At 61.7% G+C, this 56,156-nt stretch carries 55 protein-coding genes (1 of these 55 running past the window's edge); 26 read left to right on the plus strand and 29 right to left on the minus strand.

The window, feature by feature from the left end:
- Positions 1–462, plus strand: a 462-nt coding sequence (locus BM062_RS25770; protein ID WP_217647553.1) for a hypothetical protein, incomplete at its 5' end; no start/stop codon positions are given.
- Here the strand turns inward: BM062_RS25770 and BM062_RS02445 are convergent.
- The 3 genes from BM062_RS02445 to argA form a co-directional block, all read right to left on the minus strand.
- Positions 395–3,157: a M16 family metallopeptidase gene (locus BM062_RS02445; protein ID WP_092392752.1), complete on the minus strand. Its 2,763-nt coding sequence runs from the start codon at positions 3,155–3,157 to the stop codon at positions 395–397. The two genes, BM062_RS25770 and BM062_RS02445, sit on opposite strands and share 68 nt — an antisense overlap.
- A 197-nt stretch (positions 3,158–3,354) precedes the next feature.
- Positions 3,355–3,627, minus strand: coding sequence for an oxidative damage protection protein (locus BM062_RS02450; protein ID WP_038487255.1), 273 nt, complete (start codon positions 3,625–3,627; stop codon positions 3,355–3,357).
- A gap of 120 nt (positions 3,628–3,747) precedes the next feature.
- Positions 3,748–5,058: an amino-acid N-acetyltransferase gene (gene argA, locus BM062_RS02455; RefSeq protein WP_092393506.1), complete on the minus strand. Its 1,311-nt coding sequence runs from the start codon at positions 5,056–5,058 to the stop codon at positions 3,748–3,750.
- Between the two features lie 172 nt (positions 5,059–5,230).
- Here argA and BM062_RS02460 point away from each other — a divergent pair, with 172 nt between their 5' ends.
- Complete coding sequence (locus BM062_RS02460) at positions 5,231–5,740, plus strand: hypothetical protein (protein WP_139219972.1); 510 nt, start codon at positions 5,231–5,233, stop codon at positions 5,738–5,740.
- Between the two features lie 21 nt (positions 5,741–5,761).
- Here BM062_RS02460 and BM062_RS02465 read toward each other — a convergent pair whose 3' ends face one another.
- Complete coding sequence (locus tag BM062_RS02465) at positions 5,762–6,106, minus strand: copper-binding protein (protein WP_254784876.1); 345 nt, start codon at positions 6,104–6,106, stop codon at positions 5,762–5,764.
- 340 nt (positions 6,107–6,446) lie between these two features.
- Entirely contained in the window at positions 6,447–7,571 is a 1,125-nt protein-coding gene (locus BM062_RS02470; RefSeq protein WP_092393512.1) for an MFS transporter, read from the minus strand.
- A gap of 232 nt (positions 7,572–7,803) precedes the next feature.
- On the opposite strand from BM062_RS02470, the gene BM062_RS26165 reads away from it, so the two are divergent.
- Positions 7,804–8,397: a glycine zipper 2TM domain-containing protein gene (locus BM062_RS26165; RefSeq protein WP_092392756.1), complete on the plus strand. Its 594-nt coding sequence runs from the start codon at positions 7,804–7,806 to the stop codon at positions 8,395–8,397.
- Between the two features lie 69 nt (positions 8,398–8,466).
- On the opposite strand, the gene BM062_RS02480 is transcribed toward BM062_RS26165, so the two are convergent.
- From BM062_RS02480 to BM062_RS02510, 7 genes are all read right to left on the minus strand, one after another.
- A complete protein-coding gene (locus tag BM062_RS02480; protein WP_092392758.1) occupies positions 8,467–8,814 on the minus strand; it encodes a copper-binding protein in 348 nt (115 codons plus the stop codon).
- Between the two features lie 26 nt (positions 8,815–8,840).
- Positions 8,841–9,326, minus strand: coding sequence for a cupredoxin domain-containing protein (locus BM062_RS02485; protein WP_092392760.1), 486 nt, complete (start codon positions 9,324–9,326; stop codon positions 8,841–8,843).
- Positions 9,327–9,368: 42 nt separating this feature from the next.
- Complete coding sequence (locus tag BM062_RS02490; protein WP_092392762.1) at positions 9,369–10,760, minus strand: multicopper oxidase family protein; 1,392 nt, start codon at positions 10,758–10,760, stop codon at positions 9,369–9,371.
- Positions 10,761–10,793: 33 nt separating this feature from the next.
- Entirely contained in the window at positions 10,794–12,209 is a 1,416-nt protein-coding gene (locus BM062_RS02495) for a TolC family protein (RefSeq protein ID WP_092392764.1), read from the minus strand.
- Positions 12,210–12,337: 128 nt separating this feature from the next.
- Positions 12,338–12,769 (minus strand): hypothetical protein, encoded by a 432-nt coding sequence (locus tag BM062_RS02500; RefSeq protein WP_092392766.1) that lies wholly within the window; start codon positions 12,767–12,769, stop codon positions 12,338–12,340.
- Positions 12,770–12,816: 47 nt separating this feature from the next.
- A complete protein-coding gene (gene cueR / locus BM062_RS02505) occupies positions 12,817–13,206 on the minus strand; it encodes a Cu(I)-responsive transcriptional regulator (protein WP_092392768.1) in 390 nt (129 codons plus the stop codon).
- Positions 13,207–13,210: 4 nt separating this feature from the next.
- Positions 13,211–15,637 carry a heavy metal translocating P-type ATPase gene (locus tag BM062_RS02510; protein ID WP_092392770.1) on the minus strand — a complete coding sequence of 809 codons (2,427 nt, stop codon included), beginning with the start codon at positions 15,635–15,637 and terminating at the stop codon, positions 13,211–13,213.
- 201 nt (positions 15,638–15,838) lie between these two features.
- Here BM062_RS02510 and BM062_RS02515 point away from each other — a divergent pair, with 201 nt between their 5' ends.
- Together BM062_RS02515 and BM062_RS02520 are read left to right on the plus strand one after the other, a co-directional pair.
- Entirely contained in the window at positions 15,839–16,444 is a 606-nt protein-coding gene (locus BM062_RS02515; RefSeq protein WP_092392772.1) for an amino acid synthesis family protein, read from the plus strand.
- Between the two features lie 112 nt (positions 16,445–16,556).
- Positions 16,557–16,754 carry a heavy-metal-associated domain-containing protein gene (locus tag BM062_RS02520; RefSeq protein ID WP_092392774.1) on the plus strand — a complete coding sequence of 66 codons (198 nt, stop codon included), beginning with the start codon at positions 16,557–16,559 and terminating at the stop codon, positions 16,752–16,754.
- Positions 16,755–16,846: 92 nt separating this feature from the next.
- Here BM062_RS02520 and BM062_RS02525 read toward each other — a convergent pair whose 3' ends face one another.
- Genes BM062_RS02525 through BM062_RS02535 form a run of 3 tightly spaced genes read right to left on the minus strand, consistent with a single transcriptional unit; the run spans position 16,847 to position 19,508 of the window.
- Positions 16,847–17,515, minus strand: coding sequence for an alpha/beta hydrolase (locus tag BM062_RS02525; RefSeq protein WP_092392776.1), 669 nt, complete (start codon positions 17,513–17,515; stop codon positions 16,847–16,849).
- A gap of 48 nt (positions 17,516–17,563) precedes the next feature.
- A complete protein-coding gene (locus tag BM062_RS02530; RefSeq protein WP_092392778.1) occupies positions 17,564–18,529 on the minus strand; it encodes an MBL fold metallo-hydrolase in 966 nt (321 codons plus the stop codon).
- Positions 18,522–19,508, minus strand: a complete 987-nt coding sequence (locus BM062_RS02535) for a TRAP transporter substrate-binding protein (RefSeq protein WP_092393515.1) — start codon at positions 19,506–19,508, stop codon at positions 18,522–18,524. Before BM062_RS02535 ends, BM062_RS02530 begins: the two co-directional genes overlap by 8 nt.
- Before the next feature lie 306 nt (positions 19,509–19,814).
- Between BM062_RS02535 and BM062_RS02540 the strand changes: the two genes are divergently transcribed.
- Positions 19,815–20,450, plus strand: a complete 636-nt coding sequence (locus BM062_RS02540) for a hypothetical protein (RefSeq protein WP_139219974.1) — start codon at positions 19,815–19,817, stop codon at positions 20,448–20,450.
- Between the two features lie 3 nt (positions 20,451–20,453).
- On the opposite strand, the gene mog is transcribed toward BM062_RS02540, so the two are convergent.
- Together mog and yjgA are read right to left on the minus strand one after the other, a co-directional pair.
- Positions 20,454–21,086 carry a molybdopterin adenylyltransferase gene (gene mog, locus BM062_RS02545; protein ID WP_092392782.1) on the minus strand — a complete coding sequence of 211 codons (633 nt, stop codon included), beginning with the start codon at positions 21,084–21,086 and terminating at the stop codon, positions 20,454–20,456.
- Positions 21,087–21,090: 4 nt separating this feature from the next.
- Positions 21,091–21,681: a ribosome biogenesis factor YjgA gene (gene yjgA / locus BM062_RS02550; protein ID WP_092392784.1), complete on the minus strand. Its 591-nt coding sequence runs from the start codon at positions 21,679–21,681 to the stop codon at positions 21,091–21,093.
- Positions 21,682–21,757: 76 nt separating this feature from the next.
- Here yjgA and pmbA point away from each other — a divergent pair, with 76 nt between their 5' ends.
- From pmbA to BM062_RS02565, 3 genes are all read left to right on the plus strand, one after another.
- Positions 21,758–23,122: a metalloprotease PmbA gene (gene pmbA / locus BM062_RS02555; RefSeq protein WP_092392785.1), complete on the plus strand. Its 1,365-nt coding sequence runs from the start codon at positions 21,758–21,760 to the stop codon at positions 23,120–23,122.
- 98 nt (positions 23,123–23,220) lie between these two features.
- A complete protein-coding gene (locus BM062_RS02560) occupies positions 23,221–24,408 on the plus strand; it encodes an AAA family ATPase (protein WP_092392787.1) in 1,188 nt (395 codons plus the stop codon).
- Positions 24,409–24,416: 8 nt separating this feature from the next.
- Positions 24,417–24,986 carry a DUF4276 family protein gene (locus tag BM062_RS02565; protein ID WP_254784878.1) on the plus strand — a complete coding sequence of 190 codons (570 nt, stop codon included), beginning with the start codon at positions 24,417–24,419 and terminating at the stop codon, positions 24,984–24,986.
- Between the two features lie 79 nt (positions 24,987–25,065).
- Here BM062_RS02565 and BM062_RS24915 read toward each other — a convergent pair whose 3' ends face one another.
- The gene (locus tag BM062_RS24915; RefSeq protein ID WP_139219975.1) at positions 25,066–25,434 is read right to left on the minus strand and encodes a hypothetical protein; all 369 of its coding nucleotides are present in this window, start codon (positions 25,432–25,434) and stop codon (positions 25,066–25,068) included.
- A 67-nt stretch (positions 25,435–25,501) separates the two neighbouring features.
- Here BM062_RS24915 and BM062_RS02575 point away from each other — a divergent pair, with 67 nt between their 5' ends.
- From BM062_RS02575 to tal, 6 genes are all read left to right on the plus strand, one after another.
- On the plus strand, positions 25,502–27,049 hold the full coding sequence (locus BM062_RS02575; protein WP_092392793.1) for a sugar ABC transporter ATP-binding protein: 1,548 nt from the start codon (positions 25,502–25,504) through the stop codon (positions 27,047–27,049).
- A 64-nt stretch (positions 27,050–27,113) separates the two neighbouring features.
- Positions 27,114–28,100, plus strand: a complete 987-nt coding sequence (locus BM062_RS02580) for an ABC transporter permease subunit (protein WP_092393518.1) — start codon at positions 27,114–27,116, stop codon at positions 28,098–28,100.
- Between the two features lie 141 nt (positions 28,101–28,241).
- Positions 28,242–29,129 (plus strand): ABC transporter substrate-binding protein, encoded by an 888-nt coding sequence (locus BM062_RS02585; RefSeq protein ID WP_342830373.1) that lies wholly within the window; start codon positions 28,242–28,244, stop codon positions 29,127–29,129.
- Positions 29,130–29,203: 74 nt separating this feature from the next.
- Complete coding sequence (locus BM062_RS02590) at positions 29,204–30,193, plus strand: LacI family DNA-binding transcriptional regulator (RefSeq protein WP_254784897.1); 990 nt, start codon at positions 29,204–29,206, stop codon at positions 30,191–30,193.
- Between the two features lie 37 nt (positions 30,194–30,230).
- On the plus strand, positions 30,231–31,703 hold the full coding sequence (gene xylB, locus BM062_RS02595) for a xylulokinase (protein ID WP_371326542.1): 1,473 nt from the start codon (positions 30,231–30,233) through the stop codon (positions 31,701–31,703).
- A gap of 52 nt (positions 31,704–31,755) precedes the next feature.
- The gene (tal, locus tag BM062_RS02600; RefSeq protein ID WP_092392799.1) at positions 31,756–32,721 is read left to right on the plus strand and encodes a transaldolase; all 966 of its coding nucleotides are present in this window, start codon (positions 31,756–31,758) and stop codon (positions 32,719–32,721) included.
- Here the strand turns inward: tal and BM062_RS02605 are convergent.
- Positions 32,718–34,034 (minus strand): hypothetical protein, encoded by a 1,317-nt coding sequence (locus BM062_RS02605; RefSeq protein WP_092392801.1) that lies wholly within the window; start codon positions 34,032–34,034, stop codon positions 32,718–32,720. The two genes, tal and BM062_RS02605, sit on opposite strands and share 4 nt — an antisense overlap.
- Positions 34,031–34,990 (minus strand): ABC transporter ATP-binding protein, encoded by a 960-nt coding sequence (locus tag BM062_RS02610; RefSeq protein ID WP_092392803.1) that lies wholly within the window; start codon positions 34,988–34,990, stop codon positions 34,031–34,033. Before BM062_RS02610 ends, BM062_RS02605 begins: the two co-directional genes overlap by 4 nt.
- Before the next feature lie 193 nt (positions 34,991–35,183).
- Between BM062_RS02610 and BM062_RS02615 the strand changes: the two genes are divergently transcribed.
- The 3 genes from BM062_RS02615 (at position 35,184) to BM062_RS02625 (ending at position 36,958) form a co-directional block, all read left to right on the plus strand.
- Positions 35,184–35,741 carry a hypothetical protein gene (locus tag BM062_RS02615; protein WP_092392805.1) on the plus strand — a complete coding sequence of 186 codons (558 nt, stop codon included), beginning with the start codon at positions 35,184–35,186 and terminating at the stop codon, positions 35,739–35,741.
- 177 nt (positions 35,742–35,918) lie between these two features.
- Positions 35,919–36,443 (plus strand): hypothetical protein, encoded by a 525-nt coding sequence (locus tag BM062_RS02620; RefSeq protein WP_092393524.1) that lies wholly within the window; start codon positions 35,919–35,921, stop codon positions 36,441–36,443.
- Positions 36,443–36,958: a hypothetical protein gene (locus BM062_RS02625; protein WP_175500873.1), complete on the plus strand. Its 516-nt coding sequence runs from the start codon at positions 36,443–36,445 to the stop codon at positions 36,956–36,958. Before BM062_RS02620 ends, BM062_RS02625 begins: the two co-directional genes overlap by 1 nt.
- Positions 36,959–36,960: 2 nt before the next feature.
- Here the strand turns inward: BM062_RS02625 and BM062_RS02630 are convergent, their stop codons facing one another.
- The 7 genes from BM062_RS02630 to argH all read right to left on the minus strand — a co-directional run bounded on the left by BM062_RS02630 (position 36,961) and on the right by argH (position 43,927).
- Positions 36,961–37,449, minus strand: a complete 489-nt coding sequence (locus BM062_RS02630; protein WP_092392809.1) for an AmiS/UreI family transporter — start codon at positions 37,447–37,449, stop codon at positions 36,961–36,963.
- Between the two features lie 162 nt (positions 37,450–37,611).
- The gene (locus tag BM062_RS02635) at positions 37,612–38,349 is read right to left on the minus strand and encodes an ABC transporter ATP-binding protein (RefSeq protein ID WP_092392811.1); all 738 of its coding nucleotides are present in this window, start codon (positions 38,347–38,349) and stop codon (positions 37,612–37,614) included.
- The gene (locus tag BM062_RS02640) at positions 38,346–39,107 is read right to left on the minus strand and encodes an ABC transporter ATP-binding protein (protein ID WP_175500861.1); all 762 of its coding nucleotides are present in this window, start codon (positions 39,105–39,107) and stop codon (positions 38,346–38,348) included. Before BM062_RS02640 ends, BM062_RS02635 begins: the two co-directional genes overlap by 4 nt.
- The gene (locus BM062_RS02645; protein WP_254784898.1) at positions 39,107–39,976 is read right to left on the minus strand and encodes a branched-chain amino acid ABC transporter permease; all 870 of its coding nucleotides are present in this window, start codon (positions 39,974–39,976) and stop codon (positions 39,107–39,109) included. The genes BM062_RS02640 and BM062_RS02645 overlap by 1 nt, the downstream gene beginning before the upstream one ends.
- A 31-nt stretch (positions 39,977–40,007) precedes the next feature.
- Positions 40,008–40,889 (minus strand): branched-chain amino acid ABC transporter permease, encoded by an 882-nt coding sequence (locus tag BM062_RS02650; protein ID WP_092392815.1) that lies wholly within the window; start codon positions 40,887–40,889, stop codon positions 40,008–40,010.
- A 118-nt stretch (positions 40,890–41,007) separates the two neighbouring features.
- The gene (locus tag BM062_RS02655) at positions 41,008–42,165 is read right to left on the minus strand and encodes an ABC transporter substrate-binding protein (protein ID WP_092393530.1); all 1,158 of its coding nucleotides are present in this window, start codon (positions 42,163–42,165) and stop codon (positions 41,008–41,010) included.
- Between the two features lie 367 nt (positions 42,166–42,532).
- Positions 42,533–43,927: an argininosuccinate lyase gene (argH, locus tag BM062_RS02660; protein WP_092392817.1), complete on the minus strand. Its 1,395-nt coding sequence runs from the start codon at positions 43,925–43,927 to the stop codon at positions 42,533–42,535.
- Positions 43,928–44,126: 199 nt separating this feature from the next.
- On the opposite strand from argH, the gene BM062_RS02665 reads away from it, so the two are divergent.
- Positions 44,127–45,233 carry a histidine kinase gene (locus tag BM062_RS02665; RefSeq protein WP_092392819.1) on the plus strand — a complete coding sequence of 369 codons (1,107 nt, stop codon included), beginning with the start codon at positions 44,127–44,129 and terminating at the stop codon, positions 45,231–45,233.
- Between the two features lie 21 nt (positions 45,234–45,254).
- A complete protein-coding gene (locus BM062_RS02670) occupies positions 45,255–46,049 on the plus strand; it encodes a LytR/AlgR family response regulator transcription factor (protein ID WP_092392821.1) in 795 nt (264 codons plus the stop codon).
- 6 nt (positions 46,050–46,055) lie between these two features.
- Here BM062_RS02670 and BM062_RS02675 read toward each other — a convergent pair whose 3' ends face one another.
- Both BM062_RS02675 and BM062_RS02680 read right to left on the minus strand, forming a co-directional pair.
- Complete coding sequence (locus BM062_RS02675; RefSeq protein WP_256381561.1) at positions 46,056–47,030, minus strand: response regulator transcription factor; 975 nt, start codon at positions 47,028–47,030, stop codon at positions 46,056–46,058.
- A gap of 18 nt (positions 47,031–47,048) precedes the next feature.
- On the minus strand, positions 47,049–50,471 hold the full coding sequence (locus tag BM062_RS02680; protein WP_092392825.1) for an ATP-binding protein: 3,423 nt from the start codon (positions 50,469–50,471) through the stop codon (positions 47,049–47,051).
- 428 nt (positions 50,472–50,899) lie between these two features.
- Between BM062_RS02680 and urtA the strand changes: the two genes are divergently transcribed.
- From urtA to BM062_RS02710, 6 genes are all read left to right on the plus strand, one after another.
- Positions 50,900–52,153 (plus strand): urea ABC transporter substrate-binding protein, encoded by a 1,254-nt coding sequence (gene urtA, locus BM062_RS02685; RefSeq protein WP_092392827.1) that lies wholly within the window; start codon positions 50,900–50,902, stop codon positions 52,151–52,153.
- Between the two features lie 81 nt (positions 52,154–52,234).
- Positions 52,235–53,152 (plus strand): urea ABC transporter permease subunit UrtB, encoded by a 918-nt coding sequence (gene urtB, locus BM062_RS02690; protein WP_092393533.1) that lies wholly within the window; start codon positions 52,235–52,237, stop codon positions 53,150–53,152.
- 23 nt (positions 53,153–53,175) lie between these two features.
- Entirely contained in the window at positions 53,176–54,387 is a 1,212-nt protein-coding gene (gene urtC, locus BM062_RS02695) for an urea ABC transporter permease subunit UrtC (RefSeq protein ID WP_092392829.1), read from the plus strand.
- A complete protein-coding gene (gene urtD, locus BM062_RS02700; protein WP_061540912.1) occupies positions 54,384–55,151 on the plus strand; it encodes an urea ABC transporter ATP-binding protein UrtD in 768 nt (255 codons plus the stop codon). Before urtC ends, urtD begins: the two co-directional genes overlap by 4 nt.
- Before the next feature lie 16 nt (positions 55,152–55,167).
- A complete protein-coding gene (gene urtE, locus BM062_RS02705) occupies positions 55,168–55,857 on the plus strand; it encodes an urea ABC transporter ATP-binding subunit UrtE (protein WP_092392831.1) in 690 nt (229 codons plus the stop codon).
- Between the two features lie 41 nt (positions 55,858–55,898).
- Positions 55,899–56,156: the 5' end (the start) of an aliphatic amidase gene (locus BM062_RS02710; protein WP_092392833.1), read on the plus strand. 765 nt of this gene lie beyond the right edge of the window; 258 of the gene's 1,023 nt are visible here — the first part of the coding sequence; the start codon lies at positions 55,899–55,901; its stop codon lies off the right edge, out of view.

A 56,156-nucleotide genomic window follows, 5' to 3' on the forward strand; every position in this document is an offset into this window, starting at 1 on the left:
GCCGGGGGTAGCCCGGCAGCTAGTCACTTTTCTTGCTTCGCCAAGAAAAGTAACCAAAAGAAGGCGACCGCAAAGCCGTTGCCCTCCCTTCGGTCGGGTCCCCAAATGAGCCAGCAGTCAGCCGGGTGGGAAGACAAACTCGCTTCGCTCAAACATGTCTTCCCACAATTCCCGGCTGACCGTTGTCTCATTTGGCAACGTCCCAATGCGGAATTCAAAAGCAACCCCAACGTCAAAAACAACTTCAACGTCAAAAACAACTTCAACGTCAAAAACAACTTCAGCCCCAACTTCAACGGCAACTTCAAAAGCAACGTCAACACCAAAAAAAACCGCTGCAGTACTCGCTATCAATTCGGCGAGTACTGCAGCGGTTTTGCGGGGTTGCTAGTTCTTACTGCTTCGCCGCCACAGCAGCATTTGCCTTGGCCTTCGCTTCATCCCGCACGATCACCACGCTGATACGGGCTGGGTCGATGTATTTGCGGAAAGCGGCGTTGACCTGTTCTACCGTCAAGGCGCTGATCTTGCCTTCTACCTGTTTGCTCCAGGCGAAGGTGCGGTCGATGTCCAGCAGCCTGGCCCAGCCGGCGCTGAGGGCGCTGTCTTGGGCGCGGGCGTTCTGGTTTTCCTGCAGGATGCCGGATTTGGCGCGGGCCAGTTCTTCGGCGCTGAAACCTTCCTTCAATGCGCGCGCCAGTTCTTCCTTGACTGCAAGGTCGACCTTGCCCAGGTTTTGCGGGGCGGCGATAGCCTGCACCGAGAACCTGCCGGCGCGGCTGATGGAGCTGATGTCGAGCGACGAACCGATGCCGTAGGACAGGCCTTCTTTCTGGCGCACGCGGTCGATCAGGCGCGATTTCAGGCCGCCGCCGCCGAACAGGTAGTTGGCCACCATCATGGCCGGGTAGTCGGCGTCGTCGTCGCGCATGTCCAGGTTCTGGCGCGCTACGTAAAAGCCGTTTTCCTTGTCCGGCGAGTTGATGGTCTTCTGCAGCGGCGCGACGTCGAAATTCTGGCGGATCACACGCTGGTAAGGCGCTGCGCTTTTCCAATCGCCGAATTCTTCCTGGACCACCTTGGTGACGGCGGCGACGTCGAAATCGCCGACGATCGCCAGCTCGCCTTGCGAGGCGCCGTAGAAGTCGTGGTGGAAGGCGCTGACCTCAGCCAGCTGGGTGGCCTGGATCGCCGCAATCTGCTGGTCCACGGTCTGCGCCGCCAGCCAGTGGCCTTGCGGATATTTGTTGAAATGCTGGGCGATAGCCTCGGCGGCCAGCGTATTCGGCTCGTTGCGCGACGCTTCCAGCCCGACCAGGGCTTCCTTGCGCAGGCGTTCGTATTCGGCCGGATCCAGGCGCGGCTGCTTGAGCACGCTGGCGGCCAGCTTCAGGGCTGCCGGCAGGTTGCTGCGCGTGGTCTGGAATTGGGTCGGGCTGCCGCTGATCTTCAGCTTGGAAAACGCGTCGGCCAACTGTTCGCGCGTCAGCGTGGCGGTGCCGCGCATCAGCATCGCGTCCATCAATTCGGAAGCAGTCTTTTTCCCGAACAGGGTTTTTTCATCGCCCCATTGCAGGTTCAGCTTGACCGTGACGGTTTCGCCGCGTGTCTTTTTCGGCAGCAGCGCGAGCTTCAGTCCACCCACCTGCGAACGCTGGGTGCGGGCGTCGATATTGGCTTGCGACGGATCGAAAACTTCGCCGTCAGCGACCGCCTGCTGCGGCTTGTAGTCCTTGAACAGTGCGGACAGGCTTGGCGCGGCAGGAACGTCGGCGCGCTGCAGCTGGTCTTCCGGCAGGAACAGGCCGACCGTGCGGTTGTCGCGGGTGAAGTAGTGCGCCGCCGCTGCCGCTACTTGCGCGGAGGTGACCTTGTTGGAACGGTCGCGGCCCAGGAACAGCAAGCGCCAGTCGCCCAGCGCGATGGTGCCGGACATGGCGACGCCGACTTTCTGCGGATCGTTCAGCAGCTTTTCGAAGCTGTTGGCGTTGTCCAGGCGCACGCGCTCCATTTCTTCAGGAGTCGGCGGGATTTTGGCGAATTGTTCGACGCCCTCGATCAAAGCCTGCCGGACCGGTTCGATCGGCTCGCCTTTCTTGACGACCGCCGCGATGATCTCCAGGCCCGGTGCATAACCGGTCATTTCATAGTTGAATATGGCAGTAGCCTTGCCGGTTTCCACCAGCGATTTGTGCAGGCGGCCGTTGGGCGTGTCGGCCAGGATCGTGCCGGCGTAGGACAGGGCGTCGCTGTCGGCATGCAGTTCACTCGGAATCTTGTAGGCAACGGCAACGATCTGCACGTCGCCCTGGCGCCGCACGGTGACGCTGCGTTCGCCGTCCTGGGTCGGTTCCACGGTCCAGAAATCGCGCATCTTGCGGGTCGGCTTGGGCAGCTTGCCGAAAGCCTGGCTGACCCAGGCCAGGGTCTTGGCCGAATCGAATTTGCCGGCGATCAGCAGCACCGCGTTGTCGGGCTGGTAGTAGGTGCGGTAGAAGGCTTGCAGGTTTTCTATCTTGACGTTTTCGATATCGCTGCGGTTGCCGATGGTCGGCTTGCCGTAGTTGTGCCAGTCGTAAGCCACGCCTTGCAGGCGCTTGAACAGGACGCCATACGGCGAATTTTCGCCTTGTTCGTATTCGTTGCGCACCACCGTCATTTCGCTATCCAGGTCTTTCCTGGCGATGAACGAATGCAGCATACGGTCGGCTTCCATGTCGATCGCCCATTTCAGGTTGTCGTCGCCGGCCTGGAAGATTTCATAGTAGTTGGTGCGGTCGAGGTTGGTGGTGCCGTTGAACGACATGCCGCGCTGGCTGAAATCCTTGGGAATCGCAGGGTGGCTAGGGGTGCCCTTGAACATCAAATGTTCCAGCAGGTGCGCCATGCCGGTTTCGCCGTAGTTCTCGAAACGCGAACCGACCAGGTAAGTCGTGTTGACGGTTACCGTGGGCTTGGAGGCGTCAGGGAACAGCAAGACCTTGAAGCCGTTGGCGAACTGGTATTCGGTGATGCCTTCGGCCGACGGGCCCTGGGTCACGCCGGCCGGCAGCGCGGTCGCCGCCTCGGCGACGCCGGTGAAGCCGATGCCGCAGGCAGCGGCCAGCACATAAGACAGCAAGCGGTTGGACCAGGAACGTTTACGGAATAGATGCATGAAATTTCCGATCTGTGAAGAAAAGAATCAACTAAAAAGCGGACGAAAATGTGCGCATATCCGGCGAAGGATAGTCACTTGGATCTGGTGTGGGGCTACAGCGCATGGGCCGCGACAGGGTGCTACCTCCAGGCAAATTAATCTTGCTTATTTTGCCACAGAGGTAGATGGGAAGAGAGATATTCTGGAGAGGCAGCTTATTCGGTCGGCGGCACGTAGCCGGTAGCAGCATCGGCGCCATCGCCGAAGAAATGCTTTTCCATCTGCGCCGCCAGGTACTTGCGGGCGCGCACATCGGCCAGGTTCAGGCGGTTTTCATTGACCAGCATGGTCTGGTGCTTGAGCCAGCCGGCCCAGGCTTCTTTCGAGACGCTTTCATAGATGCGCTTGCCCAGTTCGCCTGGATACGGCGGGAAGTCCAGTCCTTCCGCTTCTTTGTCTAGCTTGATGCAATGGATGGTGCGTGCCATGGTTTTTCCTTGTAGATATTGCGGGCCGTGCTGCCACAGGCCCGCTTGTAAGATCGGTTGAATAGAGGATAGTTCGCCGAGCGCCGGATCGTGACAGGGGCTTGAATTGGGGCGTTGATTTTATAGGGTCTTGATCAATACCAGCGATTTCCGTTGCCAGTTATACATGTGCTGGCGATCCTTGGGCAGGTCGTCGACGGTGGCATGGACGAAGCCGCGCCGCAGGAACCAGTGCGAAGTGCGGGTGGTCAGCACGAACAGCTTGGTGAAGCCGGCGGCGCGGGCCCGGCTTTCCATGTGTTTCAGGATGCGCTCGCCGTCGCCTTGCGCCTGCACTTCCGGATTGACCGTGAGGCAGGCCATTTCCGCCATTTTTTCGGTCGGGAAAGGATACAGGGCAGCGCAGCCGAAGATCACGCCGTCATGCTCGATCACCGAGAAATAGTGGATTTCGCGTTCGATCAGTTCGCGCCCGCGCTTGACCAGGGTGCCGTCGTTTTCCAGCGGTTCGATCAGCTTCAGGATGCCGCCTACGTCTTCAATCGTGGCTTCGCGCAGGCTTTCCAGGTTTTCGTAGGAAATCATGGTGCCCACGCCATCATGGGTAAACAGTTCCAGCAGGACCGAACCGTCGGTGGCGAACGGCACCACGTGGGCGCGCGGCACGCCGGCGTTACAGGCCTTGATCGCGTGCTGCAGGTAGAAGGCCGAATCGGCTGGCAGGCAGCCGCTGTCCAGCACCGCTTGCGCCTGGTGCGAAGACAGTTCGCGGATTTCGGTTTCGCCGGCGTCTTTCATCAACGGCGTTTCGCTGATGAAAATCAGCTTTTCGGCGCGCAGCGAAATCGCCGCCGCCACCGCCACGTCTTCCATGGTCAGGTTGAACGCTTCGCCGGTCGGTGAGAAACCCAGCGGCGACAGCAGCACCAGGCCGCCGGCGTTGAGGATCGGATGGATGGTGTCGTAGTCGATCTTGCGCACCACGCCGGTCAGCTGCAGGTCGGCGCCGTCGATCACGCCGAGCGGACGGGCAGTGACAAAGTTGCCTGAAATGATACGGATCGCAGCGTGCGCCATCGGCGTGTTGGGGAGGCCCTGGCTGAAAGCAGCTTCGATATCCAGGCGCAGTTCGCCGGCGGCTTCCTTGGCGCATTCCAGCGCGGCGGTGTCGGTAATCCGCAAGCCGTTGTGGAAGCGCGCTTCCACATTGCGCAGCGCCAGCTGTTCTTCGACCTGCGGCCGGGAGCCGTGCACGATCACTACCTTGATGCCTAGCGCATGCAGCAGCGACAGGTCTTGCGCCAGCACAGGCAGGGCGCCGGCGGTGACCAGTTCGCCCGGGAACGCGACCACGAAGGTCTTGCCGCGAAAGGCGTGGATATAGGGCGCGACCGAGCGCAGCCATTGTACGAATTCGTTGGGATTTTCCATTTCGCACATTATATACGGGATAAATGCAGGATAAATACAGGACATCGCATCGGCTGCAGGGATTCCGCGCTTTGCCGGCAGTTTTATTGCCGGCGTAGGGTGGGCGCAACGCGCCTGCCAGCTTTCGACGCTGCAAAACCGTCCGCGGTGCGATAATCCGGCCATGACAAACATGATGACAACACCGTCCATTACCGTGGAATTCGAAGCGGGCGACGTACAACAGCTGCTGCAGCACGCCGAAGCAGCGACCGCGCACCTGCCCTGCATGGGCGACCAGTTTGTCGCCAAATATTATGCCGGCGGCAAAGTGATCACCAGGAACGACTGGCCGGACATCAGCCAGATCGATGTCGAGAAGATCCCGCCGGCACTGTTCCTGGTCAACGATTCCTTCCTGATGAGCAATGGCATTGATCCTCTGCAGGCCATCGCCTGCGTATACAAGAACGGCCATGTGGCATCCGAGCAGCAGAACGAAAGCGACGCCTTTGCACTAGGCTCGGAAGAGCTGCCGACCGTGACCCGGATCCTGGCCAGGGATTTTGCCGGTATCGAGACTGCGCAGAAAATCCGCATCACTTTCCAGCACGATCCGCGCAAGGGGCCGCTGGTTTCATTGGAAGTGATCCAGCCAGACGGCGAAGCGGGAGCAGCCCGGATAGTCAACCGCCGTCCTTGAGAACGGCGATCCAGGGGGATATCAGCTGGCCAGCTCCAGGCTGACTATGGTCAGCGCGCCTTCGACCTTGTCGATGGCGAACCGAACCTTGTCGCCGGGCTTGAACTGCGCCAGCATGGCCGGGTCGCCAGCCTTGAACAGCATGGTCATGGCGGGCATGCCGAAATTCGGGATTTGTTCGTGCTTGAGGGTGATCTTGCCGGCGCCGGCGTCGATCTTGAGGATTTCGCCGCTCACCATCGGCAGGGCGATCTGGTCCGCCGGGGTGGTCTGCATTTCGGTGGTGTCGCTGGTGCTGGCCATACTGGTCAGGGGCAGGCCGACGATCAGCGTGGTGAGGATGACGATTATCTGCAGGTATTGCATGGTCAGGGTCCTTTAAACTGCGCGATTCAATATCGCATTAATATCGCATTGCTAGGATGGCATAGGGCTTTCCGGGAATGATTTATGGCATATGCGGGCGACCGGGCGCTTATCAAGCGTCGCCCTGAGGTATCGATACTCGGGTATGCGAGGTAAAAAGTACCGGTTTTTTACAGCTCGTTACGAAATGCCCGAATGTTATTTTTTAAACATTCGCGGGTTTGGCGAGTTTGCGCGGAAGGCGCCTTATTTTTCCGGTACGTTGATCTTGCTGGTCGGACCCTATGCCGACATCACGGCTGGATCGCGATGCCTTGACAGGCGCATCCGCGGTGCAGGATCAGTTGCCGGTGCGCTTGATTGTCCCGGTGAGGCCGGCAAGCGCGGCCACGCAAAAACCTGCGCCGGCAAAGAAAGTGAAAGATGCTCCTAGCCTGTCCCATAACAGGCCAGCCAGGGCGCTTGCCAGCAGCATCGCGATTCCACTCACCAGGTTGAAGAAGCCATACGCGGTGCCGCGCAGGTCGGCTGGTGCGGCGTGCGCCACCATCGCCGCCAGCAGGCCTTGCGTGATGCCCATATGGAGGCCCCAAAGAGCGACGCCGGCCAATACTACGCCCCAATGGCTGCTGCTTGCCAGAACCAGGTCGGCCAAGATAAGAACGATCAAACCCAGGGCCAGCAGCGTTCGGTGATTCATCTTGTCCGAGAGCCTGCCGAACGGATACGCAGACAGGGCATAAATCACGTTCATCGCCACCATGACCAGTGGCACCAGCGCCAGCGGAATGCCGCCCTGTTGCGCACGCAACACCAGGAACGCTTCGCTGAACCGGGCTAGCGTGAATACCGCGCCGATGCCGACTACCCACCAGTAAGAGGCGCCAAGCCGTTTCAGGTTTTCACGCCGGATCGGGTTGCTGCGCCTTTCCGCTTTCTCAGGTTCTGGCTCGCGCAAACCGAGGAAAAGCAGCATTACCGCCATCAAGCCGGGAATGACCGCGAGCCAGAACACTGCCCGGAAATCGTTGGCCCAGAGAAGCATCAGGCCGACCGCCAGCAAGGGACCAAGAAATGCGCCGACGGTATCGAGCGACTGGCGCAGGCCGAATGCCGCTCCCCGCAATTGCGGCGGGGTGATGTCTGCTACCAAGGCATCCCTTGGCGCGCCGCGTATGCCCTTGCCCATGCGATCCAGGAGACGGGCTGAAAGCACCATGCCCATCCCTGGAGCAAGGGCAAACAGCGGTTTGCTAAGCGCCCCCAGGGCATAGCCAAACACCGCGAGTCCTTTGCGCTTGCCCAGGTAGTCGCTCAAGGTCCCGGAAAACACCTTGACGATCAAGGCTGTGGCTTCCGCGAGCCCCTCCACCAGCCCCACCGACAGGGCGCTGGCGCCGAGCGCGGTGACCATGAACAGCGGCAGCAGGCTATGGATCATTTCGGAAGAAATATCCATCAGCATGCTGACGAATCCAAGTACCCATACTCCGGCCGGAATCTGGTACAGGACGGTTTTCCCGATATTTATTTTCAAGTCAGTGCTCCTGAGAGGACAAGCGAGACTGGAAGCCGGTTCCAGCCTGGCCAAGGCTACACCATGTTTCAATTCGAAACATCTGATACACAATCCGTATGTGCTGTCCGCAAGGCCGTGAGTAGAATCAACTCAACATCAACGGTCTAAGGAGAATCAAATGGAAGCCAGCACAACCACCGCACGTTTGCACCCATTGGTCGCCGGCGCCGCCGGCTCGCTCATCTTGGTGAGCTTGCTTGGCGTCGCGGCGATTACCGGTTTCCTGCCGAGTTCCCGCGGCACGCCGGCCGCGGCGCAATCTCCGGACATCGCACAGGCAGCGCAACAGCCGCTTGCCGGCAACGGCGTGGCAGCTCCGGCAGCCGGTGCTGCGGCAACCGGCGCCCCGGTATTGGTGCAGACGGCAAACGGCTATCAATACATGCAGCCGGTGGCGGCGCCTGCCGTGGCGGGATACCAGGTTGAACCGGCCAATCCTGCGCCCAAACAGAAAACCATTGTGCATCACGTGTATCGCACCAGCAGCCCATCGTATGCGCAGAATGCGCCAGCACCGCAGTACCAGGCCCCGGCTGAACCGGCCCGTCCGGCATCGCAGGTCAGCCCGTTGGGAATCGCTACCGGCGCGGTAGTCGGCGGCTTGCTGGGGAACCAGGTCGGCAGCGGCCGCGGCCGTACGCTGGCGACAGTTGCCGGGGTTGTCGGCGGCGGTTACCTGGGCAATACGGTTGCCAAGAATTACGGCTACTGATCCTGGAGCCGGCATCTGATAAAAGAGCCCAAAGAGCCCATGCGGGCTCTTTTTTTGTGCGGATGACTCTTACTCGACAACCTGCATTTTTGTGACGGTCAATGCGCCGTTGGCTTTTTCAGCGATGAAACCGATCTTGTCGCCCGGCTTCACCTGGTCCAGCAGCGCGGGATCGCTCACGCGGAAAACCATCGTCATCGGCGGCATGCCCAGGTTCGCCAAGGGGCCGTGCTTGATGGTGATCTTGCCGGCTTCCTTGTCGATTTTCCTGACTTCTCCGCTCGACATGGCCGCGGCATCGGCGGGCGCTGCGGTGGCCTCGGCCTGGCTTGCTTCTTGTGCGGTTGCGGAGGATGCGTGGAACGAGAGCGCCAGCGGCAACGCGCAGGCTGCAATTAAAATGGAACGGGTTTTCATGGGTTTCCTTTGTCTGGTGGACGAAATTATCTGACGACGATATGGCCGCGCATGCCGGCTTCAAAATGACCCGGCTGCAGGCAGGCGAAGTCGAACCTGCCGGCCTTGCTGAACTGCCATATCAATTCGCCGCTTTTACCTGGATCGAGCGATACCTGGTTAGGATCCGAGTGCTCCATTTCCGGGAATTTCTGCATCAGCGCGGCGTGTTCCTTCAATTCCTCGATGGATCCCAGCACCATTTCATGCTTGACCTTGCCGGAGTTCTTGACGATGAACCTGACGGTTTCGCCGCGCTTGATCGAGATGGCGGCCGGCGTGAAGCGCATCGTGTCGTTCATGTCGATCTCCATGGTTTTCGATACTTTGCCGGGGTCGCCCGGTTTGCCCATCGACGACGCATGTTCGTCATGGGTTTGCGCCGCGCCGCTGCCGGCCTCGTCGCCGTGGGCGAGGGCGTTGGCTGACAACAGCGACAGGGCCAGGCTTGAGGCGATCAAAATGGATTTCATAAAAATTCCTTTCAGTTAAAAGAGAGTGTTGTGTTGCTTTGGTTAATGGTTGTCATGCGAGCTTGGCTTGATCACCTTCAGAACCTTTTCACCTGGCTTGGCCGCCATGCGCCTGGCGTCCGGGGCCCGGGCCGCCTCCGGCATGGCCGCAGCGCCGCCTTTCCATTCGTAGGCCAGGGTGCCGGCGGGGTGCTTGTACCAGCCGGGATCCTTGTAATCGTTGGCGGCGAGACCCTTGCGTACTTTCAGCGTGGTGAACATGCCGCCCATCTCGATGCCGCCGAACGGGCCGCTGCCGGTCATCATCGGCAGGGTGTTGTCCGGCAGCGGCATTTCCATCTCGCCCATGGCGCCGCCGGTTTCTCCCATCGCCATGTAGTCCGGCACCAGCTTGTTGATTTTTGCGAGGACGTCGCGCTGGTCGACGCCGATCATGGTCGGCACGTCATGGCCCATTGCATTCATGGTGTGGTGCGATTTGTGGCAATGGAAAGCCCAGTCGCCGAGTTCGGTGGCGTCGAATTCAATGGCGCGCATCTGGCCGACGGCGATGTCGGTGGTGACTTCCGGCCAGCGCGAAGCCGGCGGCGTCCAGCCGCCATCGGTGCCGGCGACCACGAATTCATGGCCGTGCAGGTGGATCGGATGGTTGGTCATGGTCAGGTTGCCGACGCGGATGCGCACCCGGTCGCCCTGGCTGCACACCATCGGGTCGATGCCGGGGAAGGCGCGGCTGTTGAAGGTCCACAGGTTGAAGTCGAGCATGGTGCTGGTTTTCGGCGTGTAGCTGCCGGGATCGATGTCGTAGGCATTCAGCAGGAAACAGAAATCGCGGTCAGCGCGATGCAGGCTGGGGTCTTTCGGATGCGTGATCCAGAAGCCCATCATGCCCATCGCCATCTGCGTCATTTCATCCGCATGCGGGTGGTACATGAAGGTGCCCGGGCGTTTTGCGATGAATTCGTAGACGAAGGTCTTGCCCGGCTGGATGCCCGGCTGGGTCAGGCCGGTGACGCCGTCCATGCCGTTCGGCAGCCGCTGGCCGTGCCAATGCACGCTGGTGTGCTCGGGCAGCTTGTTGGTGACGAAGATCCGTACCCGGTCGCCTTCGACTACCTCGATGGTCGGGCCTGGCGACTGGCCGTTATAGCCCCACAGGTTGGCTTTCATGCCCGGCGCGATTTCGCGCACCACCGGTTCGGCCACCAGGTGGAATTCCTTGACGCCGTTTTTCATGCGCCAGGGCAGGGTCCAGCCGTTCAGGGTGACCACCGGATTGTAGGGCCGTCCGTTGGGTGGAGAAAGCGGCGGCTGCGTCGCCGCGCCGGCCATCGTTACGGCTTCGGGCAGGGTTGCCGCACCGGTCCGGCTGACCAGGCTGGCGCCGATGGCGACAGCGCCGGCGCCGCTCATGAAATTTCTACGTGACACCATGATGTCTATCCTTGTATCTGCATTAAGCGTTGGTTAGTCGGCAGCGGCGGCGACGGAAGCGCCGGGTTTGCTGCCGGCCGCTGTCGATGAGCGGCCGGTTTGCGCCATTTTCAGCGCCGAGTCGGCGATCCAGAAATCGCGCAGCGCCTCGATGGCGCCATTGACGCTCCGGGCTTGCTCCCTGGCGTCTGCGAGCAACGTGAAAACGCCGATCAGCATGCCGTTGTAGCGCAGCATCTGTTCATCCGAGATGCGTTTCTTGAGCGGCACGATTTCATCGCGGTAGTGGCGCGCGATGTCGTAGGAGCTGCGGTAAGCGGCATACGCTTCCCGCACTTCGGAGCGGGCGTTGACGGCCAGTTCCGCCGAGCGGTTCACGGCTTCCATGTACAGCGCTTCGGCTTTCGCCACCCGTGCGCCGCCCCAGTCGAACAGCGGAATCTCGAGCTGGATCGAATAACCGTTCTCGCGCGACGGGCCCTGGTTGTAGTTGTTGTGCATCAGGCCAAGGTCGAGGATGTTGATGAAACGCGTCGCCTCGGTCAGCCCCAGGGAGCCGGCCAGGCCGGACAGCTCGCGCCTGGCCATCATGATGTCGAGCCGGTTTTGCATGGCTTGCACTTCTATGTCGGCGATCTCTTGCGGTGCTTTCGGCAAGTCCGGCAACCGCTCCGGCAACTGGAACGCGGCCTGCTTGCCCCACAGGCCGAGCAGGCGGGTCAGCTTTTCGCGTTCGGCTACCTGTGCTTGCGCCGCGCGCGCCAGCTGCACCGTGGCGTCGGCATGGAACGACTGCTCGCGCGCCTGTTCCAGCCTGCTCCAGTTGCCGGCCGCCGCCATCTTGCGCGCCAGTTCGGCGCCGGCCTCGGCGGAAACCTTGACCTGCTCCATGTATTTCACGGTTTCCTGCGCCGCCACGGCGGAGAAATAGGCGTGGCGGGTTTCGTCGGCGACCGCCAGTGCGTCGCCGGCGGCGCGGAATTGCGCCTGCTCGAAGCGGCGGCGCTCGATCTTGCTGGCGAACGGCATGGTCAGCAGGCTCATCACGGGCAGCATCAAGGAACGGTCGATTTCGATATCGCCGCCGCGGCGCAGGCGGCCGAAGGAAAACGACGGATTGGGGATGCGTCCGGCTTGCACCAGGTCCGCTTCAGCGATGCCCAGTCCGCTGTAGCTGGCTTGCAGGCCCTTGTTGTTGAGCAGCGCGATCTTGACTGCGTCGTCGACGCTCAGCGGCTTGGCCAGCAGCGGTGCGATGGTATCGGCGACGCTGGCGGCGTCGCCTTCCGACTTGACCCATTTGATATCCTGGCCGCTGCGTTCCTTGACCAGCGACTGGACCGGCGAGTAGCCGCCGTCCGGCGACAGCGAGGCGCAGCCGGCCAGGACGAGCGGAAGCAGCACAGTGGCGGCATGGATCGCGCGCCTCGTAGTGAGGGTAAAAATCATGGTGTCCTCGATGATGCAATACGAATGGAATGCGGACGCGCAGGCAGGTGCGTGCCGCAAGCGGCGGCAGGATTCAGGCGTTACGGCTGCAGGCGGCGATGGCCCTGGACCGGTGCTTCAATCCTGGATCAGATGGCGAGGGAATGCGGAGGCCGTTCGAGGCCTTCGGGGAAGTACGCGGTGAATTGCTGGTCTGGCTGCGCGCCTGTTTCCAGTCCGGCTGGCAGCGGCGCCACCGGATCAAGCGTAGCGGGAGCGCTGATGGCGCTGCTCAGGCAGCAGGATGCGCAGGCGCTGCATTTGCCTGCGCCGTTGTGGTGATGGGAGTCATTTGCAGGCGAATCGTTGCTTGAAGCCTGGGAAGCATCGGCGGCATGATGCTGGCCTGCCGCAAGCTGGTCATGATGATGGGCGTGCTGTCCCTGCGCCTGATGCATGTCGTGCTGGCTGGCCGGCTGATGCCCCGTGCCGCAATCGAGCATGGCGGACGATGCAAAGCCTTGCATGGGCAGAGCAAAGGCCAGGAGCCAGAGGATTGCGATCTTGAGGAAGCGGGACATGGACGCCAGTATAAGTCAGAAATAAAAGGCTAACAATGGAAGGGATGTCATTGCCGGGCAAGGCCTTCAAGGATAGGGCAATCCGGGCGGTCGTCGCCGTGGCAATGGCAGGCCAGCTGCTCCAGCGTCGCTTTCATGGCTTGCAGTTCCTTGATCTTGTCGTCCAGTTCAGTAATATGCGTCAGCGCCAGCTGCTTGACCTTGCTGCTGGGGCGCGACTGGTCCAGCCAGAGGCCGATCAGTTCGGCGATCTGTTTCATCGAGAATCCCAGCAGGCGGCCCTGGCGGATAAACCGCAGCAGGTGGATATCGCGCTCGGTATAAGTACGGTAGCCGCCGTCGCTGCGGCTGGCTTTCGGGATCAGGCCGGTTTCTTCGTAGTGCCGGATCATCTTGGCCGAGACGCCCGAGGCTTGCGCGGCATCGCCGATATTCATGGCGTTAGTCGACATGCGTGGTTTCCTTTGCAGAAGTAGGGCGCCAGCGGCGCAGCAGCAAAGCGTTGCTGACCACGCTGACGCTGCTGAACGCCATTGCCGCGCCGGCCAGCACCGGATTGAGGTAGCCCAGGGCCGCCAGCGGAATGCCGATCAGGTTGTAGATAAAGGCCCAGAACAGGTTCTGGCGAATCTTGCTGTAGGTGCGGCGCGAGATGTCGATCGCGTCCGCCACCAGGCCCGGATCGCCGCGCATCAGCGTGATGCCGGCGGCCTGCATGGCGACGTCGGTGCCGGTCGACATGGCGATGCCGACATCGGCGGCGGCCAGCGCCGGGGCATCGTTGATGCCGTCGCCGACCATGGCGACCACGGCGCCGCCGGCTTTAAGGTCGGTGATCACCCTGGCTTTCTCGGCCGGCAGGATTTCCGCGTGGATTTCGCTGATGCCCAGCTGGCGGCCGACGCTATCGGCGCTGCCGTGGTTATCGCCGCTCACCATGGCGACCCGCAGCGACAGGTGCTGCAGCTGCCTGATCGCGGCCTTGGCGGTTGGCTTGACCTCATCGCCAAAGGCCAGCAGGCCGGCCAGCGCGGGCGAGCCCTCGCTCCCTGCGGCGAGCCAGGATACGGTGCGGCCCTCGGCTTCCAGCTGCGCGGCCTGGCTCGCCTGTGGACCGAGGTCGACGCCCAGTTCCTGCATCCAGCGCGAACTGCCCAGGTAGCACTGGCGGGCGCCGACGCTGGCTTGTATCCCGCGCCCGGCGACGGCCTGCACCTTGCTGGCGGCGAGCACGGCCGGCAGTCCTTTTTGCTCGGCGGCGGCGATCACGGCGCGCGCCAGCGGATGTTCGCTGCCGCGTTGCACCGCCGCGGCCAGCGCCAGCAAATCATCGCTAGCATCCGGCGCGCTCGGCAACAAGGCCAGCAGCGCCGGATGGCCGATCGTCAGGGTCCCTGTCTTATCAAAAGCCACCACGCTGATGCGATGGGCGATTTCCAGCGCTTCGGCATCCTTGATCAGGATCCCGAAGCGGGCTGCGATGCCGGTGCCGGCCATGATCGCGGTCGGCGTCGCCAGCCCCAGCGCGCAAGGGCAGGCGATCACCAGCACGGCTACCGCGTTGAGCAAGGCTTGCTGCCAGTCGCCGCTGCCCAGGCCCCAGCCCAGCAAGGTGAGGGCGGCGATCAGCAGCACCACCGGCACGAACACCGCGCTGACCTGGTCCACCAGGCGCTGGATCGGCGCCTTGGCGGCCTGTGCGTGTTCCACCATGCGGATGATGCGCGCCAGCGTGGTTTCGGCGCCGATCTCCGTCGTGTTCACCAGCAGCAAGCCGGCGCCGTTGATGGCGCCAGCGGTTACCCGGTCGTGCTGCTGTTTTTCCACCGGCAGGCTTTCGCCGGTCAGCAGGGATTCGTCGACCTGGCTGCTGCCTTCCAGGACCGTGCCGTCGACGGCGATGCGTTCGCCGGCGCGCACCACCACGACATCGCCGAGTTGCAGGGCAGCGATGGCAATGTCGCGATCGACGCCGTCGCGCCGCACCGTGGCGCGTTCCGGCCGCAATGCATTGAGCGCCCGGATGGCGTCGGCAGTCTGGCGCTTGGCGCGGGTTTCCAGCCATTTGCCGAGCAGCACCAATGTGATGACCGCCGCCGACGCTTCAAAATACAGGTGCGCCATGGCGCCGTGCCCGGCCGCCAGCAGCAGGTACAGCGACAAGCCGTAGGCAGCGCTGGTGCCGAGCGCCACCAGCAGGTCCATGTTGCCGCTGCCGGCCTTGAGCGCGCGCCAGCCTGCCCGGTAGAAACGGGCGCCGAGCCAGAACTGCACCGGCGTCGCCAGCGCCAGCTGCCACCAGCCGGGCAGGGCCCAGCCGGCGCCGAACGGCATCAGCAGCATCGGCAGCACCAGCGGCAGGGTAAACAATGCCGCAACCGCGACTGGCCACCAGCTCGGCAATACGCTCTTGGCGGCCGATGCTTCTTGCGTCGATTTGGGCAGCGAAGCTTCATAACCCGCCGCCTTGACCGCAGCGATCAGCTTGTCGACCGGCACCACGCCGGCGATGCCCAAGGTAGCTTTTTCGCTGGCCAGGTTGACCGCCACGGTCTGCACGCCGGCCACCTTGAGCAAGGCTTTCTCGACCCTGCCGACGCAGGAAGCGCAGCTCATGCCTTCGATATCCAGAGTGATTTCCTGCTGCCTGACCTGGTAGCCGGCTTTTTCCACCGCGGCCACCAAGGGACCCACGGTGCTTGAGCCGTCGGCCTGCACGGTGGCCAGTTCGGTCGCCAGGTTGACGCTGACCTCGCGCACGCCGGCCACCTTGCGCAGCGCCTTTTCGACATGGGATACGCACGACGCGCAGCTCATGCCGTCTATCGGTAACTGGAATTCTGTCGCTGGGACTGCGCTGCTGCTCATGGCGGGCTCGGCCTGCAAAGTGGGGACAACTATATGATCCACCTTCCCATGATGGGAAGGTCAAGCACAATTTTAACAGGCCGCGTTTTGCGCTGCCAAAAGCTCTACCGCATATACGCAACGCGTTATACGGCAGGGGGCAGCGGCAAGTTAGGATTCCTGTCCGCTTGATTTTCTCCAACAACTTGCCAGGAAAGCATCATGACCAAACCAGCCAATTTCGAGAATTACCATATCCGCAAGTGGTACACCCAGGTCGACGATACCCTGGCCAACGAAAGCGGCGTTCTGGCCGACGGCAGCCCGCTGCGCAAGATCGTGATCGCCGCCGCGATCCACAATCCCTATGCCGGCCGTTTCAGCGACAGCCTGGAGCTGATCCTGGCCGATTCGCCGGCGCTGGGCCATGAGTTCGGCCGCCGCATCGTCGCCGCGCTGGGCCAGGACCAGGTGGAAAGTTACGGCAAGGCGTGCATCGTCGGCATCGGCGGCGAATACGAGCACGGCAACGCCTTCCTGACGCCGGCCATGGTGATGCCGATCCGCGAAGCCATCGGCGGCGGCAAGGCCTGGATCCCGTCTTCCGGCAAGCGCGGCGTGCCGGGCACCGAGCTCGATATCCCGTTGGCGCACAAGCATGCTTTGTACGTGCCGTCGCATTACGACACCGTCACCACCCGGTTTTTCGATGCGCCGAACGCCGATGAAGTCGTGGTGGCGTTCGCCGTGGCGACCCGCGGCCGCCTGCATGCGCGGCTGGGCGGTTTGAAAGCCAGTGAAATCGAAGGCAAGAACGGCTTGAACTAAGCGGTTTGCGGCGGGCGGCAGGGGATCTCGGTCATTTATTGCTGGTTGGTGCTTGACCTTGCTACGATGGGAAGGTTTATAGTTGAATCAGGTAACCAACGGAGCAACGGAAATGATCGAATTCAATGTGCAGGACATGACCTGCGGCCACTGCGCCGGCCGCATTACCAAAGCCATCAACGGCGTCGATGCAGACGCCAAGGTGGAGATCAAGATAGAAGGGCGGACGGTGTTGGTTGACAGCAAGGCGAGCGTGGCCGAACTGGCCGCAGCAATCAGCGATGCGGGATACACACCGAAAGTGGCTTGATATTTCCCCTCGATGAAAAAGCCGGGGGCGCCTGGCCCGCACAGCGGGCCAGGCGCCCCCGGCTTTTTTCATGACTTGGCCAGGCGTCGGGTTCAGGCCAGCACGCGGCGCAGCCAGTTGCCGATGTCGGCAACTTCTTCCGCGCACACCGAGTGCGGCATCATGTATTCATGCCATTCGACCTGGTAACCCAGCTGTGCCAGCAAGTCACGCGATTTTTCCGCGCGGTCGATCAGCACCACCGGATCGCCGCGGCCATGGGCCTGGAAAATCGGCGTGTGCTGGTTGGCGGCATGGCGTTCGGCGGCGGTCTTGTCGCTCAGCGGCAGGTAGCCGGACAGGCACATCAGGCCGGCCAGTTTTTGCGGATAACGCAAACCGGTCTGCAGCGCCATCGCGCAGCCTTGCGAGAACCCGGCAACCACGATCTTGTCGGCGGCGATGCCGAGCGCGATCTGCTGCGCGATCAAGGCTTCGATTTCGATTTGCGATTTGCGTAGTCCGGCTTCGTCTTCGCGCCGGATCAGGTCGGTGGTCAGGATGTCGTACCAGGCCGGCATCACGTAGCCGTTGTTGATGGTCACCGGGATGGCCGGCGCGCTCGGGAACACGAAGCGGATGCCGGGGCAGCCGTCCAGGTCCAGTTCTTTCACGATAGGAACGAAGTCGGAGCCGTCGGCGCCGAGGCCGTGCATCCAGATGACAGCCGCGGTTGGCGTTTCAGAAGTAGCGATTTCCAGGGTTTCGAGAGTGCTTGGCATGGGATGGTCCGGATAGAAAGATGGTTGGAAACTAGGGAAGCGATGGCGTCAGATCACCATCAGGTCTTTGCCGACGATGATTTCACCGCTGAATTGCTTGCGCGCCTCGGCCGACCACATGTCGTCGCTGATGGCCGGGTCGCCGCCGGGCACGAAATGGCTCAGCACCAGCGTCTTGACGCCGGCGCGCGCCGCTATCTGGCCGACCTGGGCGGTGCTGGTATGGCTCTTGACCAGGTGGTCGAGCAGGGTCGGCGCGTTGTCGACGGTCTTCATCAGTTTTTCCAGCGCCGGCAGGTACATGACTTCGTGCACCAGCACGTCGGCGCCCTTGGCCAGCTTGATCAGGTTCTCGCTGTAGGCGGTATCGCCGGAGAACACGACCGAGCGGTCCTTGGTGTCGAAACGATAGGCGAAGGCGGGCTTGAGCGTGTAGTGGTCGACCAGCGCGGCGGTCACCTTGACCTGGTCGTTTTCCATGACCACGCGCGGGCCGTCGAATTCGTGGGTGTTGATCAAGGGGCGCAATGGCGGCCGGCCTTCTTCCTGCATGCGGGTGGCGATGTCGATGGCGTTCATGTGGACAAAATCGTCCATCATCTGGCGCATTCCCGGCGGCCCGTACAGATGCACAGGCGTCGCCAGGCCGGTGGCCCAGGCCAGGAGCACCAGGTTGCCGAGGTCGGCATTGTGGTCGGAATGCTGGTGGGTCAGGAAAATATCGCGTATCTGCGGCAGCTTGATGCCAGCCTTGGTCAATTGCAGGGCGACGCCGTTGCCGCAGTCGACGACATATGGCTGTCCGTCTACCAGCAGCACATTGGCCGGCGCCGCGCGCAAGGCCGACGGCGTCGGTCCGCCCTTGGTGCCCAGCAGGATCAGTTGCGTGCCCTTGTTGGCGGCGGTCGTCTGCGCTTGCACCGCCGGTAGCCAGGGCAAGGCCGCGGCACTGCCCGCGGCCAGCGCGAGCCGCATGAAATCACGGCGCGAAGCGCGGGAGCGAGGCTCATTCATTGTCTGTTTTCCCCTTCAGGCACAGCCCGACGATATCGGCGGCGTTGGCTTTTTGCTGCCAGGCCGAGACCTGGTTTTTTGCGGCATTGCGCAGGCTGTCTTGTATCTCCTGGGCCGGCGCCAGGTCTAGCGTCATTTTATGGTCGCGCATGCGGCTGTAGTTGCCGGCGATGCGATCCTTGACGCTGCTCCAGGAGCCGGCGGCGGTGCGTTGGGCCGCTTCCGTCAGTATCGCCTGCTGTTCCGGTTTCAGCTGCTGCCAGACATCCTGGTTGATGACGGTGTAGCTCAGCGGGATGGAGTAGCTGACCGCGCTGAAATTGCGCAGCTGTTCCCACAGGCGGTTGCCGGCGCCGCCGTCGCCCGACGACAGCACCGCATTCAGTTCGCCGGCGGCCAGCTTGGCCGGGACTGCTGAAAACGGCAGGTTCACGCTTTGCGCGCCGACTTGTTCAAATACGGCGCGGCTGTTTTCATCGTAGGTGCGGATCCGCAGCGCCCGCAAGGCCGCCAGGCCGGTCAGCGGCGTGGCCGACCAGATGCCCGATGGCGGCCACGGCGTGACGTACAGCAGGTGTGCGTTGAGCTTGCGCAGGTGCTGCTCGGCTGCCGGCTGGGCGCAGCTGGCGAGCGCCCTGGCCTGGTCGAAGCTGCTGACCGTGAATGGCAGCGAGGACAGCAGGAAGAACGGATCGCTGGCGCCGACGATGCCGGCAAACAGCGTGGCCATTTCGACCTTGCCATCGCTGACGGCGCCGACCTGGGCGCTGCCCTTGAACGGGTTCTGGGTTTCCTGCAGGGTATCGATGGCGAGCGTGCCGCCGGCCAGCTGCTTGACGCTGGCCGCAAACTGCAAGTCGGCGGCAGCGGTGACCGAGGTCGCCGGATATTCGTTGATCAGGCGCAGGGCCTGGGTTTGCGCCAATAAAGGTGGGTTAAGCGCCAATGTCAGTAACGGCAGGAGCAAGGCTGTGATCATGCGAGATTTGGCAACGGCGGTTGGCAACATGATGCTGTTCGCTGAAAAATGGTTGGAGGACATCGAAGCTTGCTTAAAGATGGCGGAGCGTGCCCCTGCCGATAGGAGCAACAATATACCGGATACGCGCATTCGAAGCTATTTGGAAAGGTTCTCCGCTACGAATTTACGGTCAGCGTTGAATCAAGAGCCGAGGAATCCAGATTTTCGATTCAATCGTGTTTTTTGCGGGTTATAGTTGCCAGGCTCCTGGGGAGCAATATTTTTAACCAGAGTTTCACCGACTGCTATAGCTTGAGAGGCAAGATGAAATCATTGATGGTGGCGGTCCTTTATGTACTTCTTACGGGCCAGGCTCTCGCAGAAGAAGCTGAGGTCAAAGTTTTTGCAATTCAGGGAGAGCGTCTGCAATACCAGCCGCCTCAGGGCTGGAAAATCGCATATATGGAAGGGACGCCGGACGGCGATTATGTGATTGAGTACCTTCCTGATGGCGAAAATCTGGCGTCCTGGCGGACCGGTTATCTTTCGATACGCCGTAAATCCTTACCTTCTGAAAATATCATGGATCAGATCAAGGCCAAAAAACTGCATTTGCCGGCGTTGGTGGTGGCACAGTTGCAGCAAGATGCAAAGCAAGGATGCCAAGGAAAGTTTGAAGCCATGAGTCACCGCGACAATACATACAATAATTTATATTTTTCGGTAAGCGGCGGTTTTTGCGGCAAGTACGGCAGCGCAGCCCCATACGGCGAAGGCAGTATCGTTGCCGTTGTCGAAGCGAAGGCTAATTTTTTCACTATCCAGTATGGCTGGCGTCCCGTCAGCGATACTGACCTGAAAGATTATGCTTGGCGGATTACACCGGAAAACGCTGAGAAATATATCAAATCGATTATGCGAATGCGCGTTTGCGAAGATGCTGCGGCTTGCCAGCCTTAGAAATCACGGTAGCGGGTTTGCCGCAACTGTCGGGCGAATTGCAGATTTGGGCCGAAATGCCTTGCACAGCGCCTCGTTGGTTTCGATGTACGGACCGCCGATCAGGTCGATGCAGTAGGGCACGGCAGCGAAAATGCCGGATACCTTTTGTTTGCCGTCAGCGTCCTTCAAACCCTCCAGGGTTTCCTTGATAGCCTTCGGCTGGCCGGGCAGGTTCAAGATCAATGCTGCATGGTCGGCGCTTTCGCGGATCACCGCGACTTGCCGCGACAGGATCGCGGTAGGCACGAACTGCAGGCTGATCTGCCGCATCTGTTCGCCGAAGCCGGGCATTTCCTTGGTTGCCACCGCCAGGGTCGCTTCCGGCGTCACGTCGCGCCGCGCCGGACCGGTGCCGCCGGTAGTCAGCACCAGGTCGCAACGCTGCTGGTCCACCAGCTCGACCAGGGTTTGTTCGATCAGTGCGCGGTCGTCGGCGATCAGGCGGGTTTCTACTTGCCAGGGAGTGCTGAGAGCAGCCGCCAGCCAGTCTTGCAGGGCGGGGATGCCCTGGTCCTGGTAGACGCCGGCGCTGGCGCGATCGGAAATCGACACCAGGCCGATCTTCAGGCTTTGCTCAGGATTTGTTGTGCGCATTTTGTTAGTCTTGCTGGTCTTCGTCGTCCTGTTCGCTGTCGTCCGCTCCGGCACCGGGTTTCTGCAGCTGTTTCAGCAGCTGGAAGATTTCGCGGTAAGCCTTGGGCGGCTTGTTCTCCGCCTGTTCCTTGCGGCCGTTGCGGATCAGGGTGCGGATGTGCTGCACGTCCAGCTCAGGGTGTTGCGCCAGTAGTTCGGTCAGCGCGCCGTCGTCCTTCAGCAGGCGGTCGCGATGGCGCTCCAGCGCGTGCATGGCGGCGGTGTCGGCTTTCGACAAGCCTCTCCAGCTGTCCAGGGTTTTCTGGATCTCGGCGATTTCGTGCGGCTCCAGCGTACGCATTTTCTTGCCGACGTACTGGGTCTGGCGGCGGCGTCCTTCGTGGTCCTTGATCTGCTGGCATTCGAGGATGGCGTCGCGCACATCTTCCGGCATCGGCACCCGCTTGACGCGGTCGCGCGATTCGGCGATCAGCTCTTCGCCGAGCTTCTGCAGGGCAGTCATCTCGCGCTTGAGCTGGGACTTGGAGGGACGGTCGTATTCTTGTTCGAACTCGCTGGACTGAAAGCCGCAGGAGCCCCGGTTGGGATTTGGCATGATGTTAAGGGTACTTCCATACTGTAAACGACTGCTATGATAACCGTTTTATACCTTTTCCAAAGAAAACCGACCCATGAGCGACTCCGTATTTATCCATAGTCAAGAGCAATTGCAACAGTTGGCGCAGGATGTCTTGCGTTATGCGCGGGAAAAAGGCGCTTCCGGCGCCTCTGTCGAAATCAGCGAAGGCAGCGGCTTGTCGGTGGGCGTGCGCAAGGGCAGCGTCGAAACGATCGAGCAAAACAAGGACAAGGGCATGGGCGTCACCGTCTACCTGGGCGAGGAAGGCCATACCCGGCGCGGCAATGCCAGCACCTCCGATTTTTCGGCCAAAGCCCTGCAAGACACGGTGGAAGCGGCCTACAACATTGCCCGCTTTACCGCCGAGGACGATTGCGCCGGCTTGCCGGATGTTGATACATTGGAAATGAATCCGCTGGATTTGAAGCTGTGTTCGCCGTGGCTGATTTCGGCGGAAGAAGCTGTCGAACTGGCAAAACGTTGCGAAGCGGCAGCATTTGCCGTCGACAAGCGCATCACCAACAGCGAAGGCGCCGGCGTCTACGCCCAGCAATCGCACTTCGTCAGCGCCAATTCGCGCGGTTTCATGGGTGGTTATCCGTTTTCGCGGCACACCATTTCAGTCGCGCCTATCGCCGGCAAGGGCGGCAACATGCAGCGCGACGACTGGTATTCGTCGATGCGCGATCCGCGGCAGCTGGCCAAGCCGGAAGCGATCGGTCGTTACGCCGCAGAGCGCGCACTGGCGCGCCTGAACGCGCGCCAGCTGGATACCCGCAAATGCCCGGTGCTGTTCGAGGCGCCGCTGGCGGCCGGCCTGCTGGGGGCCTTCGTGCAGGCGGTGTCGGGCGGCGCGCTGTACCGCAAGTCGACCTTCTTGCTGGATACCCTGGGCAAACCGGTGTTTGCGCCGCATATCCAGATCGTGGAGGACCCGCACCTGATCGGCGCGGTCGGTTCTGCGCCGTTCGACGAGGAGGGCGTCAAGACGCAGAGGCGCGACGTGGTCAAGGACGGCGTGGTGCAGGGTTACTTCCTGTCGACCTATTCGGCGCGCAAGCTGGGCATGAAAACCACTGGCAATTCCGGCGGCTCGCATAACCTGAGCATGACTTCCTCGCTGACCAAATCCTCGGACAACTTCAAGGCGATGCTGAAAAAGCTCGATACCGGCCTGCTGGTGACCGAGCTGATGGGGCAGGGCGTCAACTACGTCACCGGCGACTATTCGCGCGGCGCTTCCGGCTACTGGGTAGAAAAGGGCGTGATCCAGTACCCGGTGGAGGAAATCACGATTGCCGGCAACATGAAAGACATGCTGGCGCAGATCGTCGCCATCGGCGCCGATTCGCTGATCCGCGGCACCAAGCAGACTGGTTCGGTGCTAATTGAATGCATGACGGTGGCTGGAAATTGAGAAAGTCGTGCGAGATTGGCGGCACAATTTGTGTGTTATGCGCTTATCCAATTTGATGAGCGCGATGCGTCATTTATTTAGCGACTTAGGGTACATCCATGAAAATTGAATCCATACGATTAAAAAATTTCAAAGCGTTTAAAGACGTACATCTTCAGGATATCCCGTCATTTTTGGTCGTGGTTGGCGCGAATGGCGCAGGTAAAACCACATTGTTTGACGTCTTTGGTTTTTTGCATGATTGTCTGAAAGGTAGTGTGAGGCAGGCCTTGGACAGTCGCGGTCGATTTAAAGAGGTGTTGAGTCGAGATAGTGATGGCGACACTATATTGATCGAAATTCAGTATCGCATGATGATTGCGGAGGTGGATCGACTGGTGACGTACTCATTGGAAATTGCGGAGAAGGACAATTCCCCTTTTATTAAGCGCGAGGTGCTTCGCTATAAACGTGGTCGCTACGGCAGTCCTTATCGCTTTCTCGACTTTGCCAATGGGGAGGGGTTCGCGATCACGAACGAGGGAGATTTCACTCTGTCGGACGATGAACTGACTCGCGAGAGGCAAAATGTTTCTCCTGATACTCTTGCAATTAAGGGATTGGGTCAATTTGAGCGATTTAAGGCAGCAAATGCATTTAGGCAGTTGATCGAGTCATGGCATGTGTCTGACTTCCACATAAATTCTGCGCGTGGTCGCAAAGAGGCCTCTGGGGATTCTGAGCATTTATCTGAAACAGGTGACAATTTACCGCTTGTTGCACGTTATCTCTATGAGGAACATCGGGAAACCTTTAAAAAAATACTAAAGACTATCGCTCGTCGTGTCCCTGGGGTAAGTGAGGTTGAGCCGCGGTTGATGGATGACGGATACTTGACTCTGCGATTTAAAGATGGCTCATTTAAAACCCCTTTTCTTGATCGCTATGTGTCGGATGGCACCATCAAGATGTTCGCATATCTGGTGTTGCTGTATGACCCAAAACCGCATCCCTTGTTGTGTGTCGAAGAGCCAGAAAATCAGTTGTACCCCAAGTTAATGTCTGAATTGGCTGAAGAGTTTCGTCAATATGCTGAACGAGGGGGGCAGGTCTTGGTATCTACGCACTCCCCCGATTTTTTGAATGCCGTTGAGCTAGATGAGGTGTGTTGGTTGGTTAAAATCAACGGCGCAACTGAGATTCGCCGCGCGAAAGATGACGCGCAAATTGCGCGGTATATGAGCGAGGGAGATCAAATGGGATATCTGTGGAAGCAAGGTTTTTTTGAGGGCGTTGACCCGAAATGAGAGAACTTGTGTTTTTGCTAGAAGAAGCTTCAGCCAAGGCAATGTTAGAAAGTTTGTTACCTCGCATTCTTGATCCGCAGATTGTGCCTCGACTGATTCCCTTTGAGGGGAAGCAGGATTTGGAAAAACAAATGGTCAAGCGCTTACGTCATTATTTGAATCCACATGCCAGATTTATTGTGATGAGAGATCAAGATAGTCATGCAGATTGCAAGGCATTGAAACGATTTCTTGTTAAGCAGTGTCGAGATGCGGGCAAGGATGCTGTTACTTTGGTGCGTATTGCGTGTCGGGAGCTCGAGGCTTTTTATCTGGCTGATCTTGCTGCGGTGGAGGTCGGGCTGGAGGTGAGGGGATTGGTCCGGCATCAGCAAAAAGCAAAATTTCGTCGACCAGACTTGCTCGGCTCCCCATCTGCGGAATTGGAGGAGTTAATCAAGAGGCGTTATCAAAAAGTAAGCGGTTCTAGGCAAATTGGCCAATATCTGGATTCGGAAAATGTTCGTTCGGATAGTTTTCGCAATCTAATTTCAGGAATTCGGCGTCTGGAACATCAGTTGTTGAAAATCCCTGATTGAGAATTGGCTTTGTCTAGAGGGGGTGTCCCCATCTGGTTCTTCAAGTTCGTGGGCGCTGACCCTTATAGGGTTAGTTCGCTCAATCGTTCTTAATCTCAATTGAAATCCTTGTATGTTTCGCTGATGCAGCACTACTGAGGTGCTCAATGTGAAAAAGCAAGCGCTTGCGCAAGCGCTTGCTTTCCTCTAATATCAGTATCAAATCAGGTCGAAAATACTGATCCGGATGCTTTCCGGCGGTGTTGTGGCCTGGATAAAAAACCAAGAAACCCGGAGACAAACCCATGCATATTCCACGCCGAGGTAGGGCAGCGCCGCCTGTTCCCGAGCCCCGTAAAGCATCGATATTGAGCGATCGCTCGCGCGAAAATGCTTGCACGCGGCCGGCATTTCCTGGCCCGTCTCCGATTCGCTTCTGATCTGCTTTTTGATCTTTCCATTCAGTCATGTTGTTGTTCCAGCGATCAACTTATTTTAAAAGTGAGTGATCGCTCCATCAAAACGAGGGCTTATTGATGAAATCTGAGTCGGGCGCGACGCCAATCCTCGAGATGCGCGGCATCTCCAAGACCTTCAGCGGCTTGCGGGTGCTGAAAGAGGTCGACCTGACCGTGCATGCCGGCGAAGTCCATGCCTTGATGGGCGAGAACGGCGCCGGCAAGTCGACCCTGATGAAAGTGCTGTCCGGCGCCCACCAGGCCGACGCCGGCGGCGAGATCCGCATCGACGGCCGGTGCGTCGCCAGCTACGGCCCGGGCGCCGCCAAGGAACATGGCGTGGCGGTCATCTACCAGGAGCTGAGCCTGTGCCCCAACCTGAGCGTGGCCGAGAACATCTATCTCGGGCGCGAACTGAAGCGCGGCTGGAGCGTCGACCGCAAGGCGATGGAGGCCGGCTGCGTCGACGTCTTGAAGCGCCTGGGCGCGGAATTCAAGCCGCAGACCAAGGTCAGCACGCTGTCGATCGCCGAGCGCCAGCTGGTGGAGATCGCGCGTGCGATCCATGCCCATGCGCGGATCCTGGTGATGGACGAACCCACGACGCCGCTGTCTTCGCGCGAGACTGACCGTTTGTTCGCACTGATCCGCCAGCTGCGCCAGGAGGGCCTGGCGATCGTCTACATCAGCCATCGCATGGCTGAAATCTACGAATTGTCGGACAAGGTCTCGGTATTGCGCGACGGCAAGCACGTCGGCATGCTGGCGCGCGACGAGCTGTCGGCTGAAGCGCTGGTGAAAATGATGGTGGGGCGCGACCTCTCCGGTTTCTACAAGAAGGAACATGCGCCTTACGATCCCGGCAATGTCGTCATGCGGGTGCGCGACATGGCCGACGGCAAACGGGTCCGCGGCTGCAGTTTCGATTTGCATGCGGGCGAGGTGCTGGGCATCGCCGGCCTGGTCGGCGCCGGCCGCACGGAGCTGGCGCGCCTGATCTTTGCCGCCGATCCGCGCATTTCCGGCACGCTGGAAGTGGCCGGCAAGGCGGTGACGTCGCTGCGCGGCCCGGTCGATGCGATCCGCGCCGGGGTCGCCTACCTGACCGAAGACCGCAAATCGCAAGGCCTGTTCCTGGACATGAGCGTGCGCGACAACATCAACGTCTGCGCCTGCGTGCCGGACGCCAGCCATGGCGGCGTGCTGGACCGCAGCCGCGGCGCGCAGCGCGCCGGCGCCGCCATCAAGTCGCTGGCGATCCGGGTGGCTTCGCCCAACATCAATGTCGGCGCACTGTCGGGCGGCAACCAGCAGAAGGTGCTGCTGGCGCGCCTGCTGGAAATCAAGCCGCATGTGCTGATCCTGGACGAACCGACGCGCGGAGTCGACATCGGCGCCAAGTCGGAGATCTACCGCATCATCAACGAACTGGCCCAGGCCGGCATCGGCGTGGTGGTGATTTCCAGCGAACTGCCGGAAATCGTCGGCACCTCGGACCGGGTGCTGGTGATGCGCGAAGGTGAGCTGGTGGCCGAACTGGGCGGGCATTCGGGGCGTGAAATCACCCAGGAAAACATTATCGAACTGGCGACCGGCGCGCAGCAGGTGGAGCCGCAGGCGGCATGACCGGCAGGCGGCTTGAGCACGCGAGGCGGCAATCATGAATCAGAACAGCATGGAGACAAATATCATGGAAGCAAGTAGCAAGATCACGGCCGAGACCATCGGCAAGCGCGAACAGCTGCGCGAATTGTTGCGCACGGTCGGCATGCTGCCGGTGCTGCTGTTGCTGGTGCTGGGTTTCGCCCTGATGAGCGAAAACTTCTTCACGGTGCAGAACCTGTCGATCATCACCCAGCAGGCGTCCGTGAATATCGTGCTGGCGGCCGGCATGACCTTCGTCATCCTGACCGCCGGCATCGACCTCTCGGTCGGCGCGATCCTGGCGGCGTCGGCAGTGGTGGCGATGCTGGCTTCGCTGTCGCCGCAGTTCGGCATGCTGGGGATCGCTGCCGGCATCGGCTTCGGCCTGCTGCTGGGCCTGGCCAACGGCGTCCTGATTGCTTTCATGCGCTTGCCGCCGTTCATCGTCACGCTCGGCGCGCTGACCGCGATGCGCGGCCTGGCGCGGCTGCTGGCGGACGACAAGACAGTATTCAACGCGGAGCTGCCGTTTGCCTTCATCGGCAACGATTCGGTGCTGGGCGTGCCCTGGCTGGTGATCATCGCCTTGCTGGTGGTGGCGGTTTCCTGGTTCATCTTGCGCCGTACCGTGATCGGCGTGCAGATCTACGCGGTGGGCGGCAACCATGAGGCGGCGCGCCTGTCCGGCATCAAGGTCTGGAAGGTGCTGTTGTTCGTGTATGCGGTGTCGGGCCTGCTGGCCGGCCTGGGCGCGGTGATGACTGCATCGCGCCTGTCGGCGGCCAACGGCTTGCAGCTGGGGCAATCCTATGAGCTGGATGCGATCGCGGCGGTGATCCTGGGCGGCACCAGCTTTACCGGCGGCGTCGGCTCCATCGGCGGCACCCTGGTCGGCGCGCTGATCATCGCGGTGCTGACCAACGGCCTGGTGTTGCTGGGCGTGTCCGACATCTGGCAATACATCATCAAGGGCATCGTGATCATCGGCGCGGTGGCGCTGGACCGTTACCGCCAGTCTGGCGCGCGTACCTGAGTTCGGTAAAAATTTTCTCGACCACCGGGTGCGACAAGCTGGTCGTTGTCCCTGGATTTTCATATGACCGGCAACAGGAGATCAAGCATGATGAAAAAAATCGCTATGGCTGCAATACTTCCGCTGACGCTGGCCTTGACCATGTCAGGCGTGGTGCAGGCGCGTGAGCTGAAGGCAGTCGGCATCACCGTCGGTTCGCTCGGCAATCCTTATTTCGTGACGCTGGCCAACGGCGCCAAGGCCAAGGCCCAGCAGATCAATCCCAACGTCAAGGTCACCGCGGTGTCGGCCGACTATGACCTGAGCAAGCAGTTCACGCAGATCGACAATTTCATTTCAGCCGGGGTCGACCTGATCCTGCTCAATGCTACCGATCCGGTCGCCATCGAACCGGCCATCAAGAAAGCGCAAAAGGCCGGGATCGTGGTGGTGGCGGTGGATGTCGGCGCCAAGGGCGTCGATGCCACGGTGCAGACCGACAACGAACTGGCCGGCAAGCTGGCCTGCAAATACCTGGTCGACAAGCTGGGCGGCAAGGGTAACGTGATCATCCAGAACGGGCCGCAGGTGACCGCCGTCACCGACCGCGTCAAAGGCTGCAAAGCGGTGTTTGCCGCAGCGCCCGGCATCAAGCTGTTGTCCGACGACCAGGATGGCAAGGGTTCGCGCGAGGGCGGCTTGAACGCCATGCAGGGTTACCTGACGCGCTTCCCGAAAATCGACGGCTTGTTCACCATCAACGATCCGCAGGCGATCGGCAGCGACCTTGCCGCCAAGCAGCTCAAGCGCAGCGGCATCATCATCACTTCGGTCGACGGCGCGCCGGATATCGAAGCGGCGTTGAAATCGGGCACGTCGATCCAGGCATCGTCCAGCCAGGACCCTTGGGCCCAGGCCCAGGATGCGGTGGCCATCGGCTACGACATCCTGAACGGCAAGCGTCCCGCCAAGCCGGTGGTTTTGCTGGCGCCGGTGCTGATTACTCATGATAATGTCGCTACCTATAAAGGCTGGTCCAGCCAGCGCTGACGTGAAAAGGCGGCTACCGGAACCGGGTCGCCGGCAGCCGCCGGCCTAAAGCAAGGGGAGAACAAGTGGCTACGATGGATGATGTCGCAAGAATCGCGAAGGTGTCGACGTCGACGGTCTCGCATGTCTTGAACGGTACGCGCAAGGTGAGTCCGGCTACCGTGCGTGCGGTAGAGGCGGCGATCCAGGCGCTCGGCTACATCCCCAACACCCTGGCGCGCTCGCTGGCGCGTTCGACATCGAACACGATCGGCGTGGCGATTTCCGCGCTCTCCAACCATTATTTCAGCGAAACCGTGCACGCCATCGAAACCGAATGCGCCAGGCACGGCATCATGATGCTGTATGTCGACACCCGCGACGATCCGGAGCAGGAACTGCGCGCGGTCAAGGCGCTGCACCACCGGCGGGTCGACGGCATCCTGCTGGCGCCGTCCGCCGATCCGCAGCACCTGGCGCTGGAATACCTGCGCGCCAACGAGATCCCGGCGGTGCTGGTGGACCGCCTGGTGGCGCAGGGTTTCGACCAGGTCGGCGTGGAAAACAAGAAATCCTCGCAGGAGCTGGTCAGCCACCTGGTCGAACATGGCCATAAACGCATCGCATTGATTTCCGGCAGCCCGGGCCTGACCACGACCGATGAGCGGATTGAAGGCTACCGCGCGGCGCTGGACGCCGCCAGCCTGCGCTTCGATCCGGCGCTGCTGGTCAGCGGCGAATCCAGCAGCGAACCGGCAAGGCGCGCCACCCGCCAGCTGCTGACGCTGGCGGCGCCGCCGACCGCCATCATGGCCGCCAACAACCTGATGACCATCGGCGCCATGCATGCCTTGCGCGACGCCAAGGTCGACGTGCCGGAACAGATCGCCTTGGTCGGTTTCGACGATTTCGACTGGGCCGATTTTTTCATTCCGCGCCTGACCGTGATGGCGCAGCCGGTCAAGGAACTGGGAATGCGGGCAGTCAAGCTGCTGATGAAGCGGATCGAAGCGCCGGACGGCAAAAAACAGACGGTGCGGCTGGCGCCGACGCTGCGCATCCGCAATTCCTGCGGCTGTCTTTGACATTTTTTACTGGAAACGGATATCTATGGGCAGTCCCATATCGCTAGGGATAGATCTCGGCACGTCGGAACTGAAAGCGGTATTGCTGGACGAGAGCGGCACGGTGCTGGCGCATGCCGGCGTCCGACTGAGCATTTCGCGGCCGCAGGCCGGCTGGTCCGAGCAGGATCCGGAAGACTGGTGGCAAGCCTGCCTGGCGGGCCTGCATCAGTTGCGGCAGCAGCAGCCGGCCGCGTACGCCAGGGTGCGCTGCATCGGTCTGTCAGGACAGATGCATGGCGCAGTGCTGCTGGACCGGGACAACCATGTGCTGCGCCCGGCGATCCTGTGGGACGATTCGCGCGCGCTGGCGCAGGCGCAATTGCTGGAGCGCGCGCATCCTGCTTTCGCCGGCATCACCGGCAGCCTGCCGATGGCGGGGTTGACCGCGCCCAAGCTGTTGTGGCTGCGCGAGCATGAGCCGCAGCTGTTCAGCCGGATTTCCTGCGTGCTGTCGCCCAAGGATTACCTGCGCCTGCGCCTGACCGGCGAGCGCATCAGCGACGTCTCCGACGCCGCCGGCACGCTGTGGCTGGACGTGCATAAGCGCGACTGGTTCGAGCCCATGCTGCAAGCCACCGGGCTGGAGCTGCATCACATGCCGCGGCTGGTGGAAGGTTCGGCAGCGTCAGCCGACCTGAGCGCCGCCGCGGCATCGCAGCTGGCGCTGCAGCCGCCGGTGCTGGTGGCCGGCGGCGGCGGCGACAATCCGGTATCGGCGGTGGGCATCGGCGCGATCGAGGCCGGCCAGGCTTTCGTCACGCTCGGCACCAGCGCCGCCATGGTTGCGATTACCGACCATGTAGCCGGCAATCCGGCCAGCGCGGTGCACAGCTTTTGCCACGCGCTGCCGCAGCGCTGGTACACCATGGGCGCGATGCTGGCCGGCGCCAGCTGCCTGCGCTGGGTCACCCAGCTGCTGGGGCAGGCCAGCGAGCAGGCCTTGTTGCAACAGGTGCAAGAGCATTTGCCGCTGGACCAGCCGGTTCCCGCGGCGACGCCATTGTTCCTGCCTTACCTGGCTGGCGAGCGCACTCCGCACAACGATCCGCTGCTGCGCGGCGGCTTCATGAACCTGGCTTATGAGACGACGCCGGCGATGCTCGGTTATGCGGTGCTGGAAGGCGTGGGTTTCGGCCTGCGCGATGCGATGGCCGCGGTGCAGTCGGCGGGCGCGGAAGTGGCCGCCTGTTCGCTGGTCGGCGGCGGCGCCCGCAGCGACTATTGGGCGCAGCTGCTATCGAACATCCTCGACCGCGAAATCTGCACCCTGTCGGGCAGCGAGCTCAGCGCCTGCATCGGCGCCGCCAAGCTGGGTTTCCTGGCGTATGGTTGCGGCCAAGACCTGCCGGGCCTGGGCATGCCGGTCAAGGCGCGCTTCGTGCCGGCAGCCGGGCAGCAGGAAGTTCTGCAAGAGCGCTACCGCAAATTCCGCGGACTGTTTCCCGCCGCGCAGGCCTTGCACGACTGAACTTTGACGAATTTTTGACTTCTTATCGCATTCCCTACCTACAAGGACAGACATGAACCAGCTGGACCAGCTCAAGCAATATACGACCGTAGTAGCAGATACAGGCAATTTCAAGCAGCTGGCGCAATTCAAGCCGCGCGACGCCACCACCAATCCATCGCTGATCCTGAAGGCCGTGCAGCAAGCCGATTATGCGCCGCTGCTGGCCGAGACGGTCGCCGCCCACGCCGATAACGCGCTGGACCAGATCGTCGACCAGGTGCTGGTGCGTTTCGGCCTGGAGATCTTGCAAGTGGTGCCGGGCCGGGTCTCGACCGAAGTCGACGCCAGGCTGAGTTTCGACACCGCCGCCACGGTAGCCCGGGCGCGCCGCATCATGGCCTTGTATGAAGCCGCCGGCATCGGCCGCGAGCGGGTGCTGATCAAGATCGCTTCGACCTGGGAAGGGATCCAGGCCGCGGCCATCCTGGAGCGCGAAGGCATACGCTGCAACCTGACCCTGCTGTTTTCCTTCTGCCAGGCGGTCGCCTGCGGCGCCGCCAAGGTACGCCTGATCTCGCCGTTCGTCGGCCGCATCTATGACTGGTACAAGAAATCCGCAGGCAGCGCCTGGGATGAATCAGCGAATACGCTTGGCAACGATCCTGGCGTGAAGTCGGTGGCGCAGATCTACAGCTATTACAAGCGCTTCGGGATCGACACTGAAGTGATGGGAGCCAGTTTCCGCAACGTCGGCCAGATCGCCGCGCTGGCAGGGTGCGACCTGCTGACCATCAGTCCGGACCTGCTGGCGCAGCTGCAAGCCAGCGACGCGCCTTTGTCGCGCGCGCTGGACAAGGATGCCGCCGCCGCTGCCGACCTGCGCGAAATCAGCTACGACGAAGCCGGCTTCCGCTATGCGCTCAACGACGACGCCATGGCTACCGAAAAACTGGCGGAAGGAATACGCGGTTTTGCCGCCGACGCCTTCAAGCTTGACCACATCATCGAAGGCTTGCTGGCCTCGGCGCGGGCTTAAACCGGCTGCGGCAAGTCGTCCTGCAAGGCTTGCCGGCGCCAGCGCCAGCCCAGCAGCGCCAAGGCCAATGCGGCATGCAGCAGCGCGATGCCAAGCATCTGCCAGCCGTTGCCGATGTGCAGCGGCATGAAAAATATGGCGAGCGCTTTCAAGCCCATCATGTTGCTCAGGAATGGCAGCAAGCCGTTGATGAGCGCCAGGTACAGGATGGTGGTGGCGCCGACCCGCTTGCTCTTGCCGGAAAACGCGAAGAACAGGTAGACGCAGCAGTCGCGCAACAGCATCAGGGCCAGCGCCGGCGCCAGGAAAGACAGGTCGGCTGTGGTTATCCGCAGCTTGAACGGCAATTCCTGGGCGCTGCTGAACTGCAGCAGCAAGGCCAGGCAGAAGCTCAGGACCAGCGTGGTCGGCCAGATCGGCAGGTTCTGGAACAGGCCGTGCCAGTTGCCGGTCTTGGCCCTGGCGACGACCCGTTGCCAGAGCGCGATATCGTTTTCTTCCGTGAACAGCGCGGCATAGGTCATGGCTAGCGCGAACAGCAATCCTATCCACAGCAGTCCGGCGCCGCCGCTAAAGCCGCCGACATAGGCCGCCAGCAGGCAGCAGGCTAGCGGCCAGGCCCAGGGAGCGGTGGTGATCTGCAAGGCGCTGTTCATGCTGCGCCAGGCGGCGAACACGGCGATGGCGGCGAAGAACGCGACGCTGGCCAGCAGGAAAGAGCTGTAGGCAAACGGCTGGCCCCACCAGGAAACGGAGGCGTCGGCCGCGGAGCGGAACGGCGGCGCGAACATCACGGCGATCAGCACCACCGCCCAGGCGATGCCGCCGCGCTGCACGGCGCGTATGTCGCTGCGCATCAGGTGCAGGTTCAAGGCAATCGTCGCGGCATGCATCAGGATGCCCAGCGCGGCCAGGGTCAGGCCGCTGCTCAAGGGCATGCTATGCTCGCGCACCAGGGCCGCAATCACGAACACCAGCAGGCACAGCAGGCCGCCATACCAGTTGAAGGCGGTGGCGCCGAACAGCTTGCCCCAGGTCATGGTCCAGGGATCGAGCGCGCTCATGCGCTGCTGGTCCCAGGTCTTGTCGCGGATTTCTTCGATCACGGCGTTGCTGGCGTTGCGGGTACCCCACAGGCAGACGATGCCGCCGAACAGGACCAGCGCCACGCTGTCGAGCGGCACGCCGCCCGGCCAGTTGTCGTTGGCGAGGCTGAGCGTGAAAAAAACCAGTCCCAGGATGGCCGGCATGGCGATCAGGCGATGCAGGGAAAACTGCAGCCACAGGTTGCGTTTGAATTCAGGATTGATCATGATGCGCTCCCGCTTGCAATGTTTTGTCCGTTTTGTTCATAGCTGGCCACTGAGCGCAGGTAGGATTGCTGCAGGTTTTCCTTCTGGTCGGCGAAGCTGGAGACCTGCAGGCCGCCGGCGACCAGGCGCGCCAGCAACGCCGCCTGGGCGTGTTCGTCGCCGCTGAACATGAAGTCGGCGCTGCGCTCGTCGCTGGCGCTGACCTGCAATGCCGGTTCGGCTGCCAGCTGCGCATGCAGGCCGGGATTGGCTTGCGCCAGCGTGATCCGCAGCGATTTGCGCGGCGCCTGCGCGGTGCTGCCGTGATCCAGCGCGCGATATTCCAGCACCTTGCCGTCGCGCAGGGCCAGCATGTGGGTGGAGTATTCGTCCAGTTCGGCCAGGATATGCGACGACACCAGCAAGGTCATGCCCTGCGCCTGCAACAGGCGGAACAGGCCGGCCAGGCTGGCGCGCGCTTCCGGATCAAGGCCGGATGCCGGTTCGTCCAGCAGCAGGATCTGCGGCCCGTGGATGATGGCCTGGCCGATCGCGACCCGCTGGCGCAGGCCGCGCGACAGCTTGTCGCAGGTCTGCTGCAGGCGCTCCGTCAGTCCCAGCTGCTGCGCCGTGGTCTGTATCGCCTGCGGGATCGCCGGCGCCGGCAAGCCCTGGGCGGCGGCGGCATATTCAAAACACTGCGCCACTGTCAGCGACTGGTACAGGCCGTAGAAATCGGACAGGTAGCCCATGATCCGGTGCACTTCGCGCGGCCGTTCCAGCACATCCATGCCGGCCACGCTGATCGAGCCGGCGAGGGGCGTTTCCAGGCCGGCGATGCAACGCATCAGGGTGGTTTTGCCGGCGCCGTTGGAGCCGACCAGCGCGGTCACGCTGCCGGCCTCGACTTGCAGGCTGACCTGGTGCAAGGCGCGATGGCCGGGATAATCGAAGGTAAGGCCAGAGATTTTTATCATGAAGGTCGGTCTTCCGGTGAAGGGGCGCAGGCGATAAGTTGCTAATAATAAAGCAACGCATAGAGGAATGCGCGCTAAATTGCGCCCGGCAACAGCGTGTATCAATAACCGGCCAGCTGTTACCAAATGATTCACCTGCCTCGCAGGGCGCGCAACTCCGGTTAAATAGCCAATTTATTTACAGGAGATTGCCATGCATGTTAACCAGTTGCGGTCCGCCTTGAAGTGGGGCTCGGCGCTAGTCTGCCTAAGCCTGGCGGCCTCGGTGCTGGCGGCGCCGGTGATGGATTTCCGTAGCGAAGACGTGCTGTCGGCGGCGGACGGCGTGAAAGACGAACTGCACCTGAACCAGAACCAGCAGACCTTGTGGCGCCAGATCGAAACCAAGACGCGCGGCATCCTGGGCGAGCGGGAAAAACGGCAGCGCGACCTGCAGGCAAACATGGCGAACGGCCTCAAGGATCCGGCTATCGACTTGCGCCAGCTGTCGGCGGCGATCGACGCCGAATCCGGATTGTCGGCCCAGGACGGACGCCAGCTGCGCGACCTGTGGCTGACCATGAACGATGCGCTCGACGACCAGCAGCGGCAGGCAGTGCGGCTGTTCCTGGCGGACCGGCTGCAGCGTGTGGACCAGGCTTCTTGCGAACGCAGTTCCGTGGTCGGCAAGGACAAGTTGTCCGGTAAAGGAGGGCACGGCGGCAAAGGCATGGGCGGCATGGGCGGCGCGAATGGCGGCGGCATGCAGTAGTTTTCCGCGATGGTTTTCCGTTCCGCCGCGATTTAACAATGGTTTGCAAATTACCAGCTTTTCATTCGAACTGAACCGAACTCCCGTCCTCTAAAATGTTCATAGCGAGTTTGCTGGAACTCTGGCTGGCCTCTGCCGATGCGGCTGCGGCCGGCGCTTTATATATTGGATGCGGTAATGCGGTTAAAGCAGATAAGTGGTTTGCTGGTGGTGGGCAGTGTGCTGGGATTGAGTGCTTGCAGTTCGGTGGTGACCGAGGGCAGTTCGGCCGCGGCCGGGGTTGCCGGCACCGCGCTGGCGGGCAAGGTGACCAATAACGCCGCGGTCGCCACCGGCATCGGCCTGGGCGTGCAGGCTGCGGCGCGCGCCGGCGTGCAATACGAGCAGCGCCAGGTGCATGGCGAAGAGCAGGATGCGATTGCCAAGGCTGCCGGCGGCCTGGCTGTCGGAGCGGTCGCCAACTGGCAGATCAGGCACTCGCTGCCGATCGAAGACAACGAGCGCGGCCGGGTCACCGTCAGCCGCGTCATCGCCAGCCAGGGCATGAGCTGCAAGGAAATCGTGTTTTCCGTCGACGGCCTGGTGGACAAGGCGAGCAAGCCGACCAGCGAATTTTATGTGGCGACCATCTGCCAGGCGGGACCAGCCTGGAAGTGGGCGTCGGCCGAACCCGCAACCGAGCGCTGGGGAGCTTTGCAGTGATGCTGCGCGGCGGTTTCTTGCGCGGCGCCGCCGGTGGCGCCTGCTTGCTGGCGATCGCGGTAGCATTGAGCGGCTGCAACAGCATCGGCGGTTTTGCCGGCGCCGCGGCCGGCGTCGCCAGCGGTGCTGTCACTTCCAATCCGGCAGTCGGCTATGCCATCGGCATAGGCGTGCAAGCCGCCACCGACGCCACCACCAAATACGTATTCCGCAACTGGCAAAAAGCCGAACAGGATGAAATCGCCGCTATCGTCGGCCAGCTGGATGTGGGCCAGGCGCGCAAGTGGGCCATCGTCCACCAGATCGCCTACGGCAACGAACACGGAGAAGTGCGTGTCACGCGCCTGATCGATACGCCGCTGGCCTTATGCAAGGAAGTGCTGCTGTCGGTCGACAGCGGCACAGGCGTCGAGTTGAAACGCGCCTGGTATACCGCCAGCGCCTGCCGCAGCGACGATGTATGGAAATGGGCGGTGGCGGAGCCCGCGGTGGAACGCTGGGGCAGCCTGCAGTAGTTTTACCAGCGGCCGGCCAGCATCAGGAAACCCGGGATCCAGCAGGAAACGATGCCGATGAATGCAGTAATGTGGCCCAGGGAACGGATGGTTTTCTGCAGCGCCAATGCCAGGAAGAACAGGAACCAGAGCAATCCCCAGGTCAGCCACATCATGGTCGAACGCATGTCCTGCTCGACCGCCAGCCACGCCATCGGCAAGGTGTTGATGGCGACGAACAGGCAATACCATCCCAGTCCCTTGCCGTTCATGCCTTTCCATTGCACCACCGCCAGGTACAGGTAAGTGAAGGCAAACAGCAAGCCTGCCGCGACGCTGAGATAGCCGGCATTGTCGATGCTGCGCACCATGCCAATAAAGCTGATGGATAGCGCCAGGGCGCCGACCAGGAAATTGAAGACGGCGTTTTCACGCGCCTCGATGCGGCCGGTCAGGCCGACGCCGTTGACGACCAGCACGGCGCCGATGAACAGTAGAGCGATGCCCAACATGATGTAATTCCTTCTGCAAGACTGCCGATAGCGTTGTCGGACTATCCGGGTTTGCAGGGAAGATACGCGTTTCGCCGGTTTGAAGGTATGCCGGAAATGAATAAGGCCAATAGGCATATCGGCCTTGAATTCGGATGCTGAATGGGTTTAATGCCCGGCGCGTCAGCCGCCCAGGTACGCTTCCAGCACCTTGGGATTGTGCAGCAGGTTGCTGCCGCTGTCGGCCAGCACGATCTTGCCGGTCTCCAGCACGTAGCCGCGCTGGGCGATCCGCAGCGCCTGGCGGACGTTTTGCTCCACCAGCAGGATGGTCAGGCCGGTGCGGTTGATTTCCTGGACGATGCGGAAAATTTCCTGCACCAGCAGCGGCGCCAGTCCCATCGACGGTTCGTCCAGCAGCAGCACGCGCGGCTTGGCCATCAGCGCGCGGGCGATCGCCAGCATCTGCTGTTCGCCGCCGGACAGGTTGCCGGCCAGGCCGTCCCTGCGCCGCTGCAGCACCGGGAACAGGGAATACACCCAGTCCAGGTCCTGCGCGACCTGCGCCTTGTCCTTGCGGGTGTAGGCGCCCAGCGCCAGGTTCTCGGCGATGCTCAGGGTGGTCAGCGTGGCGCGGCCTTCCGCCACCTGTACCACGCCGCTCTGGACGATCTTGTGCGGCGACAGCCGGGTCAGGTCTTGCTGACGGTCTTGCTGATTGAATAGCACCTGTCCGCGGGCCGGCTTGAGCAGGCCGGAGATGGCAAGCAGGGCGGTGCTTTTGCCGGCGCCGTTGGCGCCCACCAGCGCGGTGATTTCGCCTTCGTTAAGCGCCAGGTCGATGCCTTTGACCGCTTCGATATGGCCGTATGAAACCGCCAGGTCCCGCACTTGCAGGATCGGTGTAGCGTTACTTGTCATTCCGCGTCTTCCTTGCCCAGGTAGGCTTCGATCACTTCCGGGTTGTTTTTGATCTGGTCGGGGCTGCCCTCGGCGATGATGCGGCCGAAGTTGAGCACCGCGATGCGGTCGCACAGGCCCATCACGAAACGCATGTCGTGTTCGATCATGAAAATGCTGAAGCCGCGCTGCTTGATGTTCAGGATTTCCGTCATCAGCTCGGTTTTTTCGGCGGGATTCATGCCGGCTACCGGCTCGTCCAGCAGCAGCAGCTTCGGTTTGGTCGCCAGCGCCCGGGCGAATTCCAGCTTGCGCTGCTCGCCGTAGGACAGGCTGTCAGCCAGCATTCCGGCCTTGTGGTCCAGGCGCACCCAGGACAGCAGTTCCAGCGCCCGCTCGCGCGCCTGGGCTTCGATCTTCCTGAAGCTGCCGAGGTTGAACAGCAGGCCGCCGAAACCATAGTGCATGTGATCGTGCATGCCGACCACGACGTTTTCCAGCAAGGTCATTTCCTTGAACACGCGGATGTTCTGGAACGTGCGGGCGATGCCGCGTTCGGTGATCTTGTGCGGCGCGACCTTGCCGATGTCGGCGCCGTCGAATTCGATGGCGCCGCCGGATGCGCGCAGCAGGCCGGTGATCAGGTTGAAGACGGTGGTCTTGCCGGCGCCGTTAGGCCCGATTAGGCCGAAGATGCCGCCCTGCGGGACGTTGAAGTTGACGTCCTGCAGTACCTGCAGGCCGCCGAAGTTCTTGCTGATATTCTTGAGTTGCAGCATCAGTTGTTTCCTCCAGCTGGAGCTTTACGCTGGAAAAAGGCGCGGATCCGGCGCGGGTCCCAGATGCCTTTCGGCAGGTACAGGATCACCAGCACCAGGATCAGGCCGTTGACTACCGCGCGGTAGCTGTTGAAGTCGCGCAGCGCTTCCGGCAGCAGCGTCAGCACCATGCCGCCGATGGTCGGGCCGACCAGGGTGCTGGTGCCGCCGAACACCGCCATGGTCAGGATTTCGACGGCGTTTTCGAAGGCATAGTTGCCGGGGCCGATGGTGAACGTGTAGTGGGCGTTGAGGCCGCCGGCCACGCCGGCGATGGCGGCGCCGATGACAAACGCCAGCAGCTTGTAGCCGGCGACGTTGACGCCCATCAGGCGCGCCGCCACTTCATCTTCCTTGATGGCTTCGAAGGCGCGGCCGATTTTCGAGCGGCGGATGCGCGCCAGGATGTACAGCGTGGCGGCCAGCAGCAGGACGATGTGCCACCATTCGGTCTTCAGCGGGATGCCGTTCAGGCCGAGCGGGCCGCCGGTGATGTCCATGTTGAGCACGATCACCCGCACCACCTCGCCGAAGCCCAGGGTCGCCATCGCCAGGTACACGCCTGACAGGCGCAAGGTCGGGATGCCGATCACCAGCGCCACCAGCGCCGGCAGCGCGCCGCCGATCGCCAGCGCCGCCGGGAACGGCAAGCCGGTCTGCATGCTGACCAGCGAGGCGGCGTAGGCGCCGATCCCCATGAACGCGGCGTTGGCCAGCGACAGCAGGCCGCAGGACAGGGTGACATAGATCGACAGCGCCAGCATGGCGTTGACGCCGAGGCCGAAAATCACGGTGTTGTAGGTCGACCAGAAACCGTCCCACCAATCCATGAAGCCTATGCTTGTAAACAATTCAGTCATTTCAAGCCTTCCTTTCCAGCACTTTGCCGAACATGCCGGAAGGCTTCACCAGCAGGATCAGGAACAGCAGGCCGAAGCCGACCGCGTCGCGGAAATCGCTGGAAATATAAGCTACCGTCAGTACTTCGGCGAAGCCGAGGAACAGCCCGGCAATCATGGCGCCGCGGATATCGCCCATGCCGCCCAGGATGATGACGGCGATGCCCTTGTGCAGCATCGGCTGTCCCATGAACGGCGTGATAGCGTTGAACGACAGTCCCACCAGCACGCCGGCGGCGCCGCCCAGCGCGGCCGCGGCGAACGAAGTCAGGTAGAACAGGCCTTCGACATTGATGCCGAGCAGGTAAGCCGCTTTCGGCGACTCGGCGATCGCGCGCAAGGCGCGTCCCAGCTGGGTGCGGCGCATGACCGCCAGCAGCACCAGCATCAGGATGAAGGAAATCACGACGATGCCGATCTGCACCGCGGTGACATGCAGGTGGCCCCAGTTGTAGCTGTCCTCGGGAATGGTGCCCACCGGGAAGCGCTTGTTCTCGGCGCCGAACAAGCCTTGCGCCAAACTGGTAAGGATGGTGGCGACGCCGATGGTAGCGATCATGGGCGCCAGGTGCGGCGCGTTGCGCGCCCGCAGCGGCTTCAGCACCAGGTAGTCGACCAGCAGCCCGATCAGCCCGGACGCCAGCATCGCCGCCAGCATCGCCAGCCACAGCGGCAGCGCCAGGTGCTCCACCAGCAGCAGCGCAGCATAACTGCCCAGCATGAAAATGGCGCCGTGAGATAAATTGATCACGCCCAGCACGCCGAAAACCAGCGTGAAGCCCAGCGCAAACAGCGCATACACGCTGCCCAGCGAAAGGGCGTTGATGAGTTGTTGTTCAAGCATGGAAGATTTTCTTAAATTCAATTAGGGTCAGAGTCGAATATTTTCGTATGGGAATATTCGACTCTGACCCTAATTAATATGCGACGGATGGCGGTCGCGTTGTGACGGCGGGTTTGGCTTATTTCAGCAAGGTGAACTTGCCGCCCTTGGCGATGTTGACGATCGCTTCTTGCTGCGCGTCGTAGCCGACTTCCTTGCCGGTTACCGGCGGCGCCTTGCGGAAGGCGAACTTGCCGGTGGCGCCGTCGATGGTGACTGCCGGCAGGGCCTGCTGCAGGGCGATGCGGTCCTTGTCGAGCGCGCCGCTGAGCTTGATTTTCTTCAGGGCGGCGGCGACGATGTGCAGGGCGTCGTAGGCTTGCGCGGCGAACTGGTCGGGATCGCTGCCGAACTTGGCCTTGTAGGCGGCGATGAAAGCCTTGTTGGCCGGCGTCAGGTTTTCCGACGACCATGGGCTGCCCATGATGGTGTCGTCGCCGGCGCCCTTGGCGATATCAAACAGCTTCGGCGAATTCAGGCCGTTGCCGCCGATGAACGGCTGCTTCATGCCGAGCGCGCGGGTTTGCAGGATGATGTTGGCGGCTTCTTCGGTCAGGCAGGAGCAGACGATGGCGTCCGGATTGGAGGCCTTGATCTTGGTCAGCTGCGCCTTGAAGTCGACGTCGCCCTTGGCATACGCCTCGGTAGTGGTGACCGGGATCTTCTGGTCGGCCAATGTACCCTTGAAGACGTCATAGCCGCTCTTGGTGAAAGCATCGTCGTTGCCGTAGATGATGGCGACCTTCTTGATGCCGAAATGCTTGACTGCGGCGCGTGTGGTAACCGGCAACACGTCGGCTTCCATCACGGAGTTGCGGAAGGTGAACGGGCCCATGGCGGTGATGCCGTCGGCGGTGTTGCTGGTGCCGAAGGCGACTACCTTGGCGGCGTTGGCGATCGGGTCGGCGGCGAACGCCGAGTTGGACAGGGTAGGGCCGAACACCAGCAGCGCCTTGTCCTTGAAGATCAGTTTCTTGAAGACGTTGATCGCTTCTTCTTTTTTGCCTTGCTCGTCTTCGATCACCAGCAGCAGCTTGTTGCCGTTGACGCCGCCGGCGGCGTTGACTTCATCGGCAGCCAGCGAAAAGCCGTTCTTGATGGCGACGCCGTACTTGGCGGCCGGGCCGGTCAGCGCCGCCGCCAGGCCGAGCTTGACGTCTGCGGCATGCGCGGCGTTGGCCAGGCCGGTGGCGAGCATCAGCAACGGCAGTGTTTTCAACATGGTTTTGAATTGCATTTCGATGTCCTCCAAGAGACCGTTTTTTTAGGCGGCGTCGCTCCATGGCAAGAGGTCGGCCAGCGTTTTTTGTTTTGGCGCGCACGCAGGCCCGCCAAAGGTGAACAAAGTATAAGGGATTTTCGGTCAGAAATTCCTGGCACGCAGCGTGGGGTTTCAGCGTTTGCGAAACACTACGCCTACTACTCGCGAGCCAGGTAAAAAATGGGTGTTTTACGCGGGGATGCAGCGACTTTTGGTCGGTTTTGGAGAGATATTGCGTGGTTTTGGGCAATTATACCCGGCGCTGGAAATTCGTGCCGGCCGCATTCATGCCAAATCGGCATGACGGGAAAGCATTGCGCTTCCCGCCATGCCGGCTGCTGCATCAGCCTAACTGCTGGCGCAAATGCTGGATCGCCAGGCGCACCTGGCGCGGCGCGGTGCCGCCGATGTGGTCGCGGGCGGCGACTGAACCTTCCAGCGTCAGCACCTGGAAAATGTCGTCGTCGATCAAAGGCGAGAACGCCCGCAGCTGCTCCAGCGACAGGTCGCTCAGGTCGCACGCCCGGTCGACGCAGCTGCGCACCGCATGCGCCACGGCTTCGTGGGCGTCGCGGAAAGGCAGGCCTTTCTTGACCAGGTAGTCGGCCAGGTCGGTGGCGGTGGCGTAGCCTTGCAGCGCGGCGGCGCGCATCGCTTCCGGCTTGACCGTGATGCCGCGCGCCATGTCGGCGAAGATGCGCAGGGTGTCGGTGAGCGTGTCGACGGTGTCGAACAGCGGTTCCTTGTCTTCCTGGTTATCCTTGTTGTAAGCCAGCGGCTGGCCTTTCATCAGGGTCAGCAGGGCGATCAGGTGGCCGTTGACGCGGCCGGTCTTGCCGCGCGCCAGTTCCGGCACGTCGGGGTTTTTCTTTTGCGGCATGATCGAGGAGCCGGTGCAGAAACGGTCGGCGATGTCGATGAAGCCGATGCGCGGGCTCATCCAGATCACCAGTTCTTCCGACATGCGCGAGACGTGGGTCATCACCAGCGCCGCGGCGGCGCAGAATTCGATGGCAAAGTCGCGGTCCGAGACGGCATCCAGCGAATTGCGGCAGACATCGTCGAAACCCAGCGTTTTCGCCACGCGTTCGCGGTCGATCGGGAAGGTGGTGCCGGCCAATGCGGCGGCGCCCAGCGGCAGGCGGTTGACACGCTTGCGGCAATCCAGCATGCGCTCGGCGTCGCGCCCGAACATTTCGATGTAAGCCAGCACGTGGTGGCCGAAGGTGATCGGCTGCGCAACCTGCATGTGGGTGAAGCCAGGCAGGATGGTGTCGGCGTGCTGTTCCGCCAGGTCCAGCAGGGCCAGGCGCAGGTCGCGCAGCAGGCCGCTGATGTCGTCGATGGCCCCGCGCAGGTAGAGGCGGATGTCGGTCGCTACCTGGTCGTTGCGCGAACGGCCGGTGTGCAGGCGCTTGCCGGCGTCGCCGACCAGTTCGGTCAGGCGTTTTTCAATATTCAGGTGGACGTCTTCCAGGTCCAGCAGCCATTCGAACTTGCCGGAGGCGATTTCGCCCTGGATCTGGGTCATGCCCTTCTGGATCGCGGCGTAGTCGTCGGCGCTGATGATTTTTTGATATGCCAGCATCTCGGCATGGGCCAGCGAACCCTGGATATCGACTTGCGCCAGGCGCTTGTCGAAAAATACCGAGGCGGTGTAGCGTTTGACCAGGTCAGAGACCGGTTCGGAGAAACGAGCCGACCAGGCTTCGCCTTTTTTGGAGAGTTGTGCTGTCATAATTGTATATTGAACCGAGTATTGAACCGTGCGTAGGGAATGGCAATGAATTATGCGATTATAAATCACTGCCCCCGGAAACCGGCTTTATGCTTGCAGCGCGATGTGTACCGGTCATGCCGTGCCGGGCGCCGGCGGCATCTGCGGGCCGTCCGGCAACAGCCATTAAATTGCTCTTCAATTAACTAACTTCACCTTCATGGCATCTGACCAGATCGCAGACAACACCCCGGCACAACAGCCGAATGCAGTGCTGATTCCCGACGGCTGCAACCTCGGCGTCGTGTTTCGCACCCTGATTGCGGTCAACCTGGCGGTGATGGCAGCGCTGCTGCTGCACAGCGACGGCCTGATGGCGGCGCTCAACAGCTTTGTCGAGTCGGCGATGCTGATCGAACCGGCCTGTTTCCTGTCATTGGTCATATTTTGCGGTTTGCACCGGGTCGCACACCGCTTGCCTTCGTTGGCCCAGCGTCTGGCCTGCGTGCTGGTGCCGGTGCTGGTGACTGTGGGAGTGATCCGGCTGCTGTCCGGTTTCGATTGGTTCTTCAGCGGCTTTTCCCATCTCAGCGCCAGCGGCGGCATGCCGCTTGCGGCATTGGTGGCGGCGCTGTTCGGCGGCGCCCTGCAGCACTATTTCGAACTGCGCGCCCGCGCTTTTTCCCCGGTGCTGGTGGAAGCCCGGCTGCAAGCCTTGCAGGCGCGGATCCGGCCGCATTTCCTGTTCAACAGCCTGAACGCCGTGCTGTCGCTGATCCGCAACGAGCCGCGCCGCGCCGAAGCTGCGCTGGAAGACCTGGCCGACCTGATCCGGGTGCTGATGCGCGACGGCCGCGCCATGACCACGCTGGAAAAGGAAATCCGCCTGTGCCGGCAATACCTGTCGATAGAAAAAATCCGCCTGGGCGAACGCCTGAAAGTGCAATGGGAGCGGACCGGCATCAGCGACGAGGTGATTTTCCGGGCGCAGATCCCGACCTTGCTGCTGCAGCCCCTGATAGAAAACGCGGTCCACTACGGCGTCGAGCCGAGCACCGAGCCGGCCTTGATCCGGATCCAGCTGAGCCATACGCTGGAACGGATTGAAATCATCATCACCAATCCTTACAATCCGTACAGCGGCAAGGGCGTGGCCGCGCTGCCGGAAGGTAACCAGATGGCGCTGGAGAATATCCGCGAACGGCTGGCGCTGCTGTACGATGTCGAAGGACAATTGACGACGGCCACCAGCCTCGGCCAGTTTGAAGTGCGCGCCAGTTTTCCCTATGTCAAGGCGGCCTTGGCCAAGCCGCAGGGAAGCAGATAAAAACCTACCACATCTTATTTCATGATCCCTCGTATCTATATCGTTGACGATGAAGCGCCGGCGCGCGCCAGGCTGAGCACGCTGCTGTCCGACATCGTGGCCGAATGCCCGCATTACCTGGTGGGCGAAGCCGGCCATGCGCAGGCGGCGCTGGAAGGCATCAGGGCCACGGCGCCGGACCTGGTCTTGCTGGACGTGCAGATGCCGGGCATGAGCGGCCTGCAACTGGCCGAGCAGCTGTTGAACAACACCGGCGCGGCCGAGCCGCCCTTGATCATTTTCGTGACTGCCTATGACGACTATGCGCTGAGCGCATTCGACGTCCAGGCTTTCGACTACCTGGTCAAGCCGGTGCGCGCCACACGGCTGGCGCAAGCCATCGCCCGCGCCAGCCGCGTGCGGCAGCATGCGCAAGCGGCTTCGGCCACCGGGCCGGTGAGCGCGACCGGCTTGCCGCGCCAGCATTTCGCGGTGCAGGAGCGCGGCCGCATGTCGCTGGTGCCGATGGCAGAGGTGCTGTACCTGAAGGCAGAATTGAAGTACGTGACGTTGCGCACCAAAACCAAAGAATATTTGATTGAGGATTCGCTGGTCTCGATCGAGGAAGAACTGGCGCTCCACTTTGTGCGCGTGCACCGCAATGCGCTGGTGGCGCGCAACGCCATCAGCGGCGTCGAACGCGTCATGCAGGCAGCGGACAGCGACGGCGATGGCGACAAGCCGCAGGAAATCTGGCAAGTGATCCTGCGCGACATCGATCACCGCCTGCCGATTTCACGGCGCCAGCTGGCAGAGATCAAGGCGCTGGTGCGCTAGCCAGCTTTACTGCAAGGTATGGCCGGGATCGTATAACCGGCTGATCGCCAGCGCCGCCGCGGCGGCGCGTGTCTCCACTCCCAGCTTGATGTAGATGTGCTCCAGGTGCTTGTTGACCGTGCGCGGACTCATGCCGAGGATCTCGGCGATATCGCGGTTGGTCTTGCCTTTCGAGACCCATGCCAGGACGTCGGTTTCGCGCGGCGTCAGGCGGTAGGCTTCGAGCTGGGCCGGATTCGGCAGCGACAGGGATTTTTCCTCCAGCAGCAAGGTCAGTTCGGCGCTCTGGGCGTTTTTGGAAAGATGGATGGTCAGCTCGCCGTCGTCGCCGCTGACCACCAGCGGCTGCAGCGGCTGCTGCGTCTGCCGCAGCAGCACCAGGTTTTCATTCAGCCAGAACTGCAGCTGCGGCGGCAGCTTGCGCTGCTCGCTGCGCGGGAAATATTTTTCCAGCCAGAACGAAGCCTTGCCGGTTTGCCACAGGGGCGCGCCATCGGTGCCGAGCACGATCACCGCATGGGCGGCGGCGTCGATCACATCCCTGGCTTGCGACATCATGCGCGCCGTCTTGATATGGGCAGCGACGCGGGCGACGATTTCCAGCGGCTGGATCGGCTTGGTGACGTAGTCGATGCCGCCCACCTGGAAGCCGCGCACCACATGTTCGGTTTCGGTGAGGCCGGTCATGAACACCACCGGCACATGGGCGGCGCTGGCCAGCAGCTTGATGCGGCGGCAGGTTTCAAAACCGTCCAGCCCCGGCATGACCGCATCCAGCAGGATCAGGTCGGGCGTGATGTAGCCTAGCCGCTGGATGGCGCTGGCGCCGTCGGTCGCCACCAGCACGATATGGCCGCTTTCGTCCAGCGCATCCGACAGCAGCGCCAGGTTGTCCGGCATGTCGTCGACGATCAGCACCACCGGGCGGCTGGCCAGCGGCCTTGGCGGCGGATCGGCAGAGAGGGTGAGGTGATCGTCCAAGATATTCCTTGTTATTCGCTATGCGCTGTCGATGCGTTGTGCAGGCTGCTCGCCGGCGGGATGCAGCAGTGCCTGCAGGCGTGCGTTGTAGTCGTTCAGGCGAAAGCGTTTCACCAGTTCGCGCAGCTCGCCGGTAAACGGCAGGTAGACCTGGTCCTGCTGTTCTATTTCATCGAGCTTGGCGCCGATGCCCTTGATATAGCCGATGGCGCCCAGCTCCAGCAGCGCCTGCAGCTTTTCCCGGGCCGGGATCACCATGACAGTGCTGCAGGCTGCGCCGTCGCTTGCGGCCTGCGGCGCCGGATCGGAAATCCAGTCGACTTTCAGGTGCAGCCGGATTTTCGACAGCAGGTCGTTGAAAGACACCGGCTTGACCACGAAATCGTTATAGCTGAGCGGATCGATCTGTTGCGGCGTGCTCTCGAAGGCATTGGCGGAGACGATGATGATCGGCAGGCTGGCATGGCCCTGGGCCCGTATCGCGCGGCACACGGCGCCGCCGTCCATGGCCGGCATGGCGATGTCGAGCAGCACCAGGTCCGGCATGGCGCGGGCGATTTCCGCCAGGCACGCGGCGCCGCTCGCCACCTCGCTGATGTCGAATCCCAACGGCGCCAGCATGGCGCTCAGCACGGCGCGCTGCGAGGCCTGGTCGTCGACTACCAGTATCCGTTTCCTGGGGCCGAGATAACCCGACATCTGGTCTTCCAGCTTGATCCGGCGGCGCGGCGCGCGCACCTCCGACAGGTAGATCTTCAGCTGGAAAGTGCTGCCCTTGCCGATATTGCTGCTGACCGACAGCGCGCCGCCCATGATGTGGGTCAGCATGCTGCTGATGGCCAGGCCGAGCCCGGTGCCGATGTCTTCGCGCAGGTTGGCGGCGTTGCTGCGTTCGAATGGCAGGAACACGCGGGCGATGTCTTCCGCGGCGATGCCGATGCCGCTGTCCTCGACCTCGAAATAAGTGATCTCGCGCGCATGCCGGACCCGCAGTGTGACATGGCCGGCGTCGGTAAACTTGACTGCATTGCCGAGCAGGTTGATGAGTATCTGGCGCAGCCGTTTCTGGTCGACCTGGACCACTTCGGGAATCCGGCCCAGCTTTTCAAAGCGGAACGTCAGGCCCTTTTGCTCGGCCTGCGGCGCGAACATCTGCACGATCTGGTCGAGGAATTCGTGCAGCGGCAGTTCGTCCGCCGCCAGCCGCATCTTGCCGGCCTCGATCTTGGCGATATCCAGCAAACCGTCGATCAGGCTCAGCAGATGCTCGCCGCTGCGGCGGATGACGCCGATGGCATCCCTGCGGCCTTGCGGGATGGCATGGTCGACCTGCAGGATCTGGGCGTAGCCGAGGATGCTGTTGAGCGGCGTGCGCAATTCGTGGCTCATGCCGGTGACGAAGCGGCTCTTGGCCAGGTTGGCGGCCTCTGCCGCTTCCTTGGCGCGCTGCAAGGCGGCGTCGGTCTGGTTATGGGCGTCGATTTCCTGCAGCAGCAGGTTGGTCTGCCGCTCCGATTCTTCATGGGCGACGCTGCGGCTCTCGCTGGTCAGCACCAGCCACCAGGAGCCGACGCCGATGAACACCAGCAGCGACGCAAACAGCTTGATGAAAATGCCCGCCATCGAATCGGGGCCGCTGCCGGAGAGGCCGGACATGCCGGCCAGCTGCTGGTAATACAGCAGCCACAGCACCACCGCCAGGCCGCCCGAGACCAGGCCGAACACGATCAGGTAGTGGCCGATGCGGGTGTTGAGCTTGAGCGTGAAACGCTCCGGCAGGAAACCGCGCAGGGTATTGAAGATCTGGTCCGGCATGCGCGAGGATTCCTTGCAGCGGTCGTTGCAGCGGGCATCCAGCGAACAGCACAAGGAACAGATGGCGCCTTGGTAAGCCGGGCAATGCGCCATGTCGGGCGTCTCGAAATGGTTGCCGCAGATGACGCATTCCAGCTGGCCGCGGTGGTTGTCGGCCAACTGGTCGTGGCGGGCGATATAGTATTTGCCCTTGGTCGCATAGGCGATCGCCGGTGCGGTCAGCAGCGCGCTGCCGAGGGCGATGAAGGGCGCCAGCGCGCGCGCCACGCTGCCGAACATGCCGGACAAGGCGAGCGCCGACAGCGCCGAGGCGATCAGCATGGCGCCGACGCCGACCGGATTGATGTCGTACAGGTGGGCGCGCTTGAATTCGATATGCGGCGGGCTCAGGCCCAGCGGCTTGTTGATGACCAGGTCCGACACCACCGCGCCGATCCAGGAGATTGCCACCAGCGCGTACAGGGCCAGCACATGTTCGAGCGCGTTGAAGACGCCGATCTCCATCAGCAGCAAGGCGATCAGCACATTGAACACCAGCCATACCACGCGGCCCGGATGGCTGTGGGTCAGGCGCGCGAAGAAATTCGACCAGGCCAGCGAACCGGCATAGGCGTTGGTGACGTTGATCTTGATCTGCGACACCACCACCAGCAAGGTGACTGCCGCCAGCACCCAGGCCGGATCGGAAAACACATAACGGTAGGCGATCAGGTACATCTGGGTCGGCTCGACCGCCTTGCCGATCGGCACCTCGTGCTGGATCGCCAGGAACGCCAGCAGCGCGCCGCCCAGCATTTTTGCCGCGCCCAGCAAGATCCAGCCCGGCCCCGCCAGCAGCAGCGCGCTCCACCAGCGGTAGCGGTTGGCGGCGATTTTTTCAGGCAGGAAGCGCAGGAAATCGACTTGCTCGCCGATCTGCGCAATCAATGAAAAGGCGACCGTGGCGGCCGAGCCGAACAGCACCAGGTCGAAGCTGTTGCCGTTTTCGGCGCGGCCGGCGAACGTCATCAGGTTGGCTAGCGCATCGGGTTCCTTGTGCAGCACGCAGACATACGGCAGCACCAGCAGCAACAGCCACAACGGCTGGGTCCACATCTGCAGGCGGTTGATCAGCGTGATGCCGTAGGTCACCAGCGGAATTACCACCAGGGCGCAGATGATATAGCCGAGCACCAGCGGCAAGCCGAAATAAAGCTCGATCGCTTGCGCCATGATCGACGCCTCCACCGCAAAAAAGATGAAGGTGAAGGTGGCGTAGATCAGCGAAGTGATGGTCGAGCCGATATAGCCGAAGCCGGCGCCGCGCGTCAGCAGGTCCATGTCGACGCCGTATTTGGCGGCATAGTAGCTGATCGGCAGGCCGGTCAGGAAGAACAGGATGCTGACGCAGACAATTGCCCAGAATGCATTGGTGAAGCCGTAGCTGAGCGTGATCGTGCCGCTGATGGCTTCCAGCGCCAGGAACGAGATGGCGCCGAGCGCGGTGTTGGCCAGGCGGAATTCCGACCATTTGCGGAACGAGCGCGGCGTGAAGCGCAGGGCGTAGTCTTCCAGCGTCTCGTTGCCGACCCAGGTGTTGTAGTCGCGGCGGACCTTGACGATGCGTTGGGTGGCGGTGATTTTCACGTTTGACGGGCGACCTTGGGCGTGGAGGATAAAACAGCAGGCAATTCAGCTTAAGCAATTTTCGAACCAATTCAGGCCGTGTTGGATACGTCATTTGACGTATATGAAAAATTCCAAAAGGCAACTTTGTGCCAAAGCAGGGCGCGCCAGGTTGCCGATCCGACATCGGCGCCGCGCCGCGCATAGCCGCTGCTCCGGCCGGCGCACCAAGCTGATGCGCCGGCGCTGCAAGGCCGTGCGTGCCGCCGTTCGGCCGCGCGCCGCTGGGCTTACGTCAAACGACGTATTGCTGCACCGCACCGCGAATCCTAATCTGCTTCCCGGAGCGCACAGATCCAGACGCCGGTTTTACCGGGCTGCGAGGTCCTGGACGTTGACCTTATCCCTCGTTTTCCTTCGTCACATAACTGCCCCGAAAGGAGTACTGCATGTCGCATCGTTCTGTATCCGATAAGCCATCGTTCCAGCGCCGCAAGGTGCTGCTGGGCCTGGCCGCCAGCGCCGCGCTGGCTTTGCCGGCCATGGGTTTCGCCCAGTCGCCGGCCACCGCGAAAATCAATACCACCAAGCTGGCCGTCACCGATACCGAAGTCACCGTCGGCCAGCTGCACTCGGCCACCGGCACCATGGCGATCAGCGAAACCGGTTCGATCCAGGCCGAGCGGCTGGCGATCGACCAGATCAATTCGATGGGCGGCATCCTCGGACGCAAGATCAAGATCATCCAGGAAGACGGCGCCAGCGACTGGCCGACCTTTGCCGAAAAAGCCAGGAAACTGCTGGAGAGCGATCACGTCGCCGCGGTGTTCGGCTGCTGGACTTCGGCTTCGCGCAAGGCGGTGCTGCCGGTGTTCGAGAAAGACAACGGCTTGCTGTATTACCCGACCTTCTATGAAGGCCTGGAGCAGTCCAAGAACGTTTTCTACACTGGGCAGGAAGCCACCCAGCAAGTGCTGGCCGGACTGAACTGGGTCGCCAAGGAAAAGAAAGCCAAGACCTTTTTCCTGGTCGGTTCGGATTACATCTGGCCGCGCACCTCCAACAAGATCGCCCGCAAACACATCGAGAATGTCTTGAAAGGCTCGGTGGTCGGCGAGGAGTATTACCCGCTCGGCAATACCCAGTTCGGCTCCCTGATCAACAAGATCAAGCTGAAAAAGCCGGACGTGATTTTCGCCGACGTGGTGGGCGGCAGCAATGTCGCTTTCTATAAGCAGCTCAAGGCCGCCGGCGTCACTGCCAAGACCCAGAACCTGCTGACGATTTCTGTCACGGAAGATGAAATGCTGGGCATCGGCGGCGAGAACGTTGAAGGTTTCTATTCGTCGATGAAATATTTCCAGAGCCTGGACAATCCGAACAACAAGAAATTCGTGGCCGAATTCAAGGCCAAGTTCGGCCCCAATGCAGTCATCGGCGACGTTACCCAGGCAGCTTACCTGGGGCCATGGCTGTGGAAGGCCGCAGTCGAGAAGGCCGGCAGTTTCGATGTCGACAAAGTGGTTGCAGCATCGCCCGGGTTTGAATTGAAGAGTGCGCCGGAAGGTTACGTCAAGGTCCACGCCAATCATCACTTGTGGAGCAAGACCCGCATCGGCGAAGCGCAGAAAGACGGCCAGTTCAAGGTGATCTATGAATCCGACCTGATCGAACCGAATCCTTTCCCCAAGGGTTACCAGTAAGTTTTTCCAGCCACGGTCCGGCAGCTCGCCTGCCGGACCGTTCAGCCCAGCAAACCAGCTGCAACATTGCAAGGAGCCACCGTGGTCTCACTCTCCGAATTCGGCGCCATTTTCGCCATGCAGGGCTTCAACGGCCTGTCGGTCTTCTGCGTCCTGCTGCTGATGGCGCTGGGCCTGGCCATCATCTTCGGCCAGATGGGCGTGATCAACATGGCGCATGGCGAGTTCCTCACCATCGGCGCCTACATTACTTACCTGCTGTCCAAGCTGACCACGCTGTATGCGCCCAGCCTGCAGCCTTATTATTTCTTTGCCGCGATCGCGCTGTCTTTCGTGACCGCCTACATCGTCGGCTATATCACCGAGTGGCTGATGATCAGCCGCCTGTACAAGCGGCCGCTGGATACCTTGCTGGCCACCTGGGGCCTGAGCCTGGCCATGCAGCAGACTTTCCGCTCGATCTTCGGCGCCAAGGAAGTCAGCGCCACCTTGCCGGACTGGCTGATGGGGTCGTTCAAGCCTACCGACAGCATCGACATTCCCATCAACGGCCTGTTCATGATGGGGCTGACGGCGGTGCTGACCGGCGTCATTTTCCTGTTGCTGTTCCGCTCGCGCTGGGGCTTGCAGGTGCGCGCCACCATGCAGAACCGCCTGATGAGCGGCGCGGTCGGCATCAATACCCGCAAGGTCGACCGCAGCACCTTTGCGCTCGGCTGCGGGGTTGCCGGCATCGCCGGCGCGGCGTTCACCACCATCGGTTCCACCGGACCGACCAGCGGCTCGCTGTATATCGTCGATACCTTCCTGGTGGTGGTGTTCGGCGGCGCGCAAAGCCTGCTGGGCACCATCGCCTCAGCGTTCTCCATCGCCCAGACCCAGTCCACGGCGGAATTTTTCCTGACCGGATCGATGGCCAAGGTGCTGACGCTGTCGGCGGTGATCCTGATTTTGCTGATGCGGCCGCAAGGCTTGTTTGCCGCAAAGATCCGTAAATAACCGCTGCAATCGAAAGGCGCTTCATGAATGCTGCATACGAAAAAATCCTGGGCGGAAAATCCGGCCTGCTCGGCCTGCTGATCCTGGCCGGACTGCTGCTGGTGGTGTTTCCGCTGGCTTTCGATATCTTCCGCCTGAACCTGGTCGGCAAATACCTGGCGTACGCCTTTGTCGCCGTCGGCCTGGTGCTGTGCTGGGGTTACGGCGGCATCCTCAGCCTCGGGCAAGGCGTGTTCTTCGGCCTGGGAGGTTATTGCATGGCGATGTTCCTCAAGCTGGAGGCATCCGATCCGGTCAGCACCAAGATCCAGTCGACCCCCGGCATTCCCGATTTCATGGACTGGAACCAGATCACCGAGTTGCCGCTGCTGTGGCAGCCGTTCCATTCTTTCGGATTTACCCTGCTGGCGGTGCTGCTGGTGCCGACCGTGCTGGCGCTGGTGATCGGCGCGGCGATGTTCAAGCGCCGCGTCGGCGACGTATATTTTTCCATCGTCACCCAGGCGATTGCCGCCATCCTGTCGATTCTGATCATCGGCCAGCAGGGACTGACCGGCGGCGTCAACGGCATCACCGACCTGAAAACCCTGATGGGCTGGGACATTCGCACCGATTCGGCCAAGCTGGTCCTGTATTTCGTCAATGCCGGCCTGCTGATCGGCTGCATCCTGGCCGGGCGTTTCATCCTCGGTTCGAAACTGGGACGCTTGCTGGTGGCGATGCGCGACAAGGAGGAGCGGGTGCGTTTCTCCGGTTACGACGTCGCCAGCTTCAAGGTCTTCGTGTTCTGCGTCGCCGCCATGTTTTCCGCGATCGGCGGCGCCATGTTCACCTTGCAGGTCGGCTTCATGTCGCCGTCGTTCGTCGGCATCGTGCCCTCCATCGAAATGGTGATCTATGCCGCGGTCGGCGGCCGCATGTCCTTGCTCGGCGCGGTGTACGGCACCTTGCTGGTGAATTTCGGCAAGACCTATTTTTCCGAATCGTTCCCTGAACTCTGGCTGTTCCTGATGGGCGGCCTGTTCATCGCGGTGGTCATGTATTTCCCGAACGGCCTGGCCGGCCTGTACCAGAGCCACGGCAAGCTGTTGCTGTCGAAACTGGCCGGAAGGAAACGCGGCCCGGTGCGCAATGCCGCGCCGCCGGCCGGCGCCAAACCGCCTGCGGCAGTGGCAGTGGTGGCGGCTGAAACGGATATCGAACTGCCGCACGGCAGCCTGGAGGCATCGAAATGAGCGGCAATCCTATCGGTTTTGAGTCAAGCGACCGGCCAGTGCTGGCGATCGAAGACCTGACGGTATCCTTCGACGGCTTCAAGGCGGTGGACGGCTTGAATTTCTACGTCGAACGCAATGAAGTGCGGGTGGTGATCGGCCCCAACGGCGCCGGCAAGACCACGGTGCTGGACCTGATCTGCGGCAAGACCCAGGCCACCGCCGGCAGCATCCAGTTCAAGAACCGCGAGCTGACCAAGATGCGTGAGCACGAAATTGTCCAGGCCGGGGTCGGCCGCAAGTTCCAGACGCCGTCCATCTACGAAAACCTGAGCGTGTTCGAGAACCTGGAAATGTCGTTTCCGCGCGGCCGCAAGGTATTCGGCGCGCTGGTGTTCAAGCGCACGGCGGAAGTGGTGGAGCGGGTCGAAGCGGTGGCCAGGGAAATTTTCCTCGATGCGCAGCTGTACCAGCAGGCCGACCTGCTGTCGCACGGCCAGAAGCAGTGGCTGGAGATCGGCATGCTGCTGATGCAGGAGCCGGAGCTGCTGATGCTGGACGAGCCGGTGGCCGGCATGAGCGTTTCCGAACGCGAGAAAACCGCCGAGCTGCTGGGACGCATCAGCAAGGGCCGTTCGGTGCTGGTGATCGAGCATGACATGGAGTTTGTCAAAAGCATCGCCCACAAAGTCACTGTGCTGCACCAGGGAAAGATACTGGCCGAAGGCAGCATGGAATCGGTGCAAGCCAATCCCAAGGTGATCGAAGTCTACCTGGGTCATTAATCCATTCGGAGCGCTTATGTTCAATGTTTCGCATCTTGCCTCGGGCTATGGCCAGAGCCAGGTCATCCACGATGTCAGCCTGGCCGTCGGCAAACAGGAAATCGTCGCCGTCATGGGCCGCAACGGCATGGGCAAAACCACCTTGTTCAAGACCTTGATGGGGATACTGCCGCTGCGCGAGGGCAGCATCCAGATCGACGGCCAGGAACTGGGCCATCTTGAAAGTTACCAGCGGGTCGCCAGCGGCGTTGCTTACGTGCCGCAGGGGAGGATGATTTTTCCTGGCATGACGGTGCTGGAAAACATCCAGACCGGCTTGCCGGCCAGTGCGCTCGGCAAGGTGCCGGACGAGCTGTACGCCTTGTTTCCGGTGCTGCACGAAATGCGCGGCCGCAAGGGCGGCAACTTGTCCGGCGGCCAGCAGCAGCAACTGGCGATTGCGCGCGCGCTGGCCACCAACCCCAAGGTGCTGCTGCTGGACGAGCCGACCGAAGGCATCCAGCCGTCGATCATCAAGGACATCGCGCGCAGCCTGAAGGAGATCCGCAAGATCCGGCAGCTGACCATCATCGTCTCGGAACAGGTCCTCAGCTTTACGCTGGAAATCGCCGACCGTTTTCTGGTGATCGACAAGGGCCGCTTCGTCTACGAGGACACCAGCGACAAGGTCGACGCCGCGACCATCAGCCGTTACCTGTCCGTATAGCGGGCAGCTTATTCGATTCAGCCAGACCACAGGAGCGATACATGAGGCACGGAGATATTTCCAGCAGCAAGGATGCAGTCGGGGTTGCGGTAGTCAACTACAAGATGCCGCGCCTGCACAACAAGGCGGAAGTGATGGCCAACGTCCGCAACATCGCGGCGATGGTGGTGGGGATGAAGCAGGGCTTGCCGGGACTGGACCTGGTGGTTTTCCCGGAGTATTCGACCCACGGCATCATGTACGACCGCGAAGAGATGTTCGATACCGCCGCCGCCATCCCCGGCGACGAAACCGCGGTT

The sequence above is a fragment of the Collimonas sp. OK412 genome (assembly GCF_900112135.1).
Classification (GTDB): domain Bacteria; phylum Pseudomonadota; class Gammaproteobacteria; order Burkholderiales; family Burkholderiaceae_D; genus Collimonas; species Collimonas rhizosphaerae.

Coding starts and splice junctions, on each gene's coding strand:
- BM062_RS02445 (WP_092392752.1), bottom strand. CDS start 3,157: ATGCATCTATTCCGTAAACGTTCCTGGTCCAACCGCTTGCTGTCTTAT.
- BM062_RS02450 (WP_038487255.1), bottom strand. CDS start 3,627: ATGGCACGCACCATCCATTGCATCAAGCTAGACAAAGAAGCGGAAGGA.
- argA (WP_092393506.1), bottom strand. CDS start 5,058: ATGGAAAATCCCAACGAATTCGTACAATGGCTGCGCTCGGTCGCGCCC.
- BM062_RS02460 (WP_139219972.1), top strand. CDS start 5,231: ATGATGACAACACCGTCCATTACCGTGGAATTCGAAGCGGGCGACGTA.
- BM062_RS02465 (WP_254784876.1), bottom strand. CDS start 6,106: ATGCAATACCTGCAGATAATCGTCATCCTCACCACGCTGATCGTCGGC.
- BM062_RS02470 (WP_092393512.1), bottom strand. CDS start 7,571: ATGCTGATGGATATTTCTTCCGAAATGATCCATAGCCTGCTGCCGCTG.
- BM062_RS26165 (WP_092392756.1), top strand. CDS start 7,804: ATGGAAGCCAGCACAACCACCGCACGTTTGCACCCATTGGTCGCCGGC.
- BM062_RS02480 (WP_092392758.1), bottom strand. CDS start 8,814: ATGAAAACCCGTTCCATTTTAATTGCAGCCTGCGCGTTGCCGCTGGCG.
- BM062_RS02485 (WP_092392760.1), bottom strand. CDS start 9,326: ATGAAATCCATTTTGATCGCCTCAAGCCTGGCCCTGTCGCTGTTGTCA.
- BM062_RS02490 (WP_092392762.1), bottom strand. CDS start 10,760: ATGGTGTCACGTAGAAATTTCATGAGCGGCGCCGGCGCTGTCGCCATC.
- BM062_RS02495 (WP_092392764.1), bottom strand. CDS start 12,209: ATGATTTTTACCCTCACTACGAGGCGCGCGATCCATGCCGCCACTGTG.
- BM062_RS02500 (WP_092392766.1), bottom strand. CDS start 12,769: ATGTCCCGCTTCCTCAAGATCGCAATCCTCTGGCTCCTGGCCTTTGCT.
- cueR (WP_092392768.1), bottom strand. CDS start 13,206: ATGAATATCGGCGATGCCGCGCAAGCCTCGGGCGTCTCGGCCAAGATG.
- BM062_RS02510 (WP_092392770.1), bottom strand. CDS start 15,637: ATGAGCAGCAGCGCAGTCCCAGCGACAGAATTCCAGTTACCGATAGAC.
- BM062_RS02515 (WP_092392772.1), top strand. CDS start 15,839: ATGACCAAACCAGCCAATTTCGAGAATTACCATATCCGCAAGTGGTAC.
- BM062_RS02520 (WP_092392774.1), top strand. CDS start 16,557: ATGATCGAATTCAATGTGCAGGACATGACCTGCGGCCACTGCGCCGGC.
- BM062_RS02525 (WP_092392776.1), bottom strand. CDS start 17,515: ATGCCAAGCACTCTCGAAACCCTGGAAATCGCTACTTCTGAAACGCCA.
- BM062_RS02530 (WP_092392778.1), bottom strand. CDS start 18,529: ATGAATGAGCCTCGCTCCCGCGCTTCGCGCCGTGATTTCATGCGGCTC.
- BM062_RS02535 (WP_092393515.1), bottom strand. CDS start 19,508: ATGATCACAGCCTTGCTCCTGCCGTTACTGACATTGGCGCTTAACCCA.
- BM062_RS02540 (WP_139219974.1), top strand. CDS start 19,815: ATGAAATCATTGATGGTGGCGGTCCTTTATGTACTTCTTACGGGCCAG.
- mog (WP_092392782.1), bottom strand. CDS start 21,086: ATGCGCACAACAAATCCTGAGCAAAGCCTGAAGATCGGCCTGGTGTCG.
- yjgA (WP_092392784.1), bottom strand. CDS start 21,681: ATGCCAAATCCCAACCGGGGCTCCTGCGGCTTTCAGTCCAGCGAGTTC.
- pmbA (WP_092392785.1), top strand. CDS start 21,758: ATGAGCGACTCCGTATTTATCCATAGTCAAGAGCAATTGCAACAGTTG.
- BM062_RS02560 (WP_092392787.1), top strand. CDS start 23,221: ATGAAAATTGAATCCATACGATTAAAAAATTTCAAAGCGTTTAAAGAC.
- BM062_RS24915 (WP_139219975.1), bottom strand. CDS start 25,434: ATGACTGAATGGAAAGATCAAAAAGCAGATCAGAAGCGAATCGGAGAC.
- BM062_RS02575 (WP_092392793.1), top strand. CDS start 25,502: ATGAAATCTGAGTCGGGCGCGACGCCAATCCTCGAGATGCGCGGCATC.
- BM062_RS02580 (WP_092393518.1), top strand. CDS start 27,114: ATGGAAGCAAGTAGCAAGATCACGGCCGAGACCATCGGCAAGCGCGAA.
- BM062_RS02585 (WP_342830373.1), top strand. CDS start 28,242: ATGTCAGGCGTGGTGCAGGCGCGTGAGCTGAAGGCAGTCGGCATCACC.
- BM062_RS02590 (WP_254784897.1), top strand. CDS start 29,204: ATGGATGATGTCGCAAGAATCGCGAAGGTGTCGACGTCGACGGTCTCG.
- tal (WP_092392799.1), top strand. CDS start 31,756: ATGAACCAGCTGGACCAGCTCAAGCAATATACGACCGTAGTAGCAGAT.
- BM062_RS02605 (WP_092392801.1), bottom strand. CDS start 34,034: ATGATCAATCCTGAATTCAAACGCAACCTGTGGCTGCAGTTTTCCCTG.
- BM062_RS02610 (WP_092392803.1), bottom strand. CDS start 34,990: ATGATAAAAATCTCTGGCCTTACCTTCGATTATCCCGGCCATCGCGCC.
- BM062_RS02615 (WP_092392805.1), top strand. CDS start 35,184: ATGCATGTTAACCAGTTGCGGTCCGCCTTGAAGTGGGGCTCGGCGCTA.
- BM062_RS02620 (WP_092393524.1), top strand. CDS start 35,919: ATGCGGTTAAAGCAGATAAGTGGTTTGCTGGTGGTGGGCAGTGTGCTG.
- BM062_RS02625 (WP_175500873.1), top strand. CDS start 36,443: ATGCTGCGCGGCGGTTTCTTGCGCGGCGCCGCCGGTGGCGCCTGCTTG.
- BM062_RS02630 (WP_092392809.1), bottom strand. CDS start 37,449: ATGTTGGGCATCGCTCTACTGTTCATCGGCGCCGTGCTGGTCGTCAAC.
- BM062_RS02635 (WP_092392811.1), bottom strand. CDS start 38,349: ATGACAAGTAACGCTACACCGATCCTGCAAGTGCGGGACCTGGCGGTT.
- BM062_RS02640 (WP_175500861.1), bottom strand. CDS start 39,107: ATGCTGCAACTCAAGAATATCAGCAAGAACTTCGGCGGCCTGCAGGTA.
- BM062_RS02645 (WP_254784898.1), bottom strand. CDS start 39,976: ATGGATTGGTGGGACGGTTTCTGGTCGACCTACAACACCGTGATTTTC.
- BM062_RS02650 (WP_092392815.1), bottom strand. CDS start 40,889: ATGCTTGAACAACAACTCATCAACGCCCTTTCGCTGGGCAGCGTGTAT.
- BM062_RS02655 (WP_092393530.1), bottom strand. CDS start 42,165: ATGCAATTCAAAACCATGTTGAAAACACTGCCGTTGCTGATGCTCGCC.
- argH (WP_092392817.1), bottom strand. CDS start 43,927: ATGACAGCACAACTCTCCAAAAAAGGCGAAGCCTGGTCGGCTCGTTTC.
- BM062_RS02665 (WP_092392819.1), top strand. CDS start 44,127: ATGGCATCTGACCAGATCGCAGACAACACCCCGGCACAACAGCCGAAT.
- BM062_RS02670 (WP_092392821.1), top strand. CDS start 45,255: ATGATCCCTCGTATCTATATCGTTGACGATGAAGCGCCGGCGCGCGCC.
- urtA (WP_092392827.1), top strand. CDS start 50,900: ATGTCGCATCGTTCTGTATCCGATAAGCCATCGTTCCAGCGCCGCAAG.
- urtC (WP_092392829.1), top strand. CDS start 53,176: ATGAATGCTGCATACGAAAAAATCCTGGGCGGAAAATCCGGCCTGCTC.
- urtD (WP_061540912.1), top strand. CDS start 54,384: ATGAGCGGCAATCCTATCGGTTTTGAGTCAAGCGACCGGCCAGTGCTG.
- urtE (WP_092392831.1), top strand. CDS start 55,168: ATGTTCAATGTTTCGCATCTTGCCTCGGGCTATGGCCAGAGCCAGGTC.